Origin of the sequence: Pseudoalteromonas sp. ECSMB14103, assembly GCF_000813065.1 — a bacterium.
Lineage (GTDB): Bacteria > Pseudomonadota > Gammaproteobacteria > Enterobacterales > Alteromonadaceae > Pseudoalteromonas > Pseudoalteromonas marina.
The window spans coordinates 1-56,769 of record NZ_JWGY01000009.1 but is presented as its reverse complement, the minus strand read 5'-3'; the positions used below and the strand labels follow the sequence as shown (position 1 = coordinate 56,769).

Sequence of the window (56,769 nt, the reverse complement as noted above, 5' to 3'; positions counted from 1 at the left end):
GGTTCATCTAGTTTCCAATCGCTATTACAGCTTGGACATTTACGCTCAAGCTCAGAGGCTTTATCCACACCACCAACTCGATATAAGTAGTAGTAAACCGGCTTTTTAGTTAAAAAACTAATGCGTTTGGTGATGTCTTTTCCGCGGCGATATAAATCACTTTTAGTACTGGATATTTCCTCAAGGGCAGGAAACTCACAGCGTGTTGCGCCATTAATTTGTATTTGATCGCATGCTTGCCAATCTTCTTGCCACTTAATTAGCGTTTTGTAATCACCATTGGCAATAGCAGGGATGCGAAATAGTGGCACAGGTAAAAAGTCGTCGCCACAATACAGAGGGCTACATGTATGCACATAAGTAGTATATAAAATGTAACTTGACGGCTCAGTGCAGCAATCCGCTCCATTAGAGTGAATATCTTGGCCAATCACTTTTACTTTGGGGGCCAATAAACCTGCGTTATGTAGTTTTTCAATGCTGTGTTTAACAAAAGGGCTATTATTTAGCGGGTGCATAGCGTCTTCAGTTGGGCACATAACACGGGTTATGAAAAAGCCGTCTTTTAAAACGGTGGGGAACTCTTCCCCCATTATTTGGCCATTAAAGCGAAGCGCATTTACTAAGCGGTTTATGGCTTGTTCGGCTTGTTCTAGGGTGGTGTCTTGGTAGCAATCAAATGTTAAATCAACAACAAACATTTATAGTCTCAAATTATTTTTGTTCTAGCAGTGCAAGTAATTGATCAAGTTTTTGCTCAATTCTGTCTAGTTGGCTTGCTTTTAGCTCAGTGTTTTCTGGCTGCTGGGAAGTTTTAATAAAGTTATTTATAGAATCCGGGTTATTTTTGTATTGGCTCACAGCTGCAATAATCATTGGCATTGGAACCGGTTGCGCTAAGCGACTTTTAGTTAATGCGACTGTGGGTGTTTTGCCTTCATCTAAAAGGACTTGAATTGCATCAAATACAACTGAATTCATTATATTTATAACTCTTAAATTAAATAAAGCGCAGCATACACATGCTGCGCGGGTGCTATGGTAGCAATAAAACGGGTATGCTACATTAAATAACCTAATACTTAGGTTAAAAATCTATCTTTTGTAACTCATCTAACGCTAACTTGCGTAAATATGCCTGAGACAAGTCAAAAATCGATCAGTAAATTTGCCTTGCTCCATTAAACATCGTCATGGATTAGTTATTTTGAAGACTTTAATAGCTATCTAGCTAAATAATGCTATTTGCCTTGGCGAAGACGAACATCTAACTCATCAATCACTTCACTCCAGGCGCCATCTTCAGCAAGCGATTCCGCTAAAAAGTGTTGCTGTGCTTCATCCCAAAATGCTGCATCTTGAAGCAGTGTTGTGTCTTTTAACTCATGTGAAGCAATAAATTGATCTATTTGAGATTCTGAATTTGGTAAACCAAGTTGTGCAAATAATGTATGAATATCATGTTTAGTAGTATCCATGTTACGACTCCTTTAAATAAACAATAAATTACCTTAAGGCCCAACAATACAATGTGCTAGCTAAACTCAAGCTGAATTGTCGGTTAATTACTTTAGGTATATAGTAAAGTTAAGTTCTGAATAATAAATTGCCTAAACCGCTGTTAAGCGCTTTATAAAGGATAGTAAAAATAAATAACACTTTGATATTATTTCTCTCTTTAAGCGGGCAATACGACGTAATATCCAGTTCTTAGATTAAATATACTCGTAAATGAAGTTATTCGCGTATAGCTTTAGTATTTGAGCTCTGATTATATTTACGGCTAAAACAATAAAGGACATACAATGAGTATAACCGCACAAGAAGAAACGTTCAGCGTACAATACATTGAAGCAGAAGATATAAGCACTGCAGCAAGTTTAATTTATCAGGCATACCATGATGACCCTGTACTAAAAACAATGCTAGGTTATGATGAAAAAAATAAAGCCGTTTACGAAAAAAAGTTACGTGCATTAATACGTGAAGAACTCAGTAGTTTTTGGCAAGAAAAGCAACCACTAATAGGACTTTATCGCAGTGGAAAATTAAAAGCAGTGGCCTGTATGTTTGATTCTTTAAGTCAACTTCAAGCTCAGCGTTATTGGCATTGGCGCTTAAAATTAATGCTGAGTGCGGGATATTTACAAACTAACCAGTTAATAGAAAAAGAACAAACTATTAGAGATACACTAAAAGAAAAAGGCCGTTATTACTTTTTAGCTTTTATTGCAGTGGATCCGCATTTTCATGGTCAAGGGTTTGGTCGGTATTTACTCAGAGGGCTTGATGAGCTGGTAAAGGCAAATAGTGAGTCTTCTGGATTGGCAGTATTTGTAACGCGTAGTGAGCATACAGAACTTTTTAAATCTGAAGGATTTTTGACTTTTAAACAGCTTACGTTTAACCAAGTTGCTGGTGAGTTACTATTTAAAAGTGTATTGGGTTAAAAGCGTAACCCGAAGTGTGTAAGTTAATGCGCCCAAACGGACATGTGTCCGTGCGATATATCTTACATTAACGTGAGAGTAATCAGTTAAGGGTGGCCAATTGGTCGCCTTTTTTTATTTAAGTGCATGTTTAATATTAATTTATTGATTTTTTAATTTTTATGACAAAGAATTATTTTGTCTCACATACTACTTCCTCCTCTCGTTTACTCTAAACTTTACCTTGTCAAGAAGACATAGCTTAATGAATAAGCTACTGCCATGGATAAGGAATAGGCAAAATAGCAGATGCTAGCAGGATGCAAAAAGGACAAGTTAACAAGGACAGCAAGGATGAATAGGAAGTGCAAGACGCACTAAGTGGCAGGAGCTACTTTAAGGATATAAAGGATTAAAGCTGCAGGACGCAGCCACGTACTAGGTTGCACGTGAATGCTTGGAAAGCAAAGGGACAACGCAGGAAGCACAAAGCGGCAGGGCGCTACTTCAAAGGATTAACATGGATGATGCTATAGATTTAGCCAAGCGTTAGTTTACGCGGGTTTGCCAAGGTGGCGATGGATATTGTATGAGGCAATGTGAGGGTAAACAAGGTTGTTTACTCGTTCAGGGGATGAAAAAACGGATTATAGATAGTGGATATCTAGCAGGAAGCAGTCCAATTGGGGCGTAACTTTAGTTACGCCTTAGTTTTTTGTACTACACAATTGCAATAATTTTATACATTAAAAGCATAAGAGCACTTAGATTTTGTGTGGTGGAATGACAACACTTTTTAAAAACTCATTTTCCATAATAAGCATTCCCTGATACGCATTTTCACCGTCACTTGAAAACTCAAATGAAAACTCACTTTTTATTCCTGGTTTACCACTTTTTAGAAAACCAAAACGGCGCCTAGTGCACGCAACACTCATAAGTTGCACATTTAATTGCTCACATTGACGTTTAGCATGAACATTAGCCGCTTCGGCGACTTTTCTGTTTAGCCAAAACAAATAAATAACACTACCAATTAATATAAACGTCCATAAACTTGCCATTTAAGAGAATAACCTTCCAATTGCACGAGCGAGGGCTTCGCTTCGATCTTCTTTTCGTAATAAACCTAATAGGTGAGGTCGAATGGTCGGTATTGCAACTAAGTCAGCAAAAATACTTGGAAAAAGCGCCTCTATTTTTTGATGTTGAGCACAATTATCCATAAATATATGCAATCGTTTAGGGTCTTCCAACTTAACAAAGCAACGCCCAGCAATTGTTAAAAGTACGTCAGAGTCGCTTTTTAGAGCTGAATTCAATGTTGCATCAACAAGCTGCGCGCACAAACCTTGTGCCTGACCTTTAGACATTGAGCGTAGTGCAGCGGTTAACGCTATAGTATCACTATTATTAATAGCTGTTTGACCCTGCGCGAGTAAAAGCTCACTCAGTGTTGGTGGTATTGCAACATGTTCAAGCATTGCACTTAGTGGCTGCAATACTTCAAGGGGTAAATGCGCCCAGGCTTTTTGTAAGTTACTTAAGTTTTGATCGTTATCTAGGCGCAGCGCAAAATCAGCAATGCCTTGTAGTGCCACACTTTGCCAATTATCAAAGCCTAACTTTGCACTAAAATATAGCTGAGCGTATTCGTAATATTGTGAAGCAGGTTGCTTTAGTAACACCTTAACTTGCGCGTTAAATGCAGCAAGTTTATTTGCATTAGGCGTAAACACATAAGGATTGTTATCAAGCTTGCCATCTGCTTTTTCACCTGTAATTTCAGTGCCAAGAGCTTGAATAACCATATCGGCAAAGTGATCACGACTTGCACTAACTAATTTACTTTGCTCATCTAGCGGAAATTTTAAAAACCACACATAGGGTTCTTTGCTCGCTTTGGCATCCCAGAACTGAATTGCTATCCACGCATGACCAGCAAGCGGATAAGGGTAAGGTACTTGGGCTTGTTCAATAGCTAAAAACTGTTGTTTATCGAGTTTAGTAATGTGCCTGCCAATATCAAAAGCCCGCCATTGCGTGCCAGCACCATCTAAAAGTTGGCCTAAGGTTGCTATTTGATCACTCATTGTTTTCCCGGTCGTTTTTAACTGCAAAATTGCGCTAATTATACGCCATAGCGAGCTTTGTGGGAACAGGGTATAATTGCTGCATAACTTATAAAGAGGGTGGTTATGTTCCAACAGACCCAAGCTTATCTAGTGCAATTAAAAGCGCTATTACAAAAGCATCAACTTTGGCAATGTGAGCCAATTTCAGCGGAGGCACTAAATTCTAGTGTTCCCTTTTGTCACGATTCGATGGCGTTTGAGCAGTGGCTACAGTTTGTCTTTATTGAAAAAATGCAGCATTTGATCACTTATAATCAACCATTACCGCGAAACTTTGCAATTGCTCCCATGGCGCAAATGGCCTTGATTAATAAATCAGGTGGAAATGAAATTATAGAGGTGCTGACACAGCTAGATGCACTATTAGGAGAACCGAATGAGTGAGCGCCTAGCGCCTACTGAATACGGCGAACTCGACATTTTGTATCAAGACGAAAACTTTGTAGCCATTAATAAACCGTCAGGGCTATTGGTACATCGCTCCTTTTTAGATAAACATGAAACTCAATTTGCGATGCAAATGTTGCGCGATCAGTTAGGGCTGCACGTTTTTCCAGTTCACAGGCTAGATAGACCTACGTCGGGTGTGCTGCTATTTGCTTTAAGCTCTGAAGCCGCGCGTGATATGAATCAGTTATTCATTGAAGGTACTATTGCTAAGCGATATTTAGCTCTAGTGCGCGGATTTGCCCCTGATTCGGTTTTTTTAGATAAGCCTATAAAAGAGGAGCTTGATAAAATTGCCGATAAATTTGCAGATCAGAATAAAGCACCTCAAGAGGCGCAAACTCAGTTTAATTGTTTGTATCAAGCTGCATTACCTATTCCAATAGGCAAATACCCAACGGTTAGGTACTCATTAGTTGAGTGTTTTCCTAAAACAGGGCGCAAGCATCAGATTCGCCGGCATTTAAAACATTTATCATTACCAATAATTGGTGATGTTAATCATGGCGACAATCAACATAACCAATTTTTTAGGGATCATTTTGAATTACGACGCTTAATGCTGTTTGCAACTGAGCTGAGTTTTGTGCACCCTTACACCACCAAAGCAATAACGATTAAAGCGCCACTAGGTCATGATATGCTACAGATTTGTGAGCAACTTGGTTGGCCAAACGAAGAGAAGGATTATTAATGGCACATATTAGTATTTTTGTGGGCACTGTAAATGGTGGTGCTCAACGTTTAAGTGATGATATAGCTGCAACTATTAAGCAGGCTGGTCATAGCGCAGCGGTCATCACAGAGGCTTCGCTTGACGATATTAAAAACGCATCAAACATATTAATTGTTACCTCAACGACAGGCCAGGGTGACGTGCCAAGTAACCTAGCTGGCTTATATTATGCGCTTAATAGCAGTTTTCCTATGCTTACAGATAAGCCATTTGGAGTGGTGGCTATGGGCGACAGAAGCTATGGTGATACTTTTTGCGGTGCAGGTAGAAGTTTTGATGAACTATTACGTGATTTACAAGCAAAACCTGTCGGTAACCGTTTAGAAATTGACGCGTGTGAAGATTTTGAGCCTTGGCCAGTGACAGAGCCTTGGTTAAAAGCATGGCTTGAAAAGCTCCCAGATTAATTTTTATATACCAATAAAAAGGAGCGCATGCGCTCCTTTTTTGTTAGCTGAAATTAACTACTTCTTACATCCACTTTAAGCTTTAATTTTTGCCCCGGTTGCAAGTACTTTTGACCTGCTAAATTATTCCATTTGATAATTTCGCTTACCGTTAAATTAAACTTAGACGCAATCCGCGCAAGTGAATCGCCTCTTCGTACTTTGTACGTAATCGTGCGATTAGTGCTTTTTGGTGCGCTGGTCGTTTTATTTTGTGATTTATACACTGTGAGCTTTTGATTTAAGCGTAGCACAGTGCTTTTTTTAAGTTTATTCCACTTTGCCAATTCATCCATAGTCACATCGTATTCGCGGCTGATATCCCATAAGGTATCGCCACTTTTTACGGTATGCGAAAGCTTAGTGCGTGATGTTTTATTTGCAGCCATACGCATTTGCTTTGGTAAGTGCTCGCTATTTATTGCACCATCGGTTAACGGGACTAGTAGCTCTTGTCCAATGCGTATCGTATTTGAATCAAGCTTGTTCAAAGATCTAATTGCGCTGGTGCTAGTGGTAAACTTTTTAGCAATTACAGATAAGCTGTCGCCGCTTTTTACCACGTATCGTTGCCAGCGAAGCCTATTTTTAATATCAGTATTGGCAAGCTTTTCAGAAAATTGCTGCGCTTTATCAATAGGTAAAAGCAAAGAGTGGGGGCCATTTGGGTCTGTAGCCCAACGGTTAAAACCAGGGTTTAATCTGTAAAGCTCTGTTAATGTCATGTCGGCCATTTCGGCGGCAAGCGCTAGGTCTATTTGTGAGCCTACATCAACTACTTCTACTACTTGGGCGTTGATAATGGGTTTCCACGTTACATTAAATTCATCCGAACGTTTTAATAAGTCAGCTAGTGCCAGTAGCTTTGGTACGTAAGCCGTGGTTTCTCTTGGTAAATCTAATGACCAAAAATCGGTGGGCAAATGCTTTTTACGATTTTTTTTAATTGCGCGCATCAGGCGCCCTTCACCGGAGTTATAGGCGGCTATGGCATTGAGCCAATCACCTTCAAGTGTTTTGTGAAGATAAGATAAGTAATCTAGCGCTGCACGGGTTGATTGCACAATATCTCGGCGGCCGTCGTACCACCAGTTTTGTTTTAAATCAAAGCGCTCACCCGTTTGTGGCATAAATTGCCAAATACCCGAGGCGGTTCTGTGAGAGTAGCCAAAGGGATCAAAAGCGCTTTCTACAATAGGAAGAAGCGCAATTTCGATTGGCATCTCGCGTTTTTCCACTTCTTCAACAATAAAGTGAAGGTAAGGCTCTGCACGCTTTGAAATACGGTCTAAATAACGTTGATGCTTCGCATAATAATTTCGCTCGGTCACAACAGGGCGGTTTTGAGGAACATTAATCGACAATTGGTAACGAATACGCTCCCATACATCGTCAAATACCGGCGCATCTTGTTCATCGCTATCTAGTTGTTGATATTGCGCGTTTACCATTAATGCATTGTTAATATCATTTGGGCTTGCACCTTCAAGCTTATTATTAGCTTGATTTGCGACCTGAGGGTCAGATTCTAAGGTAGTCAATGTTTGACAACCACTTAGCGCAAGCGCCAAGGTTAGTATAAGAGGAGATTTATTCATAAATACCAATACATCGGGTAAAAAACTCGGCAAATGTTACCTTTAATAAACTAACATTACCACTTTATGACAATTACAGCAGTTAGTAGAAAGTGTTCATGTATTTCAAGTTAATGATTTAAAATAATAAACTTATATGCGCTAAAAATTATCTTTGAACTTTCTCAGAGCAGCAAAGTTATGCCAAGGTTCATTGTTTTTTGTAACCGAGATAAATTCTTTAGGTACTTCCTCTATAATGGTTGGAATGTCGCTGCGCATAAACGGGTTTATTTTAAGCTCTTGGCTTATAGTGGTTGGCAGTGAAATTTTATCTTCTTTCCTTAACTCATCTACCAGCTCACTGTGTGCAAGTAACGATGGATTACGAGGCTCAACAGCTTTAGCAAAAGTTAAATTAGCTTGTGTATATTCGTGGGTGCAAAACACTTTACACCCTGCTGGTAGCGTTTTTAATTTGTTTAGAGAATGCCACATTTGTTCACTAGTACCTTCAAATAAACGTCCACAGCCACCACTGAATAATGTATCACCAGTAAATGCCATGTTGTCATTTACAAAACAAATATGATCAAGTGTATGCCCTGGAGTTGTGAGCACTTTAAAGTTGATGCCTAAAACATCAATACTATCGCTATCAACCAGTGGATGCGTCACTCCTTTAAAGGGGCTATTTTTAGGCCCATAAACTTTTATTGTTGGGTCATCTTTTACTAGCTGCGCAACGCCATCGGTATGATCATAATGATGATGGGTAATTAAAATGCCACCCAGTGTTAAGTTTTCTGCTGCGAGATGAGCTAGCACAGGCTCAGCCTGACCAGGATCAACGACCCATGCTTCAGCGTTGGCTTCAGTGGTTAAACACCAAATGTAATTATCTGAAAAGGCTTTAATTGCTTTGACTTGCACCATGTTAAATTGCTCTATAAAGTGACATTTAACGCATAGTATAACGAGCTCATAAAATGAAACCAGCCCTTAGTTTTCAAGAAGGACCCAAACCACTGTCGTGGCAGCAATTTCCTCACGGGGATTACTTGCAAGCTGATATTGAACGTAAAATGCAATATTGGCTACCACGCATGTTTGGTTACCATATGCTTAAGTTAGGTAACTTAAGCGGTGAGTTAAATACAAGTTTAAGTACTATTAAGCACCAGGTGTGTGTCGCTGAGCCCGGACCATATACAGGGGTCGTGGCAGATATAGATGAATTACCTTTTTACGAACATAGTGTTGACGCGTGTATTTTAAGCCATTGTTTAGAGTACCACTCTGACCCACATCACATTTTACGCGAAGCTCATCGAACACTCATACCTGGCGGTTACGTTCTAATTACCGGGTTTAATCCGCTGAGCTTGTGTGGGTTGGCTCAAATGTTGCCGTTTAGCGGGCAAAAATTACCGTGGACAGGACGATTTTTTACCCCAGCAAGGGTAAAGGATTGGCTGAATTTATTGGGTTTTGAAATTGTAAGTGACGAGCGGTTTATTTACTCATCACTTGCTAGGGGAAACAGGTTATCACGGTTTGAATTTTGGCGAGCATTTGCCAAGCAGTATTTAAAACCTATGGGTAGTGTTTATATGCTGGTGGCTCGAAAACGCGTTGCGCCCCTTACACCTATAAAGCCTAAGTGGCACGCACGGCCACAATTTGTGCCTGTAAAAGGAGCGGGGCTTAGGCAAACTTCAAAGCAGCATTACAAAACGTGCGACCAAAAAAGTGACAACCATTAGTATCAAGTAAATTAAGGCTGGTAGCCCACATCTTCGAGTAAATCTGTGCTGCCAGCTGCATCACGAGCTAAATCGTCGACTATTTCGTTGTACTTATGGCCGCTATGACCTTTAACCCACTTCCAATTTACTGTGTGTTTGCTGCAAGCTGCATCTAGGCGTTTCCATAAGTCCACATTTTTAACTGGCTTTTTAGCTGACGTTATCCAGCCGCGTTTTTTCCAGTTTGAAATCCATGACTCGATACCTTGTTTTACGTATTGACTATCGGTAGTAAGGTTTACAACACAAGCACGGTTAAGTGATTCAAGTGCCACTATAGCCGCAAGCATTTCCATGCGATTGTTTGTAGTGAGCTTATAGCCTTGGCTTAATTTTTTTTCATGGGCGTCATAAATCATAAAAATACCATAACCACCGGGGCCTGGATTACCTAAACATGAGCCATCGGTGTAAATCTCTACGGTTTTTTGCACTGTTTTACCTTGATCTTATGTACAATAAAGTGATTATAGAAAGATACCAGAGTCAGGCTTAATTCGATATGGCACGCAGACAAATAGTTTTAGATACAGAAACAACCGGCATCGACCCTAAACAAGGGCACCGAATTATAGAGATTGGTTGTGTAGAGTTAGTAAATCGTCGTTTAACGGGTAATAACTTTCATGTTTATATTAATCCGCAACGTAGCATAGAAGAAGAAGCGATTGACGTTCACGGTATTACCAATGAGTTTTTACGCGACAAACCGCTTTACCGCGATATTGCACAAGAGTTTTTTGATTATATAAAAGGTGCTGAACTTGTAATTCATAATGCCCCGTTCGATGTGGGCCACATGGATAATGAATTTGCATTGCTTAATCAAGGTTTTCCAAATACGCATGATTACTGTCAAGTTCTCGACACGCTTAAAATGGCGCGTGACTTGCATCCAGGACAAAAGAATAACCTTGATGCGTTATGCCGACGTTACGACATAGATAACGCTAAACGTACCTTGCACGGGGCGTTACTGGATTCTGAAATTTTAGCTGATGTTTATCTTGCCATGACAGGCGGACAAACAAAGTTAAACTTAAATCAAAATAAAGATGATGGTAGTGAGCAACAGCAAGGCGGCATAAGACGTTTAAACAGTGAAAGAGCGCCATTGGTAGTATTACGCGCTACAGATGAAGAGCAAAGCGCACACGAAGCCAGATTGGATCTTGTAAATAAAGAAGGCGGCCAATGCCTATGGCGCGCTGAATAAGGCCTTATAATGAGAATAATGTATTTTGTAACCGTGTTATGTGCACTCAATTTGTTACCTAGTAGCGCATATAGCGCAGAGCAAGTTGAAGTTTTAAAACGGGATGGCCTACAAAATGAAATCCCCTTACTCGACAACCGCTTTCGAATTGACAGCCAAATAGACGAAATCACATTACTCTTTTTCAGAAAACCAGGGACACCTGCCGTTATTTTAGTTAGGCCTGATGGTAGTAAGTATTTTGCCACCAACGCAGTTAGGGATACTAATATTGAATGGTTTGACGAACTTAGTTATGACCTTGTCACCATAAAAAAACCAATGCCAGGTCCTTGGCAAGTTATAGGGAGTATTTTACCAGATAGCAGAATTGTTGTACTGGGTGAAATATCACTACAGGCAGAGCCATTACCTCCCATGCTTTTTAGAGGCGAAACGATAAAAGTAACTGGCCAAATTTTAAATGACGGTGAACCGATTAACGCTAATCTATTTAGAGATGTGGTTAGTCTTAATGTTGACTTTGTAAGTACGAATAACGATAGCTTTGCAAACTTTGGCGCAGGTACACAAGAAGTCGCCGAATTTAAAGACGACGGGCGTGGATTTGATGAACGTCCAAAAGACGGTGTATTTACCGGTGAGTTTAAACTTGTGTTCCCTGAAGGTGAGTGGACCCCAGAACTTTACATTTCTACTCCTTTACTGCAACGCAGAATCGTGCAAGACACCATTATTGTTCACGAACCCCCCTTTGGCTTTAATATCGCGCTTGCAGATGAAAATATTGATGAACATAAATTAACGATCACAACAGACAACAAAATAGTTAAACCAGAGACCGTTATTTTTCAGGGTAAGATTTATTACCCTAACAACGAAGAGCAAATGTTTACTATAAACGCTGCGCCAGGTGAGACAAGAGAGTTAATAATTAAAAACTATGACTGGGGGCGCTACAGTGTCGAACTGTCTGTATTTGGTACTAATAACAACGGCCGTGAATTTATGGCCACTTTACCAACCTATAAATTTGAAATAGCCCGGCCAATAGAAGCGGTACCAGAAGTTGACCCTGCAACAATAGTTGAAGCCGAGCAAGCCACCCCCATTGAGCCGGAAGAAGAAAAAATGGCCACATCCACCATTGTGGGCTTAATAATCGGCGGTAATATTTTGATTATACTTCTTGGCTGGTTAGCTATTCGAATATTTGTGCAAAAAAAACCGATTAAAATTAAACTATCGTTACCTTTTTTAAATAAAAAGAAACACGCGGATCAAGATGCGGACGATACAGAAAAAAATCAAGTAGACAAAAATGGTTCAAAAAATGACAAATCAGGTGAAATTTTAAACCTTTCGATGTCAGATGACTAAAAAACCTGTAAAAAAACAAAAAAGCCCTTGACGAAATAGGGGCTGGTTCGTATTATTCACGCCGCTGTCAGGGAGACCTAAACAGCAACGAAAATGCGGAGTGGTAGTTCAGTTGGTTAGAATACCGGCCTGTCACGCCGGGGGTCGCGGGTTCGAGTCCCGTCCACTCCGCCAATTTTCGACAATTTGTAAGTATGCGATGGAGTGGTAGTTCAGTTGGTTAGAATACCGGCCTGTCACGCCGGGGGTCGCGGGTTCGAGTCCCGTCCACTCCGCCAACACTTGCACAACATATGGTTGTAAAACATATTCTTATTATGGAGTGGTAGTTCAGTTGGTTAGAATACCGGCCTGTCACGCCGGGGGTCGCGGGTTCGAGTCCCGTCCACTCCGCCAATAAGAAAAAATAACAGTTTAAATACACTCTGGAGTGGTAGTTCAGTTGGTTAGAATACCGGCCTGTCACGCCGGGGGTCGCGGGTTCGAGTCCCGTCCACTCCGCCAATTTTCGACAATTTGTAAGTATGCGATGGAGTGGTAGTTCAGTTGGTTAGAATACCGGCCTGTCACGCCGGGGGTCGCGGGTTCGAGTCCCGTCCACTCCGCCAACACTTGCACAACATATGGTTGTAAAACATATTCTTACTCTGGAGTGGTAGTTCAGTTGGTTAGAATACCGGCCTGTCACGCCGGGGGTCGCGGGTTCGAGTCCCGTCCACTCCGCCAATTTTCGACAATTTGTAAGTATGCGATGGAGTGGTAGTTCAGTTGGTTAGAATACCGGCCTGTCACGCCGGGGGTCGCGGGTTCGAGTCCCGTCCACTCCGCCAACACTTGCACAACATATGGTTGTAAAACATATTCTTATTATGGAGTGGTAGTTCAGTTGGTTAGAATACCGGCCTGTCACGCCGGGGGTCGCGGGTTCGAGTCCCGTCCACTCCGCCAATAAGAAAAAATAACAGTTTAAATACGCTGTGGAGTGGTAGTTCAGTTGGTTAGAATACCGGCCTGTCACGCCGGGGGTCGCGGGTTCGAGTCCCGTCCACTCCGCCATTTGATATCGTAACAAAATTAGTAAGTGCATTACCCCATGCACATACCACTGTGGAGTGGTAGTTCAGTTGGTTAGAATACCGGCCTGTCACGCCGGGGGTCGCGGGTTCGAGTCCCGTCCACTCCGCCAACAAATTAAGTAATGACAAGTAAAAAAGATATCACTGTGGAGTGGTAGTTCAGTTGGTTAGAATACCGGCCTGTCACGCCGGGGGTCGCGGGTTCGAGTCCCGTCCACTCCGCCAACACTTGCACAACATATGGTTGTAAAACATATTCTTATTATGGAGTGGTAGTTCAGTTGGTTAGAATACCGGCCTGTCACGCCGGGGGTCGCGGGTTCGAGTCCCGTCCACTCCGCCAACAAATTAAGTAATGACAAGTAAAAAAGATATCTCTGCGGAGTGGTAGTTCAGTTGGTTAGAATACCGGCCTGTCACGCCGGGGGTCGCGGGTTCGAGTCCCGTCCACTCCGCCATTTGATATCGTAACAAAATTAGTAAGTGCATTACCCCATGCACATACCACGGTGGAGTGGTAGTTCAGTTGGTTAGAATACCGGCCTGTCACGCCGGGGGTCGCGGGTTCGAGTCCCGTCCACTCCGCCAACTATTTAAACAACGTTATATTACAAAATTTGTATGCTGGAGTGGTAGTTCAGTTGGTTAGAATACCGGCCTGTCACGCCGGGGGTCGCGGGTTCGAGTCCCGTCCACTCCGCCAACAAATTAAGTAATGACAAGTAAAAAAGATATCTCTGCGGAGTGGTAGTTCAGTTGGTTAGAATACCGGCCTGTCACGCCGGGGGTCGCGGGTTCGAGTCCCGTCCACTCCGCCATTTGATATCGTAACAAAATTAGTAAGTGCATTACCCCATGCACATACCACTGCGGAGTGGTAGTTCAGTTGGTTAGAATACCGGCCTGTCACGCCGGGGGTCGCGGGTTCGAGTCCCGTCCACTCCGCCACTTGTTATTTCCTCAATAACGAGCTTATAAAGTCCTTGATTAAATAATTCAATAAAATATTATTTGGCTATCAGCTATCAGCTATCAGCTATCAGCTATCAGCTATCAGCTATCAGCTATCAGCTATCAGCTATCAGCTATCAGCTATCAGCTATCAGCTATCAGCTATCAGCTATCAGCTATCAGCTATCAGCTATCAGCTATCAGCTATCAGCTATCAGCTATCAGCTATCAGCTATCAGCTATCAGCTATCAGCTATCAGCTATCAGCTATCAGCTATCAGCTATCAGCTATCAGCTATCAGCTATCAGCTATCAGCTATCAGCTATCAGCTATCAGCTATCAGCTATCAGCTATCAGCTATCAGCTATCAGCTATCAGCTATCAGCTATCAGCTATCAGCTATCAGCTATCAGCTATCAGCTATCAGCTATCAGCTATCAGCTATCAGCTATCAGCTATCAGCTATCAGCTATCAGCTATCAGCTATCAGCTATCAGCTATCAGCTATCAGCTATCAGCTATCAGCTATCAGCTATCAGCTATCAGCTATCAGCTATCAGCTATCAGCTATCAGCTATCAGCTATCAGCTATCAGCTATCAGCTATCAGCTATCAGCTATCAGCTATCAGCTATCAGCTATCAGCTATCAGCTATCAGCTATCAGCTATCAGCTATCAGCTATCAGCTATCAGCTATCAGCTATCAGCTATCAGCTATCAGCTATCAGCTATCAGATCGACTCTTTTATACTAACCTGCTAATATTCCTTATTATTCTTCATTATTCAGCTTCATATATCTGCATGAATTACCAAGAATCTAACCTCACTTTTAAAAAGGAAGCATTAAGATGAGCACATTAGGTCAACAATTAAAGCAGCTACGAAATGATAAAAAACTGAGCCAACCAGAGTTCGCTCAGCAAGTGGGGATAGAGCAGAGTTATTTATCAAAACTTGAAAACGATAAATCAACTCCCTCAAATGAAATATTTAGAGCCTTATTAATAGCATTAAATCTTTCAATTGATGAGTTTATGAAGCCGCTTGTATCAAGTCATGATAAAACCAGACTTATGCAAATACCCGATGTAGAGCTGTGGTATAAAAGTAAAGAAGTAAAGAGCTCAGCCACGCAGCGTAAGGTTATTTATCTCGCAATGTTTTTAATATCTATTGGTTGTGCGTTGTTTTATGCAGGACATGAAAACTATGTGTTCAATGAGCGCTTTTACGAATATAAATCACAAGGTGTGATCAAAACAGATGAACCTCTGAATGTTTTTACTCATTGGAATATTTATATTATTGAGTCGAATCGAGAAAAAAGAGATGAGAAAAATCGGGAAATGCAGGCCAGAAGGGTACCAAGTTTTAAGTTAATGGATGAGTATGTTGGTGAGTCATTTGTCGAAGACGTTGAGGGAGGTAAACGTGTGTATAATGCAAATGAACTCCCAAGGACCTTGTCACATGCGGGCAATAGTTGGTTTGAATTTATCGGCATATTTACTGCTGTGTTTGGTTTGGTTCTTGCTGTACTTGAGCCAAAATTAACACGCCACCCACACTAAGTATTTTAATTAAAAATACGCAGTTTAACTTTCAGTTTAGCCCCAGCTTCGTGTGGCTTAGGTAATTTTATAAGCAATTATACAATCAGCTCGATAAGTCGCTAATACTTAAAATATTTAAGGATAATATTTAAATTACTTTAAAGAGTGTATGTGCCTTGTAACTAAGTCAAAGCACCTTATCTGTTTAAACAATCTTAATTTTGAAAAAGCACAAGGGTAGTCGCCGTTAACGGTATCGGTGGTCTCAGGGCTTCTGATGTCGTTAGTGTTATCTGTAGCTGTTGTGATGGGCTTTGTTTCTCATTAAAACTTTATACTATAACGCTAATTTATAAGGATATTTTATGATTGAAGTCATTGGTTTAAATAAGCAATTTTCCAACAATGTAGTTTTTAAAAATTATAACCAGGTTTTTTCAGATCAAAAACTCTGCATAGAAGCACCTAATGGCCACGGTAAAACCACCTTACTTATGATGCTAGCGGGGCTTGATAAACCGCAAAGTGGCTCACTTTTGTTTGCGGGGAGGGAGTTGAATGAGCCCACAAAAACAGTGGCCATAGCCAGTGACCGTATTACGTTACCTGATTTTTTAACAGCCCATCAAATTATTGACTTGTCTGTTAGTGCTGTCGACTGCCCGTGGCCACATGAGCTGGTTAAAGGGTTTAGCTTTACAGCATTTTTAAATACGCGTTTTGATGCTTTGTCCTCGGGTAACCAAAAAAAGTGTCAGCTAATATTAGCGCTAATGCGGAAGTCACCGTATTTACTACTTGATGAGCCAAGTGCTGCGCTTGATCAAATAAGCATTGAGCATCTTTTAAAATTACTCGATGTGTATTTAAATGATAAGCCTAATGGGCAAATTATTATTACTTGCCATGAGCCGGCTGTATTTATTGAGCATGGCTTTAAGTGTGTTTCGCTATGAGTTTCGCGAGCGTAAAAGGTAAGCTTGAGCAGTATCGTGCATTTATGAGTTATCGGTACCTAGCATACACGTTTGAGCTTAAGCAGCTGCTACTGCAGTTAAAAAGCTTTGGTTTGATATTTTTAGTGGTGTTGGGTTCATCTATTTTAGGCTTGGTGTTGTTGCTCTTTTTGGGCCTAGGGAAAATTATAGATAGTACAGATGCACCTGCATATGGTGCCCAAATAGCCTTGTTTTATTTGTTATTGCAAAGTGTGATGTTAAGCGCGATTAAGTCGGCAATTAAAAATAGCAAGCAACGGCTATTTCAACACACAATAGCTTGTCCTAGCTGGCTGAACATAGCAGATATTAAATTATTACTTATTAGTAATGGCTGGCTTATAGCGAGTCTGTTGATAGCGCTTGATTTAACCTGGGCTCAGTGGATAAAAGTACCGCACTTTTTTGTTTTTATGTTTATACAGTTAGGTTTAGGCATTGTTTGTTTATACAAACCTAGCGCACTCGTGTATGGATTTATTTTAAGTACTTTATTTTTGTTTACTCCTTTTGAGTTATCGCCGCTAATTTATCATTTGGGTTTTGCAATTATCTTTCTTTTAAGCGTATTCATTCCTGTCATTAATATAAATGGAATGACGAGTGTTCGGTCTTTATTTAGCTTTTGGTTTTGTTACTTCATAAACCATATTTGGACATTAGTATGGCGTATATCGTTGCTTTTGTGTGTATTTATGGCATCGGCTGAGTTATTAGCAAAGCGACCAGATCTTGTGAATATAATAGCCGGTGTGGCAATTGCTTTTATTGTATTTTTTAGCAGCTCATTACAGTTTGATTGTACTAAAGTTCATGAACAATATCGGTTGTTTTTTAAAATGAATCAAAAGGCGCGAGCGTTTTATATTAGCCAGTTTATGCCCAGTATGCTTTTGTTTTTAGGAGCCTTTATAGCCTATAGCATTACGTTTGAGAGATTAAACAGCACTTTGCTAAGCCTGGGGTTTGTGTGGTGTTTATTGCAGGTTTATTTTGCACAAAAAAAACCAGCGCATTATGCGCTGGTTTGGATTATTTCTAACGTTGGGTTGCTTGCTTTACTAAACTAGTTAAGCGGCATCCACTTTTGTAATAACGCTATCACGCGCTGCTTTACCTGCAAGCAAATCAGCAGGGTCAAAGTCATCTACGTTGATTACGTCTAAACGAGCTTGCTCTACAGCAGCTAGCTTATCGGCCTCGGCTTGGCTTAAAATACCTGCTTCAAGCCCCATTTGCGCCACTTTATCAAGTTGGAAAAACGGTAGTTTCACACCTTTCTCTTTACATACTCTTTCAAATAACGGCTCTACTTCTAGTACGTCTTTAAGCGTTTGCTCCTGACGACCTACAAGATTAAGAGGCTCATTTGTTAAGTATACATAACTTGCTAAACGGTTACGTGTTTCGCTAGGTACTTGTAAGATTTGAGCTAGTTTATGCTCTAACTTATCAGTCGGTTTGCGCACCGGGCGACCAAACGGGAACAATAACACTTTTAATACGCCACGAAGTGGTGCAGAAGGCATATTGTTAATTAAATCAGCAAGCGCACGTTGACAGTGGTAAAGGTGATCCTGACAGCTCCATTGAACAAGCGCAAAATCTTCTTTTTTACGGCCTTCGTCGTTGTAACGCTTAAGCGTTGCAGATACTAAGTAAAGGTAGCTAAGTAAGTCACCTAAACGTGCAGAAATACGCTCTTTACGTTTAAGAGAGCCGCCAAATACAGCCATGCTAATATCTGACATAAGTGCTAAAGAAGCACTAAAGCGCGACGCTATACGGTAAAACTCAGCTGTTTCGTCATGGTAAGGCACACTTGTAAAGCGAGCACCTGTAAGGGCTAGCCATTTAGTACGCACTAGGTTTGACATAGTAAAGCCTATATGACCCATTAGCGCTTTATCAAATACGTTAAGCGCTTCTTCGCGGTCTTCAATTTCGCACGCACCTAGCTCGGTTAGTACAAACGGATGACAGCGAATCGCACCCTGGCCGTAAATGATCATATTACGGGTCAGGATGTTTGCACCTTCAACGGTTATGGCAATAGGTGCACCTTGATAGCCACGACCTAAATAGTTATTTGGACCAAGCATGATCCCTTTACCGCCAAGAACGTCCATTGCATGGATTGTTGCATCGCGCATTTGTTCGGTTAAGTGATATTTAATAATCGCTGATACAACAGATGGTTTTTCACCTAAGTCAACCGCACCAGTCGACATACTTACTGCAGCATCTGAGCTGTATGCGTAACCGGCAAGTTTAGCCATTGATTCTTCAACACCTTCCATTTTACCAATCGGTAAACGGAATTGACGACGAATACGGCTGTATGCACCCGTAGCGGTTGCAATCATTTTAATGCCACCGGCAGAATTTGACGGCAAAGTAATTGCACGGCCTACCGATAAACACTCAACTAGCATTCGCCAGCCTTGGCCAGCCATATCTGGCCCACCAATAATGTAATCAAGAGGTACAAAAATGTCTTTACCGCGAGTAGGACCATTTTGGAATGGTACGTTAAGCGGGAAGTGACGACGACCAATTTCTACTCCAGGAGTATCTGTTGGGATCAACGCACAGGTAATACCTGGCTCTTTTACATCACTTAATAAGCCATCTGGATCTTGTAATTTAAATGCAAGACCAAGTACCGTTGCCACGGGCGCAAGCGTGATATAGCGCTTGTTCCACGTTAGGCTTAAACCTACAACTTCTTCACCGTTCCATTGTCCTTTACACACAACACCGTAATCAGGAATTGAACTTGCGTCAGAGCCTGCTTCTGGTGATGTTAATGCAAAACATGGAATTTCTTGGCCGCTAGCTAAGCGCGGTAAGTAATGGTCTTTTTGCTCTTTTGTACCATAGTGTTGTAATAATTCACCTGGACCTAACGAGTTTGGAACACCAACAATTGACGAAAGTAATGTTGATTTACTCGTTAGTTTTTGAAGTACACAAGACTGAGCAAACGCAGAAAACTCTAAACCGCCGTATTCTTTTTTAATGATCATGGCAAAGAATTTATTGTCTTTAAGGTATTGCCATACATCTTGCGGTAAATCAGTTAGCTCGTGTGTTGCTTCCCAATCATCTAGCATGCTACATACTACTTCAACAGGGCCATCTATAAAGGCTTGCTCTTCAATAGTAAGTTTAGGCACAGGGTATTGGTGTAGCTTTTTCCAATCAGGGTTACCGCAAAATAAGTCAGCTTCCCACCAAGTTGTACCCGCATCGATAGCTGACTTTTCAGTGTCAGACATGCTCGGTGTTACTTTTTTGAATACCGTAAAGATGGGTTTGATGATGTATTGCTGGCGAATACCAGTAACTGAAAGAGGCACTGCGATGATCAAAAAGATCAACCAGCTAATTAAACCAAAAGCACCTGCGAAGGTACCGATTAATAATGTTGCAGCAGAAACACCAAGTGCTGTGTTCCAACTCGCTCTGTGGTAAATCGCAGTGCACAGCAGCACGATTAAACCGAGTGTAAATATGAGTGTCATTTTAATTCCTTAATAGAGGTCAGACCACCTCATTTAGAGTAGCGCTAGTCAGCTCAAGTTTCAAGTAAATTAGCGTGTAAAATTATAGTAAAAAGTCAGAAGTTTTGCTTTACAAAATACCTTTTAAGGGGACGGATAGTGCTTTTTGCCATACACATTATGTTTTTTATTAACTCAGAGCGTTAAAAATTTATAATTCAGGTAGCCATAATGATTTTTTTAAGTAAATATGCAACTAATTTAGAAAATTTTTTTTGTAAAGTGTACTGCTATTCATCCGTACTTTTTAAGGGCTTTTTTATAAATGTGTGAATTACTTGGTATGTCTGCCAATGTGCCTACTGATATATGTTTCAGTTTTGCAGGGCTATTAGAGCGTGGTGGTAATACGGGGCCACACAAAGATGGATGGGGCATTACGTTTTATGAGGGAAAAGGGTGTCGAACTTTTAAAGACCCAGAACCAAGCTACCAATCAGAAATTGCTAAGCTTGTTAAAGCCTATCCTATAAAAAGTGTGTCGGTTATTAGCCATATACGTCAAGGTAATCGCGGGCGAGTATGCCTTGAAAATACCCACCCGTTTACGCGTGAGCTGTGGGGGCGAGAAATAACCTATGCACACAATGGGCAGCTTTCAAACTATCACGATTTAAAACCCGAATATTATCGTCCAGTGGGTAATACTGACAGTGAACTCGCTTTTTGTTGGTTGCTTGATAAAATTCGTGAAAAATACCCTAAACGACCTTCTAATATGGCGTCTGTTTTTAGATACGCTGCCAAGCTTTCTCACACGCTGCGTGAAAAGGGCGTATTTAATATGTTGTTGACCGATGGCGTATTTGTTTTAGCGTACTGCACAAATAACTTACATTACATAACGCGCCGTGCGCCTTTTGGTAAAGCTACATTAATTGATGCCGATATGGTTGTTGATTTTCAAAAAGAGACAACCCCAAACGATGTGGTAACTGTCATTGCAACAAGGCCGCTTACTAACGATGAGCGTTGGCAAAAAATGGAGCCAGGAGAGTTTTCGTTATTTAAAATGGGTGAGCTTATATAGTTCACCCATTTTGCAAATAAATCGTTAGCTAGTTCGCTTGAAGGTTTTTAGTGTGCTCAGCTGTTGCGGTTGGGGCGGTCACAGTAAACGAGTTCATTTGAACTTCAAACTGCTCAGTCCCTTTTTCACCTTTCCACATGCGCACAAGCATGTAATCCATTTCAGGTGCAAACCAAGCGAGGGCTTGTCGCTTGTCGGTATCGTATAAACGTTTTACTTTAATTGCCTCTATGTTACCTATAGGCAAAGAAATCATCTCTGTGCCTACCACTTCAAAGTTATAATCCCGACGGTTACCTTTTTTATCAACAAGCGGAAACGAGAAGTTGGTTTCGCCTTTTTTTAACCCTTCACGAACCTGAACTTGATACGAAATGGCATCTTGAAAATCATCAGTCCACTCGCATTTTAGCGGGTACTCACTGTTACTGCTGGTAACAATTTCATTCTCTTTGTCAAAATCAATTTTATAGTTTTTATCAGGACCTGTTCCTTTACGTACCATTGAATAATGATCAGGAGAAACCTTACCGTCTTTAAACGTAAATTGAGAGGTTTCTTTACGCGAGTCAGAAAAAATCATCCACTCAATGTCACTGTGGTAGGTTAATTCATAATTTTCATCATCAAGCTTTTTAAGAGAACGAACTGCCGTGCCGTGATTGCTGCCTTTACGCAAAATATCATACTTGGCTTCGTATTGAGTCAATTCGCCTGCAATAAGGCTTGTTGGAAGTAAAGCGCCCGCACATAGCATTAGGGCGCTTATTTTTTTATTGTGGGTAGTGCGCGCCGTGTGCAGGAAGTTGTTTTTTGTCAAGAACCGCATAATCTGCTTCCATAGTAAGTCTTTGTTCACTGAACCATTTGACCACCAAAGGATAAATTATATGCTCTTGTTCGTGCACGCGTTTTGCTAATGTGTCTGCTGTATCATCCTTGAGTACAGGTATTTGCGCTTGAAGAATGACCGGACCACCGTCTAATTCTTCAGTTACAAAGTGAACACTTACGCCATGAACATCGTCTTTTGCATCAATTGCTCTTTGGTGGGTATTCAGCCCCTGGTACTTAGGCAACAAAGATGGATGAATGTTCAACATTTTTCCAATATATTTTTGCACTAAGCTAGGTGTAAGAATACGCATAAACCCAGCTAATACAACTAGATTTGGTTCAAAAGAGTCAATAACGTTCATTAACTGCGCGTCGTAGGCCTCGCGCGAGTCAAAATCTTTATGACTGAGTACTTGCGTTGCAATGCCTGCATTTTTAGCACGTTCTAGGCCATATGCGTCTGCTTTATTGCTAATAACAGCCGCAATATGTCCGTTTATCTCGCCACGTTCACAGGCATCAATGATGGCTTGTAAATTAGAGCCACTGCCTGAAATTAAAACTACTAGACGAGTAGGTGCCATTACTTAGCACCACCTACAATGTCTACTTGCTCTTCGCCTGGTGCCGCATCTTGGATTTCACCAATGTGCCAAGCGTTTTCGCCTAAATCTTTAAGTATGGTTAAGCTTTGCTCAAGTTTATCGGCAGGAACAACCAAAACCATGCCTACGCCACAGTTAAATGTACGGTACATTTCATGTGTAGTAATGTTACCGTTTTCTTGTAACCAGTTAAAAACACTTGGCCACTGCCAACTGTCGCCTTTAACCACAGCTTTAGCTGATGCAGGTAATACGCGTGGAATATTTTCCCAAAAGCCACCGCCAGTAATGTGCGAAAGGGCATGCACGTCAACGTGCTTAAATAACTCAAGTAAAGGTTTAACGTAAATACGTGTAGGCTCTAATAAATGCTCGCCTAATGTTTTACCATCAATTACTTGATTGGTGTCGGCGTTAGATACCTCAAGTACTTTACGAATTAAAGAAAAACCATTTGAGTGTGGGCCACTAGAGGCAAGGGCAATAAGCTGATCGCCTGCAGCTACTTTAGTACCATCAATGATTTTTGATTTTTCAACCACACCGGTACAAAAGCCTGCCATGTCGTAGTCTTCACCATCATACATACCTGGCATTTCTGCTGTTTCGCCACCAATTAGGGCACAACCTGAAATTTCACACCCTTTACCAATACCTGTTACTACGTCGGCTGCTGTGTCTATGTCTAGTTTACCCGTTGCGTAGTAATCTAGAAAAAACAGGGGTTCAGCACCTTGAACAATTAAATCGTTTACACACATAGCTACTAGGTCAATACCTACGGTATCGTGCTTTTTAAGGTCAATTGCCATACGCAATTTAGTACCCACGCCATCAGTACCCGCTACTAATACAGGTTGTTTATAACCTTCAGGAATTTCGCAAAGTGCGCCAAAACCACCAATTCCGCCCATCACTTCAGGACGACGGGTTTTTTTAACTACGCCTTTAATACGCTCAACAAGTGCATTACCAGCGTCGATATCTACGCCCGCGTCTTTATAGCTAAGAGACTGTTTTTGTTCGCTCACAGGTTTTCCTCAAAATAGTTGTTTTGGGTTGCTTAGAAACGCGCGTATTTTACAACAATTGCACCTGCACGGCTAGCGTAAATATAGGTTTGAAATAATTAACAAGGACACTTGTCCGCTGTTTGTTGTTTAAATAAACAAAAAACGCCCGTTGGCGCTTTTTTAGTATTAAAAGCGTTAAATTAACCGCTATGCTTTGGCGGTTAGTATCGCTCTAAGTGGAGCAGGGTAGCCTTCAATGGTTTTACTGGTGTCGGTTGGGTCTAAAAAATCAACTAACGATTCGTTTTCCATCCAATCGGTTTTGCGTTGTTCATCAAGCGTGGTCATTGCGCAATCTTTTATTTGCACATCTTTAAAGCCAACGCGCTCCATCCACAGTTTTAATGCAGCAGTACTTGGAATAAACCACACATTGCGCATTTTTGCGTAGCGGTCGGTAGGCACGAGTACTGTATTTTCGTCGCCTTCAATAACTAAGGTTTCAAGCACTAACTCGCCGCCCGGGCGAAGCTGCGCTTTTAACTGCGCTAAAAAATCAATTGGCGAGCGACGGTGATAAAGTACCCCCATTGAAAATACCGTATCAAAGGCTTTAAGCTCTGGCAGGGCTTCTACACCTAATGGTAATAAATGCACGTTTTCGTCGGGGTTGAAGTGTTTAATTGCCTGAAACTGGCACAAAAATAAGTCAGAAGGATCAATACCCACTACAAACTCGGCGCCTTCTCCGCGCATGCGCCATAAATGATAGCCAGAGCCACAACCAATATCTAACACTGTACGGCCTTTTAATGGCTCAATATGTGGAAGGAGGCGATCCCATTTCCAATCACTGCGCCATTCGGTGTTTATTTCAATACCGTGCACACTGAATGGGCCTTTTCGCCAAGGCATCATGCGCTTTAATAAGTGTGTAGTTTGCTTTTGTTGGCCTTCACTCATTTCCCCTTTTGCGCCAATTTCTACTTTAGTGGCTATATCAACGTGAGTTGTGTTTATTTCAGGCAAATTTTTAAGCACTTTTTGCCATTGTGGTAAATCACCATGGCTTGCCTCTAACTGCCAATGTTTTAATTGGGCAGGTAGCGTTTCTAGCCAGTGGCTAAGTGGGCTTTGTGCAATTGCAGCGTAAAATTGGTTAAACCATTGAGACATAAATTACTCTTTTTATTTAATTGCTACCATTGAGCAAAAATTAAAACATTGATACCACACTTGTGTTTGGCTAAAGCCAATATCACTTAACCTATTAATATGCGTGCTGAGTGTATCGGGGCGCATAACGTTTTCTATTGCTGTGCGTTTTTGGCTTATTTCAAGCTCAGAGTAGCCATTGTGACGTTTAAAGTCGTGATGCAAATCTATTAATAAGTTATCGCATTGCTCGTTTTCAGCTTTAATTTTTTCACTAAGTAGTAATACACCACCGGGCTTTAAATTAGCGTATATTTTTTCAAGCACGGCTTTACGTTGTGCATGAGGTATAAATTGCAGTGTAAAGTTCATTGCTACAACCGATGCGTTTTGAATTTCAAGCTCGTTAATATCGCCAAGGGTAACAGTAACCGGCACGTCCGATTTAAACCCTTGTAAATGCACCTTACAACGCTCAACCATGGCTTGTGAGTTATCTACTGCAATAATGTTGCAATTATCGGTGCGAATATTACGGCGCATGCTCAGCGTAACCGCGCCCAATGAGCAGCCTAGGTCATACAAGTTAGAATTACTTTGAGCGTATTGGCCCGCTAATTTACCCATAGTGCTTACAATGGTGGCATAACCAGGCACTGATCGCTGAATCATATCAGGGAATACTTCAACCACATTTTGGTCAAAGCTGAAATCTTTTACTTGTTGCTCAGAGGCGTAAATACTGTCTTTTATGGTCACGAAGGCAGTCTCTTTAAAAATAATAAGGTTATTTTAACATTTTATGCTGGATAGTCAGTGATAAATTCAGTAGGTTGGCTAGAATTATGAATAATAAGTACAAAAGAGAACGTTAAATGAGCAAAAGTAAAGTTATTAGCACCGACGATATACTAGCAACGCTTTGTCACTCTGTGACAGGGGTACTTTCATCAGCAAGCGGTAACGAAATAAGTTACTCGGCCATGGTTCAAAAAATAACACGCACCTGCATGCGACCAGACATTGGTTGCTTTGTATTGTTTGATGGCGGCTTTACAGGGCTTGTTGTAACCAACTTTACATCGCAGGCTGCAATGGAAATCTACGGCGACTACATGCGCAACATGGGTATGCCAGAAGAAGAAATTGCACATAGTCACTTGTCAGACGATGTTTCAAACGTAATGGGCGAGTTAATGAACCAAATAGTAGGTGACTTTACTTCTAAGGTTCGCGAGCAATTACATACCTCTATTACGCAAAATCAGCCAAAAATGATGGCGATTAATAAACAAGTGCAAATTTCGGTAGATACCACAATGGATCGCCCACAAGCACGACGTGTTACTTTTACTACACGTAATCAAAATATTTTTTACCTAGAACTGGCAATGGATAAAACAGAGTTTATTAAACTGCACGATTTTGACATTATTGAAGCCATTGACCCTGACGACATTATTGAAAACGAAGCAAAGCAAAAAGCTGAAAAAGCGCAGGCTAAAAAAGAGCCCGTGCAAGATGATGCCGATGACGACTTTATGGCTGAGTTAGGGCTTTAACACCCAAAGCTGTCAGTTTATAGCTGTCAGAATTGAAAAACTGTAAACAATAAAAACGCGATTTAGATCGCGTTTTTCATTTATGAGGGTTTTAATTACTAATGAAATTTGCTGTGCCAAAAAGCTTATATGTACGGATTCTCTCCCATCGCCACCACCACACAAAAAATCCGTAAGTCTAACTCTAGCTGGTGGTATTGTGGCTCCATGTGGCAACACAGCTTATAAAAGCTTTTGTTGTGGTCTTTTTCTTTAAAATGGGCGAGTTCGTGCACAACCAACGCTTTTAATAATGGCTCGGGGGCGCGCAGTAAATCGCTATTTATGGCTAAATCGTGTTTACGGGTTTTACCTTGCATACGATAGGTGTGAGTACCTAATGCGTTTGTTACCATGTCACCTTGTTTTTTAAACACCGCGCGACCAAACGGTGGAGCGTTTTTTAAATACTGCTTTTTAAGTTCTGTTGCGTAGCTGTAAAGCAGTTTGTCGCTGGTAATAGTATGCGCATGCGGGTATTTTTTAAGTAAGTAGTCACATACCTTATTGTTACTAATAAGACTTAATACTTGCTCAACAATGTTTGCAGGATAGCCTGTAAAATAACGGGCGTATTCACTCATTTTTATGTCTCTATATTTTGTTTTAATTTTTTAAAACAGGGCGTGTTGCTGCGCTTCTTTTTCGCCGCTGAACGGGTTGAGTACTGGGTGATTATACCCAAGATCTTTACAAAATTGACGTGCAAGTAGTGGCGACTCACGATTATCGGCAGTATGAAAAAACACATAAGGGGATTTACCCTCATCAAGCCATTGTTTTACTTTACTCAGCCACGGTTTATAAAAGGCTTGATAGTCGCTTTGTAAATCAGCGATTACAAACCGCGCCATAGGCTGCGAGCCAGTAGCTATTGCATGCACTGGTAAGTGAGGTTTTTTTTGTTGGGCGTCTATTAGCGCTTCGGTGGTTGGCTTTACTGCAAAAAGTGCCCGTGTATCCATTGAAATACGATTTATGTTATTAGCCATTAATAGTTGGTTGAGTGCTACCTCGGCTTCGCCTTTTTTGAAAAATTCAATATGACGAACCTCTACACCGTAAGTAAGTTCTTTGGGGAGGAAGCTAATAAAGTGTGCCAATTTGGGTAAATCGTTCGGGCCAAATGCTTTGGGTAGTTGCAGCATTATTTGCCCTGTTTTTTCGAGTAAAGGGGCAAATAATGTAAGCCAGTTGGTAAGCTCTGTTTGCACGTTGCTAAGCGCTAGCTCGTGGCTAAAACGACGATGAAATTTAAAGGTAAATCTAAAATCGTCAGGTACGCTTTGTGCCCAGCGCAAAACAGTACTAGGTGATGGGTCGGCGTAAAAGCTGGTGTTACCTTCTACCGAATTAAAATGCTGTGCGTATTGGCTTAGCATGTCGGCGTTTTTACATTGGCTTGAAAATAAATTGCCTTTCCATGCACTGCTAGACCACTGAGGGCATCCAATATATAACATAAGAAATAGCTGATAAATTACATCGTGGCGCCAGTGTAGCAAATACCAACAGCGCCTGCTTTAAATTAACACCAACACACCAAACACGCCTAGCATCTTCAACCTACTTGGGTATAATGCAGGGCTTAATTTGAATATTCTTAGATTGCTTACGGCTTTATTTGAAGTGTGGTAGCTCTTTTTTAAATTATGCGCCTATAAAAACAAATAATTTTTACCGTTGAAGCCTTTTATCTGACAGGAAAACTATGCGCTCTATATACTGCGGACAGCTAAATAAAACTCACGTAGATCAAGAAGTTGAACTATGTGGCTGGATCAACAAACGACGTGACCTTGGTGGACTTATCTTTGTCGATTTACGCGATAGAGAAGGTTTAGTACAAGTTGTATTCGATCCAGAAGTTGAAGGACTTATGGATACAGCGAACAAGCTTCGCCAAGAATTTTGTGTTCAGTTAAAAGGGGTTGTACGTGCTCGCCCTGAAAGCCAAGTAAATAAAGATATGGCTACAGGCGAAGTGGAAATTTTAGGCACCGAGCTTACAATTATCAACCGCTCAGAGCCATTGCCGCTTGATTTTAACCAAACAAACTCTGAAGAGCGCCGCTTAAAGTACCGCTACTTAGACCTTCGTCGCTTAGAAATGAGCGACCGCATTAAATTACGCGCTAAAGCAAGCAGCTTTGTTCGTCGCTTTTTAGATGAAAATGGCTTTTTAGATATCGAAACACCGGTACTTACAAAAGCAACGCCAGAAGGTGCTCGCGATTACTTAGTACCAAGCCGTGTGCATAAAGGCAGCTTTTACGCATTACCGCAATCGCCGCAATTATTTAAACAATTGTTGATGATGTCAGGCTTTGATCGTTACTACCAAATTGTTAAATGTTTCCGTGATGAAGATTTACGTGCCGATCGCCAACCTGAATTTACGCAAATAGATTTAGAAACCTCGTTCATGAGCTCGGATCAAGTACGTGGTATGACGGAAAAAATGATTCGTGAAATGTGGCAATCGTTACTCAACGTTGACTTAGGCGACTTCCCGATTATGCCTTACTCTGAGGCAATGAGCTTATATGGTTCTGATAAGCCAGACTTACGTAACCCAATGAAATTAGTAGACGTTGCTGATTTAGTAAAAGATGTTGAGTTTAAGGTATTCTCAGGCCCTGCAAACGACGAAAAAGGCCGTGTTGCTGTATTAACAGTACCGGGTGGCGCTAAGCTTTCGCGTAAGCAACTTGATGATTACACTAAGTTTATTGGTATTTACGGTGCTAAAGGCTTAGCATGGATGAAAGTAAACGACCGTGATGCAGGCGCTGAAGGCGTGCAATCGCCAATCGCTAAATTCTTAAACGAAGATGTGATCACACAGTTACTTGAGCGTACTAATGCACAAACTGGCGATATCATTTTATTCGGTGCAGATAAGCGCAACACAGTAAATGAAGCCATGGGTGCACTACGCCTTAAAATTGGTGTAGATTTAGAAATCACTAATCTTAACAGTTGGGCACCACTTTGGGTTGTAGACTTCCCAATGTTTGAAGAAGACGACGAAGGCACATTACACGCTGTGCACCATCCGTTCACCGCACCAAAAGATATTAGCGCAAGTGAGCTTGAAGCAAACCCTGCAGCGGCTATCTCAGATGCCTACGATATGGTATTAAACGGCTACGAAGTGGGCGGTGGCTCGGTACGTATACATAATGCAGATATGCAAGAAGCAGCATTTAGAATTTTAGGAATTGATGCACAAGAGCAACAAGACAAATTTGGCTTTTTACTTGATGCCCTTAAATACGGTACACCGCCACATGCAGGTTTAGCATTTGGTCTAGACCGTTTAGTTATGCTTTTATGCGGAACAGATAACATTCGTGACGTTATTGCTTTCCCTAAAACTACACAAGCGTCTTGCTTATTAACCGACGCACCAAGCAAAGCGAATAATGATTCGTTAACTGAGCTTGCAATCAGTGTGGTAGAAAAACCAGCCGCAAGCGAAGAGTAATTTGAGCTGAGTTTACAGCATTGTATTTAAAACCCTTAAGTTGTTTGCTTAAGGGTTTTTTTGTGGTTAAATTTAGCGCAGACTATAATTTAACCACTATGAAAAGGAATTCCCATGTCAATTAATCTCACTTTATTTGGCGAGTTTTTAACATTTTTCATCTTATTTTGTATTCCTATTTTTGCGCTTATTAGCTACAAAATTGGCAAGCGAAAAAGCACCAGCCCAGGTGTTTTAGCTTTTGTAGGCGGGTGCTTAGCATTATTCCCATTATTTGGGCTTATTTATATTGCAGTGCTTGCGCTAAGAAAAGATTTGCCAGAGAGAGCCGACTACAGCCATTGATAATTGTGAAGAGGAAAGCGTTAAGTAAAAAGTTTAACTAAAACATTAGAAGCAAAGACGATGCCTAAGCTTCTAAACGTTACATGCGTTGTTTAATTATCGGCTAGGACCATTTTTATTGCGTGCACTGGCTAGTTGCCTAGCAATTGCTAGTAACGCCGGTGAAATATCGTCAGCGCCATTTTTAATTAAAGCAGTAACATCACCAGATGAAAACAGCCCATCACGCGGTGATTTAATACCTAACTCACGAACAAAATCCTTTGTTTTACCGGTACTGCCGGTTTCAATAAACTTAAATATAATGCGTTCATTGTTGTTTTTAGCGGGTGTTTTTAATGTGCTAATTTCATCATTAATTAAGGCTAACTTTTCTTCTAGAATTTCAATGCGCTGTTCAATGGTGCTGTATGATTTCATGTATCGGATCTTTTACTGAGTATATTGGAACAATTGCCTCTATTATCGCACAATTTTGTGTTTGCGGCTGTTAGTCTTTTTCAACATTTTTTAATCTACAATTTAAATGTAAATAAATTTGGTATAACCACACAGACTACTATTACTTTTAAGGCTGTCATTAATAGTATAAAACGCCTAAACTAACCCGCATTAATTATAATAAACAATACGTTAAGTAATATGCATAAAACACTTTTTTACCTCACACTTCTTTTCACAAGTGTAAGCTCCTATGCCAGCGAAACATATATTACAGACATTAGCCGTGATCGTGAGATCCCAGTTAGCATTTCGTTGCCAACAAGCAACGTTAAATGCAGCAAACAAAATAAATGCCCAGTTGCCTTTATTAATGCAGGGTATGGTATGGGTCACAATAGCTATACTTTTGCCAGTGATGAATTTAACAAACAAGGCTATTTAGCCATTGCAGTGGGCCATGAATTAAAAACAGATCCTATGTTAAATGTACACCCCCCCTATATGGCAACTCGCATGGAGAACTGGCACCGCGGTGTGGTCACCCTTAAGTTTTTAGTTAATGAATTAGCAGCCAAATACACAGAGTATGATTTTTCAAAGCTCACTTTATTTGGTCATTCTAATGGTGGAGATATTTCAGCCTTGTATGCTGCAATGTATCCTGATGAAGTCAGTGATTTAATTACGCTTGATCATCGCCGCATGTTACTGCCTCGTAATAAAGATATTCGTGTACTTACCCTTAGAGGTAGTGATTACCCGGCAGATGTCGGTGTGCTTTTAAGCGAAAAAGAGTTGAGTGAGTTTCCGGTTACTCAATTACGTATAGAAAAATCGCGCCATAACGATATGTATGATGGTGGTCCTGACTGTTTGGTTGATAGAATGAGTAAAGAAGTTGCTAAGTTTATAAATTAGCAGGTTAACGCGCCGTTTTAGCAGCGCGTAATGGTAAGTTTTCCTTATGCGTAATTTACGTAGCGGTTTGCCCAATGTGCAATAATTGTTGCTGCGTAATCGGCATCGTTTTTATTTGTCAGTAAATGATCAGCGTTATCTAGACTTATAAAGCTTTTTGGATGCTTAGCGGATGCGTAAATTTTTTCAGCTTCAGTAATATTTACGGTTGTATCAACCGGTGAGTGCATGACTAATAAAGCGCGTTTAAGTTTACTTATGTGGCTTTTATCGTATTTAGCTATATCGTCGATAAATTGCTTTTTAATGGTAAATTCACGCCCAGCTAAACTCACTTTTGCTTCGCCAGCTGCGTTTATTTCATCTAAATGGGCTTCAAAATTATGTGCTACATGTTGTGCATCTGACGGTGCGCCAATGGTTGTAATAGCTGTCACCTCAGGAATATATTGTGCAGCAGCAAGCACTGCGGCACCCCCTAAACTGTGACCAATGAGTAATTGCGGTGCTTTAAAGTGCGCTCGTAAATGATCAGCAGCAGATACTAAGTCTTGAATGTTTGATGAAAAGTTACTGTTTGCAAAGTCGCCATCGCTGTTGCCTAGGCCGGTAAAATCGAAACGAAGTACAGCGATTCCTTGCTGTGTTAAAGCACGGCTAATGCGTGTTGCTGCTGCAATGTCTTTACCGCAGGTAAAACAATGGGCAAATAGGGCATAAAATTTTACTTTACCATCGGGGAGTTCAAGTTGTCCGGCAAGTTCTAAATTACCACTTTTAAAAGATACTTTTTGTCGCATGGGTCGCCTTTTTGAACAAATAAAATACGTTGTAATACTAGACCATACATATGCATCAATGTGTGCAAATTCAATTGCTTTTATTTATTGATCTTGATCAACGCACCCTTTGATGGGGGCGCTTTGCGGACATATGTCCTTATGTTTTTGGGGCTGTTTGTCTATCCTCGCATGGCGCTATAATGAAGTCCTTGCTACTTTATATACATAAAAGTACTTGAAGTACCTAACTTCAAACAACCTATTCACTGGAACGTACAATGCAATTACCTACTGTTGATTATAAAGCTCCCGATGCGGCTGCACAATTTGTTGAATCGTTAAGAAATACTGGATTTGGTGTTTTAAAAAACCATCCAATTCCACAGTCTTTAGTTGAGTCTATTTACAAAAACTGGCAAGACTTTTTTAACTCAGAGCAAAAGCACGACTTTTTATACTCTAAAGAAACACAAGACGGTTACTTTCCGCCTTCAGTGTCTGAAGTAGCTAAAGGCTTTACCGTTAAAGACATAAAAGAGTACTTTCATGTTTATCCAAAAGGGCGTGTACCTGCCGAACTTGAAGCTGATGTACGTGAGTACTACCGCTTAGCAAACGAGTTTGCTGCAACACTTTTAAGCTGGGTTCAAGCTGAGGCGCCTGCCGATGTGCGTGCTAAGTTTTCGATTGATCTAAAAGACATGATTGCAGACTCTGATCAAACATTGCTACGTATTCTACATTACCCACCAATGACGGGTGATGAAGAGCCAGGCGCAATTCGCGCAGCTGCACATGGCGACATAAACTTACTAACTGTATTACCAGCTTCAAACGAGCCGGGCTTACAAGTTCAAAAAACAGACGGCGGTTGGTTAGATGTACCATGTGATTTTGGTAGCTTAATTATTAACATTGGCGATATGCTGCAAGAAGCATCTGGCGGTTATTTCCCGTCTACTATTCACCGAGTTATTAATCCAACGGGCAAAGCGTCTACTAAGTCGCGTATTTCATTACCGTTGTTTTTACACCCGCGCCCAGATGTTGTACTTTCAGAGCGTTACACCGCAGATAGCTACTTGCAAGAACGTTTACGCGAGCTAGGTGTTAAGTAATACCTGAGCTTAATTAAGCCTTAATTTAGGTTTTTAAGCATTTACAAAAAACGGCTTTTAGCCGTTTTTTGCTTTTTAGGCTTAGCAATATATGGCTTCAATTGAGTGCAAACTAAATAATGGCATGCATTCTAGCCCACGACAGGTATAATGCGCGCAACTGGCCACTTTGGCCTTATTTAAAAGAGAGTTTATATGAGTTTTGAAGGTCTAGGTTTATCACAGTCTTTAGTTAATGCGGTTTTAGAAAAGGGCTATGAAACGCCAACGCCAATTCAGGCTCAAGCAATTCCTGCAATTATAGAGCGTCGCGATGTAATGGCGGCAGCACAAACTGGCACAGGTAAAACAGCGGGTTTTACGCTTCCACTTATCGAACGTTTATCTACGGGCCCAAAAGCAAAAAGTAACCATGTACGTGCGCTTATTTTAGCGCCTACACGTGAACTTGCACTTCAGGTAAGCGAAAACGTTGAAGAGTACGCTAAGCATTCAAACGTGAGTTCGTTTGTTGTGTATGGTGGGGTCAAAATTAATCCGCAAATGCAGCGCTTGCGTAAAGGTGTCGATATTTTAGTGGCAACGCCTGGGCGTTTAATTGATTTACATAATCAAAATGCCGTTAAGTTTGATAGCGTAGAAGTGCTCGTTTTAGATGAAGCCGACCGCATGCTCGATATGGGGTTTATTCACGACATTAAACGCCTTATTGCTAAAATGCCTGCTAAGCGTCAAAACCTCATGTTTTCGGCTACGTTTTCAGATGATATTCGAGCGTTAGCTAAAGGATTAATAAATGATCCGGTTGAAATTTCAGTCGCTGCAAAAAACACAACAGCTAAAAGTGTAACGCAAAGCGTTTACGCGGTAGATAAAGGCCGTAAAACCGCTTTACTAAGTCATTTAATTCGTAGTAACGATTGGCAGCAAGTTTTAGTATTTAGCCGCACTAAGCACGGTGCAAACCGTTTGGTTAAACAACTTGAGCGCGACGATATCGTAGGCGCAGCTATTCATGGTAATAAATCGCAAGGCGCACGTGTAAAAGCGTTAGATGGTTTTAAAAGTGGCGAAGTACGTGTACTTGTAGCCACTGATATTGTGGCACGCGGCCTTGATATTGTTGAGCTTCCGCATGTTGTTAACTACGACTTACCTAATGTGTATGAAGATTACGTTCACCGTATTGGCCGAACAGGACGTGCGGGTGCATCGGGCCATGCAATTTCGTTTGTTACAGTTGATGATGCAGTCGATTTATACGGTATTGAACGCTTTATTGGTGAGCTTATTCCTCGTGCTGAAGAAGAGGGCTTTGAACCAGTAAACCCAGTAGCAGAACGCGCATTAGATGCACGCCCATTACCTGCTAAAAAGCCAAAGAAAAAGCAACCTTTTAACAAACCTAAATCTGATAGCAGTAAACCAAATAGTAAAAAGCCAAATAATGGCGGCAACGGTACTGGCCCTCGTCGCGGTGGCTCTAAAAAGCCTGCCGCTAAAAAAGATGATAACGCACAAAACCCTTGGGCAAAGCGTCAGTCGGTAGGCGGAAACGGTCAGCGCCGTCGCCGTCCAAATAATAATGACTAATTAGGTTTAGTTAGTTTTAATAAAAACGCGCTTACTTTAAACGGTAGCGCGTTTTTTTAATGTATTAAATACTTTACCATTAAACCTACAAACAAAGTTACACTTACGCTAAGTAGTGTGCCTAACATTACGTATTCGGTGAGCTTTTTATCTTTACTGGCGCTTAAATCGCCAAACCTAAAGACCGACTTAGCCGCTAATAAAAATCCAACACCCGCAAATTGGTCGAGTAAAATAAAACTCAGCATTAACACGCGCTCCAACATGCCAATACTTTGCCCTGCAAGTACTAAGCTGCCTTTACTGCTAAAGTTATCCGTTAAGCGCTCTAGCATCATTCTAATAAATACTGCACTTGGGCTTAAAATAATTAAATAACCGCACACAACCCACAGCACATTTGGGTTAGTGACAAGTGAATATAGGGTGTCTAAAAAGTGTGTATTATCGCTCAGCCATACGCTTAAGTAGATTATTACGGCTATGTGGGCAAATTGATCCAATAAAAAGGGCACGACACCTTTGCTTGAGTAAGATTTGGCTATATCAATTGCGTAATGACTAAGCATAATAATGGCGGTTGCTATTACAACACTGCTAATTTGTTGCCAGCCATAAGTGTATTCCCACGCGCTAATAATTATTGCGCTAGTGACCCCATGGACCAATACATGAAAATACAGTTTAGTTGCCTTGAAGTGGCGGGAGTTTCTGTCGTTAACCCAGCTCATAGGTTGCCAGTAAAAATCAGCCAATAAATGGCCAATAATTAGGGCTACGAGTAAAAGCGAAAAAGCCATTAGCATCTCCCTTGATTTATATTATTTATGATGTTGCTCGCATGGTCTAAAAATCGTTCGATAAGTTGGTAATGGGCTAAATTAAGTAGCTTAGTTACGTTTTCTCTGCTGGTTTTAAGATCTTTTGCTAAAGCTGCATGGCTATTATCGGTACTGGTTAAATAGGCGTACAAAGCATTGGCTTGTTTTTGGGTTATTTTAGTTAGGAGTACATCAGCAAAGGCTAAATTAAGGTTTAAACTTTCATGAATGTTTTGAGGGGGCGTATTAAATAAAAACCGTTGATTGGCTATTTTATCAAGGCCATGACCCGAAAGAGTAAATGCTGAACCTGTAGCTGTTTTTATATCATTGCGCGGGTTATCTATTTCCCCAATAGCCATACTTTGTCTGACTTCGTACCCTGATGCCTTCAAATATAAATAAATTAAAACAGCATGCTTAAACAAATACTCAGGGTTATTAATTTGTAATTGAAAAGAGTCGCCTCGATAAATATTCCAAAGTGTACTCTCGCCCGATACACAACGTAAACTTTGCTCTAGCTCATAAAGCATGGCATCGTATTGCTGTTTAGGAATAGTTTGCGATTTAATAATATCGCCGCTGATCACACCAATCATAACAATCCAAATTAGTTACTTTTTAAAATGTAACCAAAAATGGTTACATAGCGTTATGTAACTAATTTAGGTTACTTAAAAGCAAATAGCAAGGTACACTGAGTTTAAATTATTTCGCTATGGCTATTATTCTAACTAGGGCATTACATGACTTCATTTAACTCGCAGCAAAACATTAAACCGCGTGTAGGTATATTTGTTGACGTACAAAATATTTATTACACGTGTAGAGAAAGCTATAGCAAAAACTTTGATTACAATGCTTTTTGGCGAGTTATCCAGGAGCAGTTCGAAATAGATTGTGCGTTTGCTTACGCTATTTATCGTGGAGATGAAAAGCAAAATCAGTTTCAAAATATTTTGAGAGCGATTGGGTTTGAGGTAAAACTAAAGCCGTTTATTCAGCGCCGAGATGGTAGTGCAAAAGGCGACTGGGATGTAGGCATAACGATAGATATGTTAGAGCATGGAAAAAATCTCGATAAAGTAATTTTGCTCTCGGGCGATGGCGATTTTGCACTGTTACTTGCTCATTTAAAAAATCAATATAATGTGCCGTGTGATGTTTATGGAGCAGATAAGTTAACCGCTGAAGTACTCAAACAAAGTGCAGAAAAGTTTCATTTGATTGATGATAATTTATTACTTTAAAGCTTAAAAAAAAGAGGCTAAGTGCCTGCAACATGAGAGTTTTTAATACAGAGCCTATATAGTTTAATATAGGCTTTATTGTTGCTGTAATAAATTGGGTTTGCTCGTCGGTTATGTTAATTTTAAGCGATGACGAGTAATTAAGGATTTACATGCTCAACTACAGTGATATGCCACTTGATAGATGCTCCAATGTGCGAAAAGACCCAATATGGCTAAAAGGTCAATTGTCGTCGCAAAGCGTGTGGCTTTTGGTAAAAAGCAACGAGACATTATTTATTAAAAATACGCCTCAAATAATGTTTTTACCGTACGAGAAAATTGCACAGCTAAACTTAAACAATGCCCTATTTTTAGGCTTAAACACCACACAGCAGGGGGTGTTTGCCCTCGATGTATCTACTATTGATGACACAACACTTACCCCCATAATAAGTGGCGCAGAGTTTATGGATATTCGTAAACAGGGGCCGCTTGTTGATATAAAAGAGGGGTCTATTGCTGCGCTTGCCCGCGGGTTGTGCTATTGGCATGCAACGCATCGTTTTTGTGGACGTTGTGGCAGTAAAAATCACTTAGTTGAAGCGGGGCATTCTCGTTTATGTGAAAACGAGCGCTGTAAACACCCTACTTTTCCTCGTACCGACCCTGCGGTAATTATGGTTGTAACTAAAACGTTTGCCGATGGCATTGAGCGATGTTTGCTTGGCCGCCAAGCAGTGTGGCCCACAGGAATGTATTCGTCATTAGCCGGCTTTGTAGACCCAGGTGAAACTTTAGAGCAAGCTGTTGCCCGTGAGGTAAAAGAAGAGGCAGGGATTGACGTTGTTGACGTAACCTATGTGGCGTCTCAGCCATGGCCATTTCCTTCATCTATCATGCTTGGTTTTTTTGCTAAAGCAACGTCTGAGCAAATTAACGTAGATAAAGACGAACTTGACGATGCTAAGTGGTTTAGCCGTGAAGATTTGGCAAACTTTGGTAATTGGCATGACGAAGGAGATCATTTAAAACTTCCTCGTACTGATTCTATTTCTCGCTATTTAATTGAACATTGGCGTACTAATCCATAAGGAATAACCATGTCGAGTAACAGTAATAAAAATACTCAGCTTGTGTCGTCTGGGCGCAAAAAAGCTTACACCCATGGTGTAGTAAACCCCGTTGTGCAGCGCGCATCAACGGTGGTATTTGATTCGGTTGCAGAACTTAAAGAAGCGGCGAAGAAACGTGGCGATAAAACCCTTTTTTATGGGCGTCGTGGCACTACCACCCACTTTGCATTACAAGAAGCCATTACCGATTTAGAAGGCGGTGAAGGGTGTGCACTTTATCCGTGCGGGGCTGCTGCAATTAGCCAAGCGCTATTGTCGTTTTTAAAAAGTGGTGACCATATTTTAATGGTTGATAATGCATATGAGCCTACTCGCGATTTTTGCGATAAAATTTTAGCAGGGCTAGGAATTACCACTACTTATTACCCGCCAACAGTTGGTGCAGGCATAAAAGATTATATTAAGCCAAACACCAAGGTGTTATTTTTAGAATCTCCTGGTTCTATAACTATGGAAATTCAAGACGTACCAGCCATGGTAAACGAAGCCAAAGAACATAACGTTATGACCATGCTGGATAATACTTATGGAAACGGCCTTCATTACCGACCGCTTGAGCATGGCGTCGATATTAGTATTCAAGCGGCAACAAAGTACATTGTTGGTCATTCAGATGTAATGATGGGAGTTGCAGTGGCAAATAAAAAATATTGGCCAACGCTTCGCGAACATTCTTACTTACTAGGGCAGTGTACAAGTGCTGATGATGCATATTTGGCACTGCGCGGTTTACGCACGATGAGCGTGCGTTTAAATCAGCATGAAAAGGCGGCGATAGAGGTGGCAAAATGGCTTGAACAGCATGAGTTAGTTGATCATATTCGCCATCCAGCCTTTGAAACCTGCCCAGGCCATGCGTTTTTTAAGCGTGACTTTTACGGCAGTAATGGGTTGTTTTCAATTGTTATGAAAACAGGGAATCAAAAAGCCATTGATGCATTTTTAGATAGCCTTCAGCATTTTAAAATGGGTTTTTCGTGGGGAGGCTTTGAAAGCTTGGTCACCGCTAATTTAACCATGAAAGGGTTGCGCTCAACCACTGGCTGGGATCTAGGACCGGTTATTAGATTGCATATTGGCCTTGAAGATATCGATGACTTAATAGCTGATTTAACCCAAGCGTTTGAGGTATACAAGCAGCATTTATAACTATGCGCTAGTTACATTTAAATGGTTTGTTACAAAGCTCACTCTTCGTGGGCTTTTTTTTGCTGGTAATTCAAGGTGTTTACACTTAGGGTAGTTATATTAGGCTTTGAACTAAAGCATAAGCAACGTCATTAAGGATAGTCAATGGCAACACCATTACCAATAAACGTAGGGCGATTAACGCAAATTGCGGGATTTGAGCTTGTACGTATGTTTTTAACTAAACGTGGGCTTATAGCCCTTGCGGCATTTGCACTTGTTTGGTTAATTATTTTGCGCTACCCGATAGGGCAAGCTGTGAGCATTATTAGCTCCCCAAACTTTGAGCAAATAGCCCGCGATATTTCAGGCTCAATTGGCTTGAGTAAACTTCTTGATTGGCCTGAAGCCGAGTTTGCTATGTATTGGTTAATTGCTTTGTACAGTTTTCCTGTGTTTAGTTTATTTATTTGTAGTGACCAAACAGTGGGTGACAGAGAGCGCGGTACACTGAGGTTTTTATCATTGCGTTCAACCCGATTTGAAATTTTGTTTGGCCGGTTTATTGGGCAATTAGCGGTATTAACGTGTTTGGTAGCAATTACTCTTGTGGCCACATTAGCGGTACTAGGGTATCGCGATCCTAGTTTGTTGGTAGGGGGCGTTGGCCGCGTACTGTCGATATTTTCAATTCTTATAGTTACATTTGCACCGTTTGTGGCGTTAATGACTTTAATTAATACTTTTGCACGTTCATCGCGGTTATCAATTGTACTCGCTATTTTATATTTTACAGCGGGTGGAATCGTAGTGGGTTTACTACAGTGGCAAATACCTGCATTAAGCGTGCTTGATTATTTATTCCCGGGTGTACAAATAGAGCAACTCGCCGGTCAAAACCTGCCATTATTAAGTGCCGTGGGAATACCACTTGTACAAACTGCTGTGTTACTGGCAGTGGCTCAACGTATTTTTGCAAGGAGCTCACTATGAATCCACTAATTACAGGGCGTAATTTAAGTAAGTCGTATGGGTCTAAACTTGCGCTTAATAATGTGAACTTTGAAATTGAGCAAGGTGCTCCTGTTGCTCTAGTTGGCCCAAATGGTGCGGGTAAAACGACATTATTTAGTTTGTTATGCGGCTATATAGCGCCCAGCAATGGTGAGCTTGAAATACTCGGCCATAAACCCGGCAGTGCCGCATTATTTAATAAGGTCAGTGCTTTACCACAAGATGCGCAGCTCGATCCGCGTTTTAATATAGATAAACAACTTGCTTTTTACGCCAAATTACAAGGTATGAGTACCAAGCAAAGTCAAACAGAAGCATTGCGCGTGCTTGATTTAGTTGGGCTGCGTGAAATTGCTAAAAACCGTGCAGGTGATTTATCGCATGGTATGCGCAAACGTGTAACCATAGCGCAGGCTCTTATTGGTTCGCCGCAAATTGTTATGCTAGATGAGGCAACCGCAGGACTTGATCCTATTCATGCCAGAGAAGTACGTGAATTGGTGTCAACGTTGAGCTCTGAAGCAACCTTTATTTTAAGTTCGCACGATTTAACTGAGCTTGAGCGGTTATGTTCACAAGTGCTGCATTTAGATAAAGGCGTATTGAGTGAGCACCAAACAAAAGTAAATCAAACCGACAAACACTTTTACACATTAATGCTAAACGAGATGTATGAAAACGTTGAGCAACAGTTACAGTTACTCAATGGTGTAAGCTCTGTTTATATGAGCCAACACAAAGAGTATGTTATTGAATACACACAATCTGAGCAGGCACTTGATATTGCACTATTACAGTTTTGCCACCAACATAATTGGCAATACAGGCAATTGGTTAATGGCCATACATTAGAAAATCAAATTTTTAAACAGGAGAAAGTATAATGGGTTTATTAAGCGGATTAATGGGTAACGCAAGCGAAGTTGATGATTCTGATTTAGAAAAAGTACTCGCTAATACATTAATTGAGGGTGAGCACGTCGAAAAAGCCTATAAGGTTATTCGCGATATGTTCATTTTTACTAATAAGCGCTTAATTTTAATTGATAAGCAAGGTGTAACTGGTTCTAAAATGGAAATGGTGAGTATTGCTTATTCTAAAATTACCAAGTTTAGCAAAGAGAGTGCAGGGCACTTTGATTTGGATGCTGAACTTAAAATTTGGATTGGCTCTGACCCAACGCCACTTACAAAAGAGTTTAAAGCAGGCGATAACATTAATGAAGTTTATAGAGTAATTAGCCAACACGCTCTATAATTGTACAACTACTTTAAGTAGTTGTTGACTAAATGTTGCAACTACTTTAATTTTACAGTTTCTTACACCTCCTTACAATTAACTCAACAAATACAATGGTTTAATTAAGTTTTCATTCAGTTTCCCGGCGTTAGCATGTGCCCACTTTAGTAATTTAGCTAAAGCATAAAACGCAATGTACATAGGGAAGTCTTACAATGAAAAAATTAGCAGTTATTATTTCAAGCATTTTATTATCTAGCACTGCGGCTGCTGCAGACAGCTATAACTCAATCAGTAACTTAAGTTACAAAGACAGCGACAATAACGATACCGTTGCTGTAGATTCTATTTATTACCTATCACCTAAAAAAACATTAGGCCCGTACGACCAATTTGAATACATTAATAAACAAAGCAACATTTACGGCGCATACGCTGATGACGACTTTAGCGATACAACGTTAGTTGGTGGTGAGTACTTTATGAATGAATTTGTTATTGGTGCATCATACACAAACCTTGATGTTGGCAATCATAACGAAGCATATACAATTTCAGGCGGTTACTTTTTTAACCCAGATTTGCTTGCAAAAGTGACGCTAGTTGAAAATAAAGATGGCGAAGACTTCGCTTTATTCGATTTAGCGTATAACCATATGCTTAACAGTACCGATTACGTTGGTGTAACTGTTACTGCGGATGATGATTTTGATTACCGCGCCGTTGCTGCTAAATACTTTATTGATTTACAGCAAGGTAACTACTTAACATTTGAAGGTAAATACGAAAGCATTGATGATGCTGAAAACCAATGGGTGGCAGAAACGAATTACTATTTCTCAAAAGCGACCTCTGTATTTGCAAGCTACGATAAACAAGATACCTACAGCTTTGGTGCTCAGCACTTCATTAACAAAAATATTGGCCTTAAAGTAGGTTACGAAAACAATGCCGATGACTCTGATAATGATGCTTACTTTGCAAACATGCGTTTTCAGTTTTAATGAATAACGCAATTTAAGTCTTCAGCTTAATTAAAATATAAGCCCGCTCATGCAGCGGGCTTTTGTATTAATAAGGCTTATACTTTTTATTTTTTAGTTGCTTTACCCATATCAAAATTAATAATTACAGACTAGTTTATTCTTTATTCCCTAATTTACAGGCTTAGTAGACAGCGTATTTGCAATGATTGTATTTAAACTAAGATGGGTCATACTTAGGTTATTAATTTCTAATGTTAAAGGAATGTAGGCATGTCGGTATTTATCATTTTACTGGTTGTTATGGTGGTTATTTTTGCTGTTAAAGATATCCGCTTAAACCTGATCAGTAGACCCACGTTTAAAATGTTTAAAAAAGTACTTCCACCGCTTTCGCAAACAGAGCGAGAGGCTATGGAAGCAGGCGATGTTTGGTGGGATGGAGAACTATTTAGTGGTAACCCTGATTGGAAAAAATTACACAATTTTCCAAAGCCAGAATTGAGCGAAAAAGAAAACGCATTTATGGCTGATCAGGTTGAGACCCTAATGGCGATGCTAGATGATTACCAAATAGTGCAAAAAGATAAAGATTTGCCAAAAGAAGTGTGGGATTACTTAAAAAAAGAAGGTTTTTTTGCATTAATCATTCCTGAAAAGTTTGGTGGGCGAGAGTTTTCGGCGATTGCTAATTCAACCATTGTGTCAAAAATTTCGACCAAGAGTTTAACTGCGGCGGTTACCGTAATGGTGCCAAATAGTCTAGGGCCGGGTGAGCTATTGCTGCATTACGGTACTAAAGAGCAGCAAGATCGCTGGTTACCAACGCTTGCCAATGGTGAAGATGTTCCATGCTTTGCACTTACAGGCCCTGAAGCAGGCTCTGATGCCGGTAGCATTCCAGACTCTGGCGTTGTATGTAAAGGAGAGCACAATGGTGAAGAAGTAATTGGCCTTCGTTTAAACTGGTCAAAACGTTACATTACCCTTGCACCCGTTGCCACCGTGTTAGGCCTTGCTTTTAAAATGTATGACCCCGATGGTTTATTAGGAGACGAAAAAGAGCTTGGTATTACGTGCGCACTTATTCCAACCGATCACCCAGGAGTTAAAACAGGTGAGCGCCATTACCCACTTAATATGGCATTTATGAACGGTACAACTTATGGTGAAGATGTGTTTATTCCGCTTGACTGGATTATTGGTGGACAAGAGTGTGCGGGGCGTGGCTGGCGGATGCTGGTGGAGTGTTTAAGTGCAGGGCGTGGTATTTCGCTGCCGGCTTTAAGTGCTGCAACCGGTCACCTAGCGGCTAAAATGACTTCAGCATATGCCGTAGTTCGCCAACAATTTGGTGTATCTATTGGGCAATTTGAAGGTGTACAAGAAGCGCTTGCTCGCATTGGTGGCTTAACTTACACGCTAGAGTCATGTCGGTTAATGACGGCTGGCGCAATCGATTTAAAACTTAGCCCTTCGGTTGTCACCGCTATTGCCAAATACCATATGACGGAAATGGGTCGTACAGTCATGAATGATGCGATGGATATTCATTCAGGTAAAGGCATTCAGGTGGGGCCAAATAACTATTTGGCACATGGTTATATGGGAATACCGGTGTCTATTACGGTAGAAGGCGCAAATATTTTAACTCGAAATTTAATGATATTTGGACAAGGAGCGACCCGCTGTCATCCTTTTGTTCTAAAAGAAATGGAGGCCGCTGCACTTGAAGACGACGATGCTGCTCTGAATCAATTTGATGGTTTATTAATGAACCATATATTATTTGCGGTAAGTAATGCCAGCATGGCATTTATACATGGTTTAACACGTAGTTACTTTGCAAAAGCGCCTGTTGGCGGTGAAACCGCAGTTTACTACAAGCACCTAAGCAGAATGAGCAGAGGCTTGGCTATTTGTACCGACGTAGCCATGCTTATGTTAGGTGGTGAGCTCAAACGCAAAGAGATGATATCTGCCCGATTAGGCGACGTATTGAGCCAGTTGTATTTAGCTTCTACGGTTTTAAAACGCTACGAAGACGAAGGTCGTCAACAAGCAGACTTACCTTTTGTTAAATATGCGATAGAAACATCGTTATTTGAAATTGGCCAAGCGTTTGATGGTTTTTTCAAAAATTTCTCAAACCCGATTATTAATTTTGTGCTTAAGCGTATTGTATTTCCAATTGGAAATCATTACGAAAAACCAAGCGATGAAATTGCACAACGTATTTGCGAGCATATGACACAACCAGGTGTGTTTAGAAATCGCTTAACTCATTTGTGTTATGTAGATGAAAACGCAGGTACAGGGGGAATGGAAAATGCATTTTTAGCTATGCACGATATGCAGGCTCAATTCAAAGATTTAAAACAATGGCAGCGCAAGGGCAATATTCCTGCAACGCTCGATATTGAAGGTGCGATTAACTTTGCATTAGACAATGATTTAGTAACGCAAACCGATGCCGATGCTATGCACCATGCCAATAAGCTACGTAAACAAGCAATAGCGGTTGATAACTTTCAGCAAGGCGAGTTGTAGCTAATTATTTGAACTGTAAATAAAAAAGGCCTTACAAGTGTAAGGCCTTTTTTCAATATAATGATTAGCGTGCGTATGGGTCAGCAACTATTTTGTCGATATACCATTTACCTTTTTTACGTAGCATTTTTACGCTACGCATGTCATCTATTTTGTTACCATTTAAATAACCGGTGAAAATAAGATTTATTTTAGCATTGTCACCATACTGTTCGCGTACACTCATATTGGTCATATCGACTTCAATAATAACCTCATCGTACTGCATGTTAACTAAGTTACGAGTAAATTGTTTAGCTGTACCGTACGACTTCATGATTCGCGTAAGGTTGGGTGTTGCCATGGTTGTTGCTTTTTGAAGGTCTTGCTGATTGTACAAGGCATCAAAGTAGGCTGTTGCAGTGTCACCGGGTGAATCGCCAAGTTTTTTTACATCATCGCCACAGGCAACTAAAAACAAACACAGAATAAGGCTGACTAAATAGGTTATTTTTTTCATATTAATTTTTGTTAGTTAGTTTTATTTAAGTGTGTGGTGAATTAGCTAATATGTAAAGACATGGAAGGTAAATAAAAGATATTACAGAGTAAATAATAAAAAAGGATGCCTAAGCATCCTTTCAAAAAAATGGTTAGTTATGCTTATTGAACAAGCTCTTGGTCGCTAAATTCCTCATCAAATAGCGGGCTTGATAAGTAACGTTCAGTGGCACTTGGTAAAATAACAACAATATTTTTGTCGGCATTTTCTGGTTTTTCAGCAATACGTTTTGCTGCCACTACAGCAGCGCCAGATGAAATACCCACTAGTATACCTTCTTTTTTCATTAGCTCATGTGCCATAGCAATTGCATCTTCGTTAGATACTTGCTCTGCAGCATCTATTAGGCTCATGTCTAGGTTTCCAGGGATAAATCCTGCGCCAATACCTTGAATTTTATGAGGCCCTGGCTTAACTTCTTCACCGGCAAGTGTTTGGCTGATTACTGGTGAATTAGTTGGCTCAACAGCAATAGACTTAACATTTAGACCTTTTTCTGTTTTAAGGTAGCGACTAACACCTGTTATAGTCCCGCCAGTACCTACGCCTGCTACAAAGTAGTCCACTTTTCCGTCAAGAGCGTCAAATATTTCTGGGCCTGTAGTCTCTAAGTGTATTTTTGGGTTTGCTGGATTCTCAAACTGCTGTAGCAAGATATACTTTTCAGGATCGGTGGCTTGAATCTCTTTTGCTTTTTGGATTGCACCATTCATACCTTTAGCGCCGTCTGTAAGCACAAGGTTAGCACCCAACGCTTTTAGAAGTTTACGACGCTCTAAGCTCATAGTGTTAGGCATAGTAAGCGTTAGTTTATAACCACGTGCTGCGGCAACGAAGGCCAATGCAATACCTGTATTACCAGATGTAGGCTCGATAAGTTCTTTACCCTCAGTTAGCTGACCTGCTTTTTCAGCCTCCCAAATCATCGATGCACCAATGCGGCATTTTATACTAAAGCTTGGGTTACGCGCTTCCACTTTAGCGAATACATTCCCACCTGTAACACGTTTAAGTTTTACCAGTGGTGTATTACCGATACTAAGTGAGTTATCTTCAAAAATAGTAGACATAATGTTCCTTTGGATACAATCTGATCAACGTGCTAATAGCCTTTGCTACTAACTATATGTTGACACTTTACTGAGAGTTTAAAAAAATAAAAGTAAAGTTTGGCTATAAGATATATCTATTGAGCTTATAACTAAGTGAAATAAAAATCTATATTAGCTGTGCCTTTTGTTATTAGGTGCGCACATTTAATTTAATGATAAGACGCTTTTGTTTGTTATGTCGGCTTTTTACCTATAAATAAAATAAAGAGAAGCTTAAATATTTAAATAGGCGCAGACACTCATGCGGCCTAACGGCTAATAAATTGAGTGATTTTTGAATATGATACTTTACCGAGGTCAAATGCACTTTTTATTGATGATTATTTATGCAAACAAACTTTAGTTCAGCGGTTTTATGACACAAGCTAACCAAAACATGATAAAAACGTTTATCTAACAATAATTGAGTAATAAAAATGAAGTTAATCTTAAAGTTAATTGCCGGCATTGTGGCTGGTATATTGGTAGGCTTTTATGTGCCTTTGACAGGTGTTGAACTCTTATTTACGGTTAAAGAGTTAATTGGTCAAATTATTTCCTTCACTATTCCTCTTATTATTTTGTTTTTTATTGCTTCTGGTATTGCAGGGCTTCCTAAAGGTTCTGGCCACTTACTTGGTAAAACGGTTGGATTTGCATATAGCTCTACCGTCATTGCTGGCACGCTTGCTTTTTTATTAGTCAGTGCTGTTATCCCATTTTTAAGTGGGGGTATTACGTTCGAAGCTGAAGTAGCCACGGAAATAGGCAGTCTTATTGATATAGAAATCCCACCATTAATGGGGGTGATGACTGCGCTTGCTACGGCTTTCATATTCGGTATTGGTATGAGCCAGCTTGAATTAGACACACTAAAAAAAGTATCGGATCAGGGTCGTGATGTAATAGATGCGTTATTGTCAAAAGTGATTATTCCTGCATTACCGTTTTATATTGCCGGTGTATTTGCTGAAATGACTGTAGCAGGCACAGTGGTTGATACGCTACAAACATTTGGCGTGGTGCTTATTGCAGCCCTTGTAATGCATTGGTTATGGTTAAGTGTTCTTTATATTGCAACAGGCATTTTATTGAACCGTAATCCACTTGAGTTAGTTAAAAATATGCTACCTGCTTATTTTACTGCACTAGGTACTATGTCGAGTGCTGCAACTATTCCTGTGTCGTTGCAATCAAGTAAAGCTAATAATGTTAAAGAAGACGTAGCAAACTTTACAGTACCTTTATGTGCCACCATTCATTTGTCGGGTTCAACAATTACTATTGTTACGTGTGCCATGGCTGTTATGTTTTTATCACCCGGGATGGAAGTGCCATCGTTAATAGGCATGTTGCCATTTATATTTATGCTCGGTGTTGTGATGATTGCAGCGCCAGGCGCTCCGGGTGGCGCGGTAATGTCGGCGCTTGGGCTTTTAACAAGCATGCTTGGCTTTAATGAAGGAGCTGTGGCATTAATGATTGCACTGTACTTAGCTCAAGACAGCTTTGGTACGGCATGTAATGTTACCGGTGATGGTATTATTGCATTATGGGTTGACCGTTTTAGTGAAAAGTCAGCCTCTTAAATCGCTGGGCACATTGATTTCAGTACTTTTAACTTTAGTTAACGTGCCTGAGTGAGAGCGATAATATTAGTTATTGTTTCGCTTTAACTGTGTTAATGTGACAAATTAAATTATTTAGACGTGTGTAGTTGAGTTAATGAGGGTATTGCATTGATTAATGTACTTTTAGTTGATGATCATGAACTAGTACGAACTGGGATCAGACGCATATTAGACGATGTGCGTGGGTTTAAAGTTGTAGGTGAAGCAAAAGACGGTGAAGCCGCTGTTCAGTTTTGCCGACAGCACACACCTAATATTGTACTTATGGATATGAATATGCCTGGCATGGGTGGATTAGAGGCAACTAAAAAGATTTGTCGCTATTGCCCAGACGTAAAAATTATCGTTCTTACTGTTAATTGCGAAGACCCATTTCCGTCTAAAGTAATGCAAATTGGTGCTCATGGCTTTCTTACCAAAGGAGCTGGCTCTGATGAAATGGTTCGTGCCATTCGTTCAGTTCATGCTGGTCAACGCTACATTGCGCCTGAAATTGCACAACAAATAGCACTGGCACAGGTTACTGGTCGTACAGACGAAAATCCGTTCCAGAGTCTATCAGAACGCGAACTTCAGATAATGCTTATGATCACCAAAGGTGAAAAAGCACAAGATATTGCAGAGCGCTTAAACCTCAGTTCTAAAACAGTTAATAGCTATCGTTACCGTATGTTTGAAAAATTAAATGTAGGTGGCGATGTTGAACTTACACATTTAGCTATTCGTCATAAGATGATTGACATAGACGTGTCGTACTAACCCTTCTATATGTCTGAATTTGATCACGTACATTTTTTAAAAACGCTATCAAGCGAGCCCGGTGTTTACCGCATGCTTGATAGTGACAACCAAGTTATTTATGTTGGTAAAGCTAAACAATTAAAAAAACGCGTAAGCAGTTACTTTAGATCCAACATTACCGACAGCAAAACCCGTGTTTTAGTCAGTAACATTAATGATATTGAAGTCACACTGACCAACACCGAAACCGAAGCGCTACTGCTCGAAAATAACCTCATAAAAAAATATCAGCCTCGTTATAATATTCTACTGCGAGATGATAAGTCTTACCCCTATATTTTATTAACGAACCATAAGCATCCGCGGTTAGCGTTCCATAGAGGGAGCCGCAAAATAAAAGGTGAGTATTTTGGTCCATTTCCGAGTGCAGGCGCGGTCTCGGAAAGTTTGCGTTTAATGCAAAAAATATTTCCCGTTCGTCAATGCGAAGATGCTTATTATCGTGCCCGAAGTCGCCCTTGTTTGCAGTATCAGCTCAAGCGTTGCTCTGCGCCATGCGTTAACAAAGTTACCGAGCAAGACTACAGTGAACAAGTTGACTATGTTCGCAAATTTTTGACGGGTAAATCGGATGAAGTCATTGCCGAACTAATAACAAAAATGGAAGCGGCCAGTGCGGAGCTCAACTTTGAGCTTGCCGCAAAAGTACGTGATCAAATAATGCTACTACGTAAAATGCAGGAGCAACAATCTATTTCGGGTAACTTTGCAGAAATGGATGTGGTGGGCTTTGCGCATTTAAATGGATTAAACGGCATACATTTATTGATGATTCGCGATCATAAAGTGCTCGGCAGTAAAACGTACTTTCCAAAAGTACCCAAAGATTCAAGCGAGCAAGAAATTTTAACTTCATTCTTAGGTCAATATTATTTAGCACCAGGTGCAACAGGACGCATTGCTAAAGAAATTATACTCCCGTTTGAAATAGAAGAGAGCAGTGCGTTAAGCGAAGCACTGACGCAAATAAGCGATCGTAAAGTGGCGCTTAAAGTGGTTACACGTGGAGAGCGTGCGCAATACCTGCAACTAGCAAATAAAAATGCGTTAAACAGTATTGCTGTCAAACAAAGTACACAAGACTCTATTAATAAACGCTATGCCCAATTAAAAGCAACATTACGCCTAGATGATATAGCGCGAATGGAATGTTTTGATATAAGCCATACTATGGGAGAAAACACGGTAGCAAGTTGCGTTGTTTTCGATTCGCAAGGCCCAAATACAAAAGAATACAGGCGCTATAATGTCACCGGTATAACCGGTGGTGATGATTATGCAGCCATGGAGTTTGCTTTAAATAAGCGTTACAACAAATTAGTGGATGAAGACAAAATCCCCGATGTAATATTTATAGATGGCGGTAAAGGACAGTTAGGGCGTGCAGAGCAATATTTTTCTAATTGGTCTCATTCTAAAATGCCTCTGCTAGTCGGGGTTGCAAAAGGAACGAGCCGTAAACCTGGCCTAGAAACATTACTCATAGATGGGGGGCGTAAAACAATTCCGATGGATTCTGATGCGCCTGCACTTCACCTAATACAACATATACGAGATGAATCTCACCGTTTTGCAATAGCTGGGCATCGTAATAAGCGTCAAAAACAGCGAACACAATCATTGTTGGAAGAAATTAATGGAGTAGGTTCTAAACGTCGCCAAACATTATTAAAATATTTAGGGGGCATGCAGGGGGTAAAAGCTGCTAATATAGAACAATTAAAGAAAGTTCCCGGGATCAGCCCTGATATGGCTGAGAAGATATTTAACCATTTACATGACAAGGGCTAGCCCTTCATGCGAATATAAAAGAAAAGACATATCCAAGTAGTTATGTGGAATATTCCAAACACACTCACAACATTTAGACTTTTTCTTATCCCCATTTTTTTGGTGATATTTTATTTGCCTTATAGCTGGGCTTTTTTTGCTGCCGCTTTTATTTTTTGGCTTGCATCAATTACCGATATACTTGATGGCTACCTTGCAAGAAAATTAGAACAATCAACGCCATTTGGAGCCTTTTTAGATCCTGTTGCAGACAAGGTAATGGTGTGTGCTGCACTTGTTGCTCTCTCTGATCAATATCAGTCAATGTATATGACCATTCCTGCGCTTATTATTATTAGTCGAGAAATAGTTATATCAGCATTAAGGGAATGGATGGCTGAGCAGGGCAAGCGTGGCAATGTAGCTGTATCTAATATGGGAAAAATTAAAACTGCCGCACAAATGTTGGCCATCATTGGTTTGATTTGGCAATATGACACCTGGATGAATTATTTAAGTTTTGGGCTACTCTATATAGCAACCTTTTTGACCCTGAGTTCTATGCTGCAATATTTGAACGCTGCATGGAGTGAATTGACCAAAAATTAACTGTAAATGTATAATAACGCACCGTTTTAGATAAAAAACAAGCAAACAGTTCAAAACTAGCATTTTTTGTATTGACGCGTTTAATAATCTCTGTAGAATGCGTCCGTGTTGAGAGGGCATAGCCCCCAAGATAACGAAATGCGGCACTAGCTCAGTTGGTAGAGCGCGACCTTGCCAAGGTCGAGGTCACGAGTTCGAGCCTCGTGTGCCGCTCCAAGTTATCTAAGGTTATAACCCCAGTGCTGGGGCGGAATGGCAGAGTGGCCATGCACCGGATTGCAAATCCGTTTACCCCGGTTCGACTCCGGGTTCCGCCTCCAATCAACAATCCACACGCTTTAAATAGCAAACTCGATGCCCGAGTGGTGGAATTGGTAGACACAAGGGATTTAAAATCCCTCGCTCTTAGAGTGTGCCGGTTCAAGTCCGGCCTCGGGCACCACTTTGTGGTTTAGTTATATGCACCAACATATAACTTTTAAAATGCAATAGTAGAATTAATATGATGCGGCACTAGCTCAGTTGGTAGAGCGCGACCTTGCCAAGGTCGAGGTCACGAGTTCGAGCCTCGTGTGCCGCTCCATATTAGTTTTATCCACTTGCTTTAAGTAGCAAACTCGATGCCCGAGTGGTGGAATTGGTAGACACAAGGGATTTAAAATCCCTCGACTAACAAGTCGTGCCGGTTCAAGTCCGGCCTCGGGCACCACTTTAAATTATCATACCAAGATAATTTAAAGTTGATAAATTAGTATTTTTGGCGTTAGTTTGGTTGCCAGAACGTTTTACCGCGACATAGTCGCGCACCAACGGACAAATTACTGATAATGTTTTATGCGGCACTAGCTCAGTTGGTAGAGCGCGACCTTGCCAAGGTCGAGGTCACGAGTTCGAGCCTCGTGTGCCGCTCCAAATTATATGGAAGCGTTAAGGCGGAATGGCAGAGTGGCCATGCACCGGATTGCAAATCCGTTTACCCCGGTTCGACTCCGGGTTCCGCCTCCACATAATTTACTCCACACGCTTTAATTAGCAAACTCGATGCCCGAGTGGTGGAATTGGTAGACACAAGGGATTTAAAATCCCTCGACTAACAAGTCGTGCCGGTTCAAGTCCGGCCTCGGGCACCACCTCTATATAAATCCCAAATCCGAAATCACAAAAACTCACATCACAAATTTTTTAATATATATTCAAATCTCATTTATCTAATCTATTTTTAATATCTCCTTAACTTTACTATTTAAAGATTTTGTTACTTAGCCTTTGCAAGGCCCAATTTTTATCGTTATTACTCTATTTCACTCAGCTCAGTTAATACCAATCCGAAATAGTACTTAATTATGTGAATCTATATGAGTAACGCACTTGTCCATAACAAAATAAACAAATCAGAACATTAGTAATTTAATTACTCCTTTATCTATCTTTTAGTCAATCAGATATTTTCAACACAATGAGAGTAAGGTTTGCTCTTTTAAAATAAAAAAGTAGTAACTAGAGCTAGATTGAGGAAAATGTGACGTGGCTATAATAAGTTTTAAATGATTTGTATAAGCGACTCTTAAGAGCCACTTATACCGGATGAATTGTTAGTGCAGTTTGCTTTGAACCTTATAAGTAGGGTATTCGCTTAACAAGCCTTGTATAAGCGCAACACACATTAAAATAAGTATGATTGAAAATGGGAGTGCAGTAGTTACTACACCCGATTGAAGTGCTTGTAAGGCTTGCGAGCCGCCAACCCAAAGTAACACTGCTGCTATCATACCCTCGACAGTAGCCCAAAATATACGCTGTGGCACTGGTGCATCAATTTTACCGCCAGCAGTTATGCCGTCTATCACCAGTGATCCTGAATCAGATGAAGTGATAAAAAAGACTAAAACTAAAGCAATAGAAATAATAGAAATAAAGCTAGAAAACGGTAGCTGTTCATATACATGAAATAAAGTAACTGAAATATCAGTCAAGCCATTTTGTCCAAGAGGCCCGACTTTGTCTATAACTTGTGTAATTGCCATATTGCCAAATACACTCATCCACACAAGGCTGAGCAGAGTTGGCAGGCCTATAACAACAAGTAAGAACTCTCTTACAGTTCGACCTTTAGAAACTCGCGCTATAAACATGCCAACAAACGGTGACCAAGATATCCACCACGCCCAATAAAATACAGTCCAAGAATGCATCCAATCTTCATCGGACCTATTAAAAGGATTACTCAATGGTACAAAATGTTCTACGTATGCTCCCAGGGTAAACCAAACAGCAGGGATTGAATCAGAGAATGTAAGTACGATAACAACTAACAGCAAAAAAAACGCACAAATTAAATTAACGTTGCTTAGTACTTTTACACCGCCCTCAATACCTCTAATAACAGAGAAAATAGCAATACACGTTACTAAGCCAATAACAGATATTTGAAAAGCAGTGCCATAATCGGTGCCTAATAGGTAATTTATACCACTGGTCGCTTGTTGTGCGCCAAGCCCCAGTGATGTTGCTAAACCAAATAAAGTCGACAATACCGCGAGTATATCTATGATATGCCCCATCCACCCCCATGCGCGATCACCAAATAAGGGATAGAAAACAGAACGTATAGACAAAGGCAGGCCTGTATTAAATGCAAAAAAAAGCCAAGCTTAAGCCAACTACTGCGTAAATTGCCCATCCGTGCAAACCCCAGTGGTACATAGTCGCACTTAAAGCTAATGAATGTGCTTGTGCTGAATTGGGTTCACCCCCCATAGGCATATGATACCAACCTGTATAATAAGCTTGTTGGCTCTGCAACACCCCAAAATAGTAATCCAATGCCCATTCCTGCAGCAAATAACATGGCAAGCCACGATATGTAACCATGCTCTGGACGAGCTTTTACACCGCCTAAACGAATTTTACCTAAGGGAGAGAATGCCAAGATAATACAAAAGATTACAAAGGCATTAGCAAGTAACATAAAGTAACTATCGAATTGATTTATGATAACGTCTTTAGTGGAGGTTAGTGCATCGCGGGTAACAGTAGGGTCAAAAACCAAGCTAAGCAATACAAATAAAACAACTAAAAAAGCGCTTATTCCAAATACAGGGTTATGTATATCAAACCCCCATTGTTGTACATTATCTTGTCAAACTTGATAATCAGTAGTATCGATACTGTATTTTTTTGTCATGTCATCCATCGGCTTTCCTTTTTTAGATACCTCTTTGTGTTCCTATACGTAGTAAATATAAAGTAGTAGTAAAAATTAATCTTAGTTTTTAATGTTGGGTAAATAAATTTTAGAACTAAAAAAGCGAGCCGGAGCTCGCTTTTTTATTTTTTATTTCCAAGCTAGAGGGTCTACCTCTTTGTCTAGTTTTGGATGTTTACTTTTATCAAACGAGGGGATTAGGCCTTTTTTACGTTGTTCGTTATAGTCTTTTGAAAGCCATACAACGACACCTGAAAGCATAAATAACGCGATTACATTAACAATAGCCATTAAACCCATAGATATATCGGCTAATGTCCAAATTAATCCGAGCTCACCTACGGCCCCAAACATAACCATTCCTAAAACGATCAGACGGAATATAAACATCCCTTTTTGGGAGTTATGTTCTAAAAACATAAGATTAGTTTCTGCATACGAGTAATTAGCAACAATAGAGGTAAAGGCAAAGAATAAAATTGCAATAGCGATAAAATAAGTGCCCCAACTACCAACATGTTCTGATAATGCTGCTTGAGTCAATTCTATACCCAATACTCCTGATTCAGGAATTAATTGCTGAGATAGAAGGATAAGTGATGCAGTCGCAGTACAAATTACAATTGTGTCAATAAAAACCCCAAGCATTTGCACATAACCCTGTGAAGCAGGGTGAGGAGGGTAAGGTGTTGCTGTTGCTGCAGCATTAGCGGCGCTACCCATACCCGCTTCGTTAGAAAACAAACCACGTTTAATTCCTTGGATCATCGCTTGTATTACACCATAACCTATAGCGCCAGCACCGGCTTGCTCTATTCCAAAAGCACTGTTAATTACTAACATGAATACATCAGGAAGTGCAGCAAAGTTAATAGCACAAACATAAAGCGCAACACATAAATAGGCCAAAGCCATAAAAGGCACAACCATTTCAGCAAATCGAGATATTGTTTTAAGGCCTCCAAATATGATGATCCCAGAACCAATAACTAAACAAATACCTACAATATATTTAGGGATATCAAATGCTACTTCAAAAGCTGCAGCAATAGAGTTTGACTGCACAGCATTAAATACCAGACCAAAAGCTAAAATTAAACACAGTGAGAATAAAACCCCCATCCAACGTTTACCTAAGCCGGTTTGCATATAGTAAGCTGGACCACCTCTAAAATTGCCTTCAGCATCTTTTGTTTTATAAGCTTGTGCAAGTGTACTTTCGGCAAAGCTTGTCGCCATACCAATTAATGCAATTAACCACATCCAAAAAATAGCTCCCGGGCCACCCAGATACAATGCAACAGCGACACCTGCCATATTCCCAGTACCGACTCGAGCTGCTAATGAAGTACAAAAAGCTTGAAAAGAAGAGATTTCGTTATTCGCACATTTTCGAGATCCAAACATGACCTTGAACATATGTGGAAATTGTACAAATTGAATAAAACCTAATTTAAAGGTGAAAAATAACCCCGCTGCTATTAATAAGTATACGAGAACGTGCCCCCACAAGAGACCACTTATACTATTTATTATATCTGCCATAAATACTACCTAAAGACATGCGTTAAAAAAGTGACCGCAACTTACCATAGGAATGACAAAGTGTTTAGAATAAACGACCATAAAAACAAAGTTATCAACAGGTGTTTGTGGGTAACTTGTGTTTAGGGTGTGCGCTTGCTTGGGGTGTAATTTAAATCACTTTTTTAGTTAAAAAAGGCTTGCGTTAAATTCGCGGCTCCCTATAATGCGACCCCACTGA

General features: G+C 40.5%; 52 protein-coding genes, 25 tRNA genes and 2 pseudogenes (1 of these 79 only partly in view). 55 read left to right on the top strand and 24 right to left on the bottom strand.

What is annotated here, in order from left to right:
- The 3 genes from RF53_RS14410 to RF53_RS14400 form a co-directional block, all read right to left on the bottom strand.
- Positions 1-701, bottom strand: partial view of a Zn-ribbon-containing protein gene (locus tag RF53_RS14410; RefSeq protein ID WP_006794063.1) — the 5' portion only. Its footprint begins 73 nt before the window's first position; only the first 701 of its 774 coding nucleotides appear in the window; its start codon is at positions 699-701; its stop codon lies beyond the left edge, outside the window.
- A gap of 13 nt (positions 702-714) precedes the next feature.
- Positions 715-981 carry a hypothetical protein gene (locus tag RF53_RS14405; RefSeq protein WP_039038077.1) on the bottom strand — a complete coding sequence of 89 codons (267 nt, stop codon included), beginning with the start codon at positions 979-981 and terminating at the stop codon, positions 715-717.
- 260 nt (positions 982-1,241) lie between these two features.
- The gene (locus RF53_RS14400) at positions 1,242-1,478 is read right to left on the bottom strand and encodes a DUF2789 domain-containing protein (protein WP_006794061.1); all 237 of its coding nucleotides are present in this window, start codon (positions 1,476-1,478) and stop codon (positions 1,242-1,244) included.
- Between the two features lie 327 nt (positions 1,479-1,805).
- On the opposite strand from RF53_RS14400, the gene RF53_RS14395 reads away from it, so the two are divergent.
- The gene (locus tag RF53_RS14395) at positions 1,806-2,450 is read left to right on the top strand and encodes a GNAT family N-acetyltransferase (protein ID WP_039038076.1); all 645 of its coding nucleotides are present in this window, start codon (positions 1,806-1,808) and stop codon (positions 2,448-2,450) included.
- A gap of 743 nt (positions 2,451-3,193) precedes the next feature.
- Here the strand turns inward: RF53_RS14395 and RF53_RS14390 are convergent.
- Both RF53_RS14390 and RF53_RS14385 read right to left on the bottom strand, forming a co-directional pair.
- Positions 3,194-3,493 (bottom strand): DUF3301 domain-containing protein, encoded by a 300-nt coding sequence (locus RF53_RS14390; RefSeq protein ID WP_039038075.1) that lies wholly within the window; start codon positions 3,491-3,493, stop codon positions 3,194-3,196.
- Positions 3,494-4,522 carry a DUF3549 family protein gene (locus RF53_RS14385; protein WP_039038074.1) on the bottom strand — a complete coding sequence of 343 codons (1,029 nt, stop codon included), beginning with the start codon at positions 4,520-4,522 and terminating at the stop codon, positions 3,494-3,496.
- 105 nt (positions 4,523-4,627) lie between these two features.
- Between RF53_RS14385 and RF53_RS14380 the strand changes: the two genes are divergently transcribed.
- The 3 genes from RF53_RS14380 to RF53_RS14370 are packed head-to-tail and all read left to right on the top strand — an operon-like array spanning position 4,628 to position 6,154.
- Positions 4,628-4,948 carry a YqcC family protein gene (locus tag RF53_RS14380; RefSeq protein WP_039038073.1) on the top strand — a complete coding sequence of 107 codons (321 nt, stop codon included), beginning with the start codon at positions 4,628-4,630 and terminating at the stop codon, positions 4,946-4,948.
- The gene (truC, locus tag RF53_RS14375) at positions 4,941-5,705 is read left to right on the top strand and encodes a tRNA pseudouridine(65) synthase TruC (protein WP_039038072.1); all 765 of its coding nucleotides are present in this window, start codon (positions 4,941-4,943) and stop codon (positions 5,703-5,705) included. The genes RF53_RS14380 and truC overlap by 8 nt, the downstream gene beginning before the upstream one ends.
- Positions 5,705-6,154, top strand: coding sequence for a flavodoxin (locus RF53_RS14370; RefSeq protein ID WP_039038071.1), 450 nt, complete (start codon positions 5,705-5,707; stop codon positions 6,152-6,154). The genes truC and RF53_RS14370 overlap by 1 nt, the downstream gene beginning before the upstream one ends.
- A 53-nt stretch (positions 6,155-6,207) precedes the next feature.
- Here the strand turns inward: RF53_RS14370 and RF53_RS14365 are convergent, their stop codons facing one another.
- Both RF53_RS14365 and gloB read right to left on the bottom strand, forming a co-directional pair.
- Positions 6,208-7,791, bottom strand: coding sequence for a LysM peptidoglycan-binding domain-containing protein (locus RF53_RS14365; RefSeq protein WP_039038070.1), 1,584 nt, complete (start codon positions 7,789-7,791; stop codon positions 6,208-6,210).
- A gap of 141 nt (positions 7,792-7,932) precedes the next feature.
- Positions 7,933-8,706 (bottom strand): hydroxyacylglutathione hydrolase, encoded by a 774-nt coding sequence (gloB, locus tag RF53_RS14360; protein WP_039038069.1) that lies wholly within the window; start codon positions 8,704-8,706, stop codon positions 7,933-7,935.
- Between the two features lie 53 nt (positions 8,707-8,759).
- On the opposite strand from gloB, the gene RF53_RS14355 reads away from it, so the two are divergent.
- The gene (locus RF53_RS14355; RefSeq protein ID WP_006794052.1) at positions 8,760-9,536 is read left to right on the top strand and encodes a class I SAM-dependent methyltransferase; all 777 of its coding nucleotides are present in this window, start codon (positions 8,760-8,762) and stop codon (positions 9,534-9,536) included.
- Between the two features lie 11 nt (positions 9,537-9,547).
- Here the strand turns inward: RF53_RS14355 and rnhA are convergent, their stop codons facing one another.
- Positions 9,548-10,012: a ribonuclease HI gene (gene rnhA / locus RF53_RS14350; protein WP_006794051.1), complete on the bottom strand. Its 465-nt coding sequence runs from the start codon at positions 10,010-10,012 to the stop codon at positions 9,548-9,550.
- 68 nt (positions 10,013-10,080) lie between these two features.
- Here rnhA and dnaQ point away from each other — a divergent pair, with 68 nt between their 5' ends.
- The 23 genes from dnaQ to RF53_RS14235 all read left to right on the top strand — a co-directional run bounded on the left by dnaQ (position 10,081) and on the right by RF53_RS14235 (position 17,825).
- A complete protein-coding gene (gene dnaQ, locus RF53_RS14345; RefSeq protein WP_006794050.1) occupies positions 10,081-10,794 on the top strand; it encodes a DNA polymerase III subunit epsilon in 714 nt (237 codons plus the stop codon).
- Positions 10,795-10,803: 9 nt separating this feature from the next.
- On the top strand, positions 10,804-12,174 hold the full coding sequence (locus RF53_RS14340; protein ID WP_039038068.1) for a TIGR03503 family protein: 1,371 nt from the start codon (positions 10,804-10,806) through the stop codon (positions 12,172-12,174).
- Positions 12,175-12,271: 97 nt separating this feature from the next.
- Positions 12,272-12,348 (top strand) — tRNA-Asp (locus tag RF53_RS14335).
- 27 nt (positions 12,349-12,375) lie between these two features.
- Positions 12,376-12,452, top strand: a tRNA-Asp gene (locus RF53_RS14330).
- A 41-nt stretch (positions 12,453-12,493) separates the two neighbouring features.
- Positions 12,494-12,570: transfer RNA gene (locus tag RF53_RS19400), tRNA-Asp, on the top strand.
- Between the two features lie 31 nt (positions 12,571-12,601).
- A tRNA-Asp gene (locus tag RF53_RS14320) sits at positions 12,602-12,678 on the top strand.
- 27 nt (positions 12,679-12,705) lie between these two features.
- Positions 12,706-12,782: transfer RNA gene (locus RF53_RS14315), tRNA-Asp, on the top strand.
- A 41-nt stretch (positions 12,783-12,823) separates the two neighbouring features.
- A tRNA-Asp gene (locus RF53_RS14310) sits at positions 12,824-12,900 on the top strand.
- 27 nt (positions 12,901-12,927) lie between these two features.
- Positions 12,928-13,004: transfer RNA gene (locus tag RF53_RS14305), tRNA-Asp, on the top strand.
- A 41-nt stretch (positions 13,005-13,045) separates the two neighbouring features.
- A tRNA-Asp gene (locus RF53_RS19145) sits at positions 13,046-13,122 on the top strand.
- Positions 13,123-13,153: 31 nt separating this feature from the next.
- Positions 13,154-13,230: transfer RNA gene (locus RF53_RS14300), tRNA-Asp, on the top strand.
- A 53-nt stretch (positions 13,231-13,283) separates the two neighbouring features.
- Positions 13,284-13,360, top strand: a tRNA-Asp gene (locus RF53_RS14295).
- A gap of 38 nt (positions 13,361-13,398) precedes the next feature.
- Positions 13,399-13,475, top strand: a tRNA-Asp gene (locus tag RF53_RS14290).
- 41 nt (positions 13,476-13,516) lie between these two features.
- Positions 13,517-13,593 (top strand) — tRNA-Asp (locus RF53_RS14285).
- Positions 13,594-13,631: 38 nt separating this feature from the next.
- A tRNA-Asp gene (locus RF53_RS14280) sits at positions 13,632-13,708 on the top strand.
- A gap of 53 nt (positions 13,709-13,761) precedes the next feature.
- A tRNA-Asp gene (locus RF53_RS14275) sits at positions 13,762-13,838 on the top strand.
- Positions 13,839-13,876: 38 nt separating this feature from the next.
- Positions 13,877-13,953: transfer RNA gene (locus tag RF53_RS14270), tRNA-Asp, on the top strand.
- 38 nt (positions 13,954-13,991) lie between these two features.
- Positions 13,992-14,068: transfer RNA gene (locus tag RF53_RS14265), tRNA-Asp, on the top strand.
- A gap of 53 nt (positions 14,069-14,121) precedes the next feature.
- Positions 14,122-14,198: transfer RNA gene (locus RF53_RS19295), tRNA-Asp, on the top strand.
- Positions 14,199-14,261: 63 nt separating this feature from the next.
- Positions 14,262-15,056 (top strand): hypothetical protein, encoded by a 795-nt coding sequence (locus RF53_RS19480; RefSeq protein WP_160289078.1) that lies wholly within the window; start codon positions 14,262-14,264, stop codon positions 15,054-15,056.
- Positions 15,053-15,775 (top strand): helix-turn-helix domain-containing protein, encoded by a 723-nt coding sequence (locus tag RF53_RS14245; protein ID WP_039038067.1) that lies wholly within the window; start codon positions 15,053-15,055, stop codon positions 15,773-15,775. Before RF53_RS19480 ends, RF53_RS14245 begins: the two co-directional genes overlap by 4 nt.
- Before the next feature lie 347 nt (positions 15,776-16,122).
- Positions 16,123-16,713 carry an ABC transporter ATP-binding protein gene (locus RF53_RS14240; protein ID WP_039038066.1) on the top strand — a complete coding sequence of 197 codons (591 nt, stop codon included), beginning with the start codon at positions 16,123-16,125 and terminating at the stop codon, positions 16,711-16,713.
- Positions 16,710-17,825 carry a DUF6136 family protein gene (locus RF53_RS14235; RefSeq protein ID WP_039038065.1) on the top strand — a complete coding sequence of 372 codons (1,116 nt, stop codon included), beginning with the start codon at positions 16,710-16,712 and terminating at the stop codon, positions 17,823-17,825. The genes RF53_RS14240 and RF53_RS14235 overlap by 4 nt, the downstream gene beginning before the upstream one ends.
- Here the strand turns inward: RF53_RS14235 and fadE are convergent, their stop codons facing one another.
- On the bottom strand, positions 17,826-20,282 hold the full coding sequence (fadE, locus tag RF53_RS14230) for an acyl-CoA dehydrogenase FadE (RefSeq protein ID WP_039038064.1): 2,457 nt from the start codon (positions 20,280-20,282) through the stop codon (positions 17,826-17,828).
- 304 nt (positions 20,283-20,586) lie between these two features.
- Here fadE and RF53_RS14225 point away from each other — a divergent pair, with 304 nt between their 5' ends.
- Positions 20,587-21,351 carry a class II glutamine amidotransferase gene (locus RF53_RS14225; RefSeq protein ID WP_008132190.1) on the top strand — a complete coding sequence of 255 codons (765 nt, stop codon included), beginning with the start codon at positions 20,587-20,589 and terminating at the stop codon, positions 21,349-21,351.
- Between the two features lie 28 nt (positions 21,352-21,379).
- On the opposite strand, the gene RF53_RS14220 is transcribed toward RF53_RS14225, so the two are convergent.
- The 5 genes from RF53_RS14220 to cmoA form a co-directional block, all read right to left on the bottom strand.
- Entirely contained in the window at positions 21,380-22,108 is a 729-nt protein-coding gene (locus RF53_RS14220) for a DUF3108 domain-containing protein (RefSeq protein ID WP_039038063.1), read from the bottom strand.
- 16 nt (positions 22,109-22,124) lie between these two features.
- Positions 22,125-22,772 (bottom strand): phosphoribosylglycinamide formyltransferase, encoded by a 648-nt coding sequence (gene purN / locus RF53_RS14215; protein ID WP_006794043.1) that lies wholly within the window; start codon positions 22,770-22,772, stop codon positions 22,125-22,127.
- A complete protein-coding gene (gene purM, locus RF53_RS14210; RefSeq protein ID WP_039038062.1) occupies positions 22,772-23,824 on the bottom strand; it encodes a phosphoribosylformylglycinamidine cyclo-ligase in 1,053 nt (350 codons plus the stop codon). The genes purN and purM overlap by 1 nt, the downstream gene beginning before the upstream one ends.
- A gap of 189 nt (positions 23,825-24,013) precedes the next feature.
- Entirely contained in the window at positions 24,014-24,982 is a 969-nt protein-coding gene (gene cmoB / locus RF53_RS14205) for a tRNA 5-methoxyuridine(34)/uridine 5-oxyacetic acid(34) synthase CmoB (protein ID WP_039038061.1), read from the bottom strand.
- A gap of 12 nt (positions 24,983-24,994) precedes the next feature.
- Entirely contained in the window at positions 24,995-25,720 is a 726-nt protein-coding gene (gene cmoA, locus RF53_RS14200; RefSeq protein ID WP_006794040.1) for a carboxy-S-adenosyl-L-methionine synthase CmoA, read from the bottom strand.
- Positions 25,721-25,836: 116 nt separating this feature from the next.
- Here cmoA and RF53_RS14195 point away from each other — a divergent pair, with 116 nt between their 5' ends.
- Positions 25,837-26,523: a DUF3334 family protein gene (locus tag RF53_RS14195; protein WP_006794039.1), complete on the top strand. Its 687-nt coding sequence runs from the start codon at positions 25,837-25,839 to the stop codon at positions 26,521-26,523.
- Positions 26,524-26,648: 125 nt separating this feature from the next.
- Here the strand turns inward: RF53_RS14195 and RF53_RS14190 are convergent, their stop codons facing one another.
- Together RF53_RS14190 and RF53_RS14185 are read right to left on the bottom strand one after the other, a co-directional pair.
- Complete coding sequence (locus tag RF53_RS14190) at positions 26,649-27,146, bottom strand: M48 metallopeptidase family protein (RefSeq protein WP_039038060.1); 498 nt, start codon at positions 27,144-27,146, stop codon at positions 26,649-26,651.
- Positions 27,147-27,176: 30 nt separating this feature from the next.
- Positions 27,177-28,025 (bottom strand): DUF72 domain-containing protein, encoded by an 849-nt coding sequence (locus RF53_RS14185; RefSeq protein ID WP_039038139.1) that lies wholly within the window; start codon positions 28,023-28,025, stop codon positions 27,177-27,179.
- Positions 28,026-28,273: 248 nt separating this feature from the next.
- Between RF53_RS14185 and aspS the strand changes: the two genes are divergently transcribed.
- Positions 28,274-30,052, top strand: coding sequence for an aspartate--tRNA ligase (gene aspS / locus RF53_RS14180; RefSeq protein ID WP_039038059.1), 1,779 nt, complete (start codon positions 28,274-28,276; stop codon positions 30,050-30,052).
- A gap of 114 nt (positions 30,053-30,166) precedes the next feature.
- On the top strand, positions 30,167-30,397 hold the full coding sequence (locus tag RF53_RS14175; RefSeq protein ID WP_006794034.1) for a hypothetical protein: 231 nt from the start codon (positions 30,167-30,169) through the stop codon (positions 30,395-30,397).
- A gap of 96 nt (positions 30,398-30,493) precedes the next feature.
- Here RF53_RS14175 and RF53_RS14170 read toward each other — a convergent pair whose 3' ends face one another.
- Positions 30,494-30,817 (bottom strand): hypothetical protein, encoded by a 324-nt coding sequence (locus RF53_RS14170; RefSeq protein ID WP_006794033.1) that lies wholly within the window; start codon positions 30,815-30,817, stop codon positions 30,494-30,496.
- A gap of 222 nt (positions 30,818-31,039) precedes the next feature.
- Here RF53_RS14170 and RF53_RS14165 point away from each other — a divergent pair, with 222 nt between their 5' ends.
- On the top strand, positions 31,040-31,759 hold the full coding sequence (locus tag RF53_RS14165) for an alpha/beta fold hydrolase (RefSeq protein ID WP_006794032.1): 720 nt from the start codon (positions 31,040-31,042) through the stop codon (positions 31,757-31,759).
- 50 nt (positions 31,760-31,809) lie between these two features.
- Here the strand turns inward: RF53_RS14165 and RF53_RS14160 are convergent.
- Positions 31,810-32,559, bottom strand: a pseudogene (locus RF53_RS14160) (alpha/beta hydrolase family protein); the annotation flags it as partial.
- Between the two features lie 260 nt (positions 32,560-32,819).
- Between RF53_RS14160 and RF53_RS14155 the strand changes: the two are divergent.
- The gene (locus RF53_RS14155; RefSeq protein WP_006794030.1) at positions 32,820-33,659 is read left to right on the top strand and encodes an isopenicillin N synthase family dioxygenase; all 840 of its coding nucleotides are present in this window, start codon (positions 32,820-32,822) and stop codon (positions 33,657-33,659) included.
- Positions 33,660-33,854: 195 nt separating this feature from the next.
- Positions 33,855-35,252, top strand: a complete 1,398-nt coding sequence (locus RF53_RS14150) for a DEAD/DEAH box helicase (protein ID WP_039038057.1) — start codon at positions 33,855-33,857, stop codon at positions 35,250-35,252.
- 56 nt (positions 35,253-35,308) lie between these two features.
- On the opposite strand, the gene RF53_RS14145 is transcribed toward RF53_RS14150, so the two are convergent.
- Both RF53_RS14145 and RF53_RS14140 read right to left on the bottom strand, forming a co-directional pair.
- The gene (locus RF53_RS14145; RefSeq protein ID WP_039038056.1) at positions 35,309-36,052 is read right to left on the bottom strand and encodes a DUF3307 domain-containing protein; all 744 of its coding nucleotides are present in this window, start codon (positions 36,050-36,052) and stop codon (positions 35,309-35,311) included.
- A complete protein-coding gene (locus RF53_RS14140) occupies positions 36,052-36,675 on the bottom strand; it encodes a hypothetical protein (RefSeq protein ID WP_039038055.1) in 624 nt (207 codons plus the stop codon). The genes RF53_RS14145 and RF53_RS14140 overlap by 1 nt, the downstream gene beginning before the upstream one ends.
- A gap of 147 nt (positions 36,676-36,822) precedes the next feature.
- Here RF53_RS14140 and RF53_RS14135 point away from each other — a divergent pair, with 147 nt between their 5' ends.
- The 8 genes from RF53_RS14135 to RF53_RS14100 all read left to right on the top strand — a co-directional run bounded on the left by RF53_RS14135 (position 36,823) and on the right by RF53_RS14100 (position 45,356).
- Positions 36,823-37,326, top strand: coding sequence for a LabA-like NYN domain-containing protein (locus tag RF53_RS14135; RefSeq protein WP_039038054.1), 504 nt, complete (start codon positions 36,823-36,825; stop codon positions 37,324-37,326).
- Positions 37,327-37,478: 152 nt separating this feature from the next.
- On the top strand, positions 37,479-38,399 hold the full coding sequence (nudC, locus tag RF53_RS14130) for an NAD(+) diphosphatase (RefSeq protein ID WP_039038053.1): 921 nt from the start codon (positions 37,479-37,481) through the stop codon (positions 38,397-38,399).
- Between the two features lie 9 nt (positions 38,400-38,408).
- A complete protein-coding gene (locus tag RF53_RS14125) occupies positions 38,409-39,590 on the top strand; it encodes a cystathionine beta-lyase (RefSeq protein ID WP_039038052.1) in 1,182 nt (393 codons plus the stop codon).
- Between the two features lie 144 nt (positions 39,591-39,734).
- Entirely contained in the window at positions 39,735-40,562 is an 828-nt protein-coding gene (locus RF53_RS14120) for an ABC transporter permease subunit (RefSeq protein ID WP_039038051.1), read from the top strand.
- Positions 40,559-41,467 (top strand): ABC transporter ATP-binding protein, encoded by a 909-nt coding sequence (locus tag RF53_RS14115; RefSeq protein ID WP_010557097.1) that lies wholly within the window; start codon positions 40,559-40,561, stop codon positions 41,465-41,467. The genes RF53_RS14120 and RF53_RS14115 overlap by 4 nt, the downstream gene beginning before the upstream one ends.
- On the top strand, positions 41,467-41,841 hold the full coding sequence (locus RF53_RS14110) for a PH domain-containing protein (RefSeq protein WP_006794021.1): 375 nt from the start codon (positions 41,467-41,469) through the stop codon (positions 41,839-41,841). The genes RF53_RS14115 and RF53_RS14110 overlap by 1 nt, the downstream gene beginning before the upstream one ends.
- Before the next feature lie 197 nt (positions 41,842-42,038).
- Positions 42,039-42,827 carry a putative porin gene (locus tag RF53_RS14105; RefSeq protein ID WP_039038050.1) on the top strand — a complete coding sequence of 263 codons (789 nt, stop codon included), beginning with the start codon at positions 42,039-42,041 and terminating at the stop codon, positions 42,825-42,827.
- 252 nt (positions 42,828-43,079) lie between these two features.
- A complete protein-coding gene (locus tag RF53_RS14100; protein ID WP_039038049.1) occupies positions 43,080-45,356 on the top strand; it encodes an acyl-CoA dehydrogenase in 2,277 nt (758 codons plus the stop codon).
- A 64-nt stretch (positions 45,357-45,420) separates the two neighbouring features.
- Here RF53_RS14100 and RF53_RS14095 read toward each other — a convergent pair whose 3' ends face one another.
- Both RF53_RS14095 and cysK read right to left on the bottom strand, forming a co-directional pair.
- On the bottom strand, positions 45,421-45,855 hold the full coding sequence (locus RF53_RS14095; RefSeq protein ID WP_006794018.1) for a hypothetical protein: 435 nt from the start codon (positions 45,853-45,855) through the stop codon (positions 45,421-45,423).
- A 143-nt stretch (positions 45,856-45,998) separates the two neighbouring features.
- Positions 45,999-46,967 (bottom strand): cysteine synthase A, encoded by a 969-nt coding sequence (gene cysK, locus RF53_RS14090; RefSeq protein WP_039038048.1) that lies wholly within the window; start codon positions 46,965-46,967, stop codon positions 45,999-46,001.
- 458 nt (positions 46,968-47,425) lie between these two features.
- Between cysK and RF53_RS14085 the strand changes: the two genes are divergently transcribed.
- The 12 genes from RF53_RS14085 (at position 47,426) to RF53_RS14030 (ending at position 52,929) form a co-directional block, all read left to right on the top strand.
- Entirely contained in the window at positions 47,426-48,577 is a 1,152-nt protein-coding gene (locus tag RF53_RS14085) for a dicarboxylate/amino acid:cation symporter (protein WP_039038047.1), read from the top strand.
- 150 nt (positions 48,578-48,727) lie between these two features.
- Positions 48,728-49,378 carry a UvrY/SirA/GacA family response regulator transcription factor gene (uvrY, locus tag RF53_RS14080; protein WP_006794015.1) on the top strand — a complete coding sequence of 217 codons (651 nt, stop codon included), beginning with the start codon at positions 48,728-48,730 and terminating at the stop codon, positions 49,376-49,378.
- A gap of 9 nt (positions 49,379-49,387) precedes the next feature.
- Positions 49,388-51,211 (top strand): excinuclease ABC subunit UvrC, encoded by a 1,824-nt coding sequence (gene uvrC, locus RF53_RS14075; protein WP_039038046.1) that lies wholly within the window; start codon positions 49,388-49,390, stop codon positions 51,209-51,211.
- 42 nt (positions 51,212-51,253) lie between these two features.
- Complete coding sequence (gene pgsA / locus RF53_RS14070) at positions 51,254-51,799, top strand: CDP-diacylglycerol--glycerol-3-phosphate 3-phosphatidyltransferase (RefSeq protein ID WP_006794013.1); 546 nt, start codon at positions 51,254-51,256, stop codon at positions 51,797-51,799.
- 140 nt (positions 51,800-51,939) lie between these two features.
- A tRNA-Gly gene (locus RF53_RS14065) sits at positions 51,940-52,015 on the top strand.
- 30 nt (positions 52,016-52,045) lie between these two features.
- Positions 52,046-52,119, top strand: a tRNA-Cys gene (locus tag RF53_RS14060).
- Between the two features lie 36 nt (positions 52,120-52,155).
- Positions 52,156-52,241, top strand: a tRNA-Leu gene (locus tag RF53_RS14055).
- Positions 52,242-52,306: 65 nt separating this feature from the next.
- Positions 52,307-52,382, top strand: a tRNA-Gly gene (locus RF53_RS14050).
- A 39-nt stretch (positions 52,383-52,421) separates the two neighbouring features.
- Positions 52,422-52,508: transfer RNA gene (locus RF53_RS14045), tRNA-Leu, on the top strand.
- Positions 52,509-52,635: 127 nt separating this feature from the next.
- Positions 52,636-52,711: transfer RNA gene (locus RF53_RS14040), tRNA-Gly, on the top strand.
- A gap of 19 nt (positions 52,712-52,730) precedes the next feature.
- A tRNA-Cys gene (locus tag RF53_RS14035) sits at positions 52,731-52,804 on the top strand.
- A 38-nt stretch (positions 52,805-52,842) separates the two neighbouring features.
- Positions 52,843-52,929 (top strand) — tRNA-Leu (locus tag RF53_RS14030).
- 462 nt (positions 52,930-53,391) lie between these two features.
- Here RF53_RS14030 and RF53_RS14025 read toward each other — a convergent pair.
- Positions 53,392-54,992, bottom strand: a pseudogene (locus tag RF53_RS14025) (BCCT family transporter).
- 141 nt (positions 54,993-55,133) lie between these two features.
- A complete protein-coding gene (locus RF53_RS14020) occupies positions 55,134-56,549 on the bottom strand; it encodes an alanine/glycine:cation symporter family protein (protein ID WP_039038045.1) in 1,416 nt (471 codons plus the stop codon).
- Between the last annotated feature and the right edge of the window lie 220 nt (positions 56,550-56,769).

What these genes read in the sequence shown, in the direction of transcription:
- RF53_RS14405 (WP_039038077.1), bottom strand. Translation starts at nt 981, where the DNA reads ATGAATTCAGTTGTATTTGATGCAATTCAAGTCCTTTTAGATGAAGGC.
- RF53_RS14400 (WP_006794061.1), bottom strand. Translation starts at nt 1,478, where the DNA reads ATGGATACTACTAAACATGATATTCATACATTATTTGCACAACTTGGT.
- RF53_RS14395 (WP_039038076.1), top strand. Translation starts at nt 1,806, where the DNA reads ATGAGTATAACCGCACAAGAAGAAACGTTCAGCGTACAATACATTGAA.
- RF53_RS14390 (WP_039038075.1), bottom strand. Translation starts at nt 3,493, where the DNA reads ATGGCAAGTTTATGGACGTTTATATTAATTGGTAGTGTTATTTATTTG.
- RF53_RS14385 (WP_039038074.1), bottom strand. Translation starts at nt 4,522, where the DNA reads ATGAGTGATCAAATAGCAACCTTAGGCCAACTTTTAGATGGTGCTGGC.
- RF53_RS14380 (WP_039038073.1), top strand. Translation starts at nt 4,628, where the DNA reads ATGTTCCAACAGACCCAAGCTTATCTAGTGCAATTAAAAGCGCTATTA.
- truC (WP_039038072.1), top strand. Translation starts at nt 4,941, where the DNA reads ATGAGTGAGCGCCTAGCGCCTACTGAATACGGCGAACTCGACATTTTG.
- RF53_RS14370 (WP_039038071.1), top strand. Translation starts at nt 5,705, where the DNA reads ATGGCACATATTAGTATTTTTGTGGGCACTGTAAATGGTGGTGCTCAA.
- RF53_RS14365 (WP_039038070.1), bottom strand. Translation starts at nt 7,791, where the DNA reads ATGAATAAATCTCCTCTTATACTAACCTTGGCGCTTGCGCTAAGTGGT.
- gloB (WP_039038069.1), bottom strand. Translation starts at nt 8,706, where the DNA reads ATGGTGCAAGTCAAAGCAATTAAAGCCTTTTCAGATAATTACATTTGG.
- RF53_RS14355 (WP_006794052.1), top strand. Translation starts at nt 8,760, where the DNA reads ATGAAACCAGCCCTTAGTTTTCAAGAAGGACCCAAACCACTGTCGTGG.
- dnaQ (WP_006794050.1), top strand. Translation starts at nt 10,081, where the DNA reads ATGGCACGCAGACAAATAGTTTTAGATACAGAAACAACCGGCATCGAC.
- RF53_RS14340 (WP_039038068.1), top strand. Translation starts at nt 10,804, where the DNA reads ATGAGAATAATGTATTTTGTAACCGTGTTATGTGCACTCAATTTGTTA.
- RF53_RS14245 (WP_039038067.1), top strand. Translation starts at nt 15,053, where the DNA reads ATGAGCACATTAGGTCAACAATTAAAGCAGCTACGAAATGATAAAAAA.
- RF53_RS14240 (WP_039038066.1), top strand. Translation starts at nt 16,123, where the DNA reads ATGATTGAAGTCATTGGTTTAAATAAGCAATTTTCCAACAATGTAGTT.
- RF53_RS14235 (WP_039038065.1), top strand. Translation starts at nt 16,710, where the DNA reads ATGAGTTTCGCGAGCGTAAAAGGTAAGCTTGAGCAGTATCGTGCATTT.
- fadE (WP_039038064.1), bottom strand. Translation starts at nt 20,282, where the DNA reads ATGACACTCATATTTACACTCGGTTTAATCGTGCTGCTGTGCACTGCG.
- RF53_RS14225 (WP_008132190.1), top strand. Translation starts at nt 20,587, where the DNA reads ATGTGTGAATTACTTGGTATGTCTGCCAATGTGCCTACTGATATATGT.
- RF53_RS14220 (WP_039038063.1), bottom strand. Translation starts at nt 22,108, where the DNA reads ATGCTATGTGCGGGCGCTTTACTTCCAACAAGCCTTATTGCAGGCGAA.
- purN (WP_006794043.1), bottom strand. Translation starts at nt 22,772, where the DNA reads ATGGCACCTACTCGTCTAGTAGTTTTAATTTCAGGCAGTGGCTCTAAT.
- cmoB (WP_039038061.1), bottom strand. Translation starts at nt 24,982, where the DNA reads ATGTCTCAATGGTTTAACCAATTTTACGCTGCAATTGCACAAAGCCCA.
- RF53_RS14195 (WP_006794039.1), top strand. Translation starts at nt 25,837, where the DNA reads ATGAGCAAAAGTAAAGTTATTAGCACCGACGATATACTAGCAACGCTT.
- RF53_RS14190 (WP_039038060.1), bottom strand. Translation starts at nt 27,146, where the DNA reads ATGAGTGAATACGCCCGTTATTTTACAGGCTATCCTGCAAACATTGTT.
- RF53_RS14185 (WP_039038139.1), bottom strand. Translation starts at nt 28,025, where the DNA reads ATGTTATATATTGGATGCCCTCAGTGGTCTAGCAGTGCATGGAAAGGC.
- aspS (WP_039038059.1), top strand. Translation starts at nt 28,274, where the DNA reads ATGCGCTCTATATACTGCGGACAGCTAAATAAAACTCACGTAGATCAA.
- RF53_RS14175 (WP_006794034.1), top strand. Translation starts at nt 30,167, where the DNA reads ATGTCAATTAATCTCACTTTATTTGGCGAGTTTTTAACATTTTTCATC.
- RF53_RS14170 (WP_006794033.1), bottom strand. Translation starts at nt 30,817, where the DNA reads ATGAAATCATACAGCACCATTGAACAGCGCATTGAAATTCTAGAAGAA.
- RF53_RS14165 (WP_006794032.1), top strand. Translation starts at nt 31,040, where the DNA reads ATGCATAAAACACTTTTTTACCTCACACTTCTTTTCACAAGTGTAAGC.
- RF53_RS14155 (WP_006794030.1), top strand. Translation starts at nt 32,820, where the DNA reads ATGCAATTACCTACTGTTGATTATAAAGCTCCCGATGCGGCTGCACAA.
- RF53_RS14150 (WP_039038057.1), top strand. Translation starts at nt 33,855, where the DNA reads ATGAGTTTTGAAGGTCTAGGTTTATCACAGTCTTTAGTTAATGCGGTT.
- RF53_RS14145 (WP_039038056.1), bottom strand. Translation starts at nt 36,052, where the DNA reads ATGGCTTTTTCGCTTTTACTCGTAGCCCTAATTATTGGCCATTTATTG.
- RF53_RS14140 (WP_039038055.1), bottom strand. Translation starts at nt 36,675, where the DNA reads ATGATTGGTGTGATCAGCGGCGATATTATTAAATCGCAAACTATTCCT.
- RF53_RS14135 (WP_039038054.1), top strand. Translation starts at nt 36,823, where the DNA reads ATGACTTCATTTAACTCGCAGCAAAACATTAAACCGCGTGTAGGTATA.
- nudC (WP_039038053.1), top strand. Translation starts at nt 37,479, where the DNA reads ATGCTCAACTACAGTGATATGCCACTTGATAGATGCTCCAATGTGCGA.
- RF53_RS14125 (WP_039038052.1), top strand. Translation starts at nt 38,409, where the DNA reads ATGTCGAGTAACAGTAATAAAAATACTCAGCTTGTGTCGTCTGGGCGC.
- RF53_RS14120 (WP_039038051.1), top strand. Translation starts at nt 39,735, where the DNA reads ATGGCAACACCATTACCAATAAACGTAGGGCGATTAACGCAAATTGCG.
- RF53_RS14115 (WP_010557097.1), top strand. Translation starts at nt 40,559, where the DNA reads ATGAATCCACTAATTACAGGGCGTAATTTAAGTAAGTCGTATGGGTCT.
- RF53_RS14110 (WP_006794021.1), top strand. Translation starts at nt 41,467, where the DNA reads ATGGGTTTATTAAGCGGATTAATGGGTAACGCAAGCGAAGTTGATGAT.
- RF53_RS14105 (WP_039038050.1), top strand. Translation starts at nt 42,039, where the DNA reads ATGAAAAAATTAGCAGTTATTATTTCAAGCATTTTATTATCTAGCACT.
- RF53_RS14100 (WP_039038049.1), top strand. Translation starts at nt 43,080, where the DNA reads ATGTCGGTATTTATCATTTTACTGGTTGTTATGGTGGTTATTTTTGCT.
- RF53_RS14095 (WP_006794018.1), bottom strand. Translation starts at nt 45,855, where the DNA reads ATGAAAAAAATAACCTATTTAGTCAGCCTTATTCTGTGTTTGTTTTTA.
- cysK (WP_039038048.1), bottom strand. Translation starts at nt 46,967, where the DNA reads ATGTCTACTATTTTTGAAGATAACTCACTTAGTATCGGTAATACACCA.
- RF53_RS14085 (WP_039038047.1), top strand. Translation starts at nt 47,426, where the DNA reads ATGAAGTTAATCTTAAAGTTAATTGCCGGCATTGTGGCTGGTATATTG.
- uvrC (WP_039038046.1), top strand. Translation starts at nt 49,388, where the DNA reads ATGTCTGAATTTGATCACGTACATTTTTTAAAAACGCTATCAAGCGAG.
- pgsA (WP_006794013.1), top strand. Translation starts at nt 51,254, where the DNA reads ATGTGGAATATTCCAAACACACTCACAACATTTAGACTTTTTCTTATC.
- RF53_RS14020 (WP_039038045.1), bottom strand. Translation starts at nt 56,549, where the DNA reads ATGGCAGATATAATAAATAGTATAAGTGGTCTCTTGTGGGGGCACGTT.